Here is a 41,623-nt window from a genome sequence, read left to right on the forward strand (position 1 = left end):
ACGCTGAGGGTGGGATTCTTCATTTCGATACTGCGCCTGCTTCGAGGCACCGGGCACCCCTTTCGACGTTCGGTTTCACGCCATACTTCCCTGACCGTCTCGGGAGTACCACTAAGAAGGCTGGCAGGAACGCACCTAGCACCTTCCTGCCAGGTGGAAGTCCGGGCCCTGGGCCATCACTGAATGATTGGATGGCTTCGTGGCGCCTTAAGTGAAAGCTCTTGCTAGCTGGGCGTCCGGAAGTTATTCCCCCGAAACAGAAAAGTCGGAGAATCCATGTCCGATGACATATTGCATCGCCGGGCGGCGGAGATCGTCCTCATGAGCGTCGACCCGGGAGCCCGCTTCAGCCCCCCTTATTGGGCTCGTGACGAGGCCAAGGTGCGGCGCGTGTGCGGGATTCTGGAGCGGTCGCCCCGGCTGCGGCAGGAATGCGGGTCACTGAAGGGAAAGTTGCGGTCCACGCCCACGGACTGGAATGTCTACGCCACCTTGGAGGAAGCTGTCCGCTCCGCCCTCGCGGAGGACGCAGGCTTGGAGGGTGAAGTCCGTGACGCCGTGCGTCGCTTCCAGGAGGATGCCCGCCTGCAGCCGCACCGCGGGGAACGTTTCCTGGACCCCTTCCCCACGGACGCCACACGCCCCGAGCCGCCCGCGCTCCCGGACCGTGTCCGGACCCCACAGCGCGGTCGCAGCAGACTAAGCGTCGTACTGGACATCCGGGCGGTCCCCGGCGACACCGCCCGCCTGCACAACGCGCAATGCACCCTGGCCGCGGTGGGAGACCAGACACTGCCACGCGAGGACTACCGGATCATCCTGGTCGAGCAGGACGAACACCCGCGGAATGAAGGGCTCTTCGCTCCACATGTCGACCAGTACCTGTACGGGTACAACGACGGACCGTACAATCACGCCTGGGGTCACAACGTCGGGGCCGTGCACGACGAAGCCGAGAGCGACGTCATTCTTTTCATGGACGTCGATGTGCTACCGTCCCGGCATTTCCTCGAAGCGGTTCTGGTGGAGTTCAAGGACTCGCCGATCGGAGGACTAATCCCATTTCGGAACCTTCTTTTCCTCGAACCGCACTCCACAGCCCGTGCCATTGACCGCCGGTTCAGCGATGATTCAGGGAAGAGTGTCCGACTCGACGACCTCTTCGGCTACCGCATCCATGGGCCTCAGGGAGCGGCTTCGATGGCCGTGCGCCGGGACGCATTTAGGGATCTGAACGGATTCGACGAGAGCTATGAGGGCTGGGGGTCGGAGGACTACGAGTTCTACACACGCCTCGCGGAGGTGCATGAGGTCGGGACGATGGCCGGAACGCTGCTTCACATGCACCACCCCGTCCAGGAGGGCATAGCGCGGACCGCCGACGCCAACAAACGCAAACTGGGCCGCTCCGACCGGACGGGCATCGAAATCGGAAGCCTTGATCTGTATTCCCGCTGACCGAACCCCTCGATGCCGTCGGCCGGCCCATCTCCGTCGGCCGACGGCATCGTGTGTCAGGGCTGTGCCGAGGTGGGGGTGCGCAGGACCACGACCGCGGACGGGGCCAGCCGTACGGTTCCGTCGTACTGCGTGCCGGTGAGCAGGTCGAAGCCCGTGCCTGGTACGTCCACGGCATGCGCGATGTGATGGTTGATCAGGAACCGGTACTCGGCATCAGCGCTAGCGCGGACCACGGATTCCACATGGCCGGGCAACTCTGGGCGCTGGGCGATCCTCGGGCTGTGCTCGCGTACCAGAGCCAGGACCTGGATCAGGGCCGCTGGGTCGAGCCGGGTGGCCAGATACCAGGCGGAGCCGTCCCCGAGGGCGTTGCGGGTCAGCGCGGGATATCCCTGGTCCGGCCCGCTGCCGAAGTGGAGAACGCTGTCGGCGCCCTGCAGGATCACCCGCTCCGACCACAGATCGCCCTGGAGGCATCCGCCGACGTCGACCGCCTGGTCGGTGTGCAGAGGGTGGAACTCCTCGGTGATCAGACCGAGGGTCTGCCTCAGCCCGCCGGGGAAGGGGCCTTCGTGGATACGGTCGTTCTCGTCCACGATCCCGGAGAAGTACGAGACCAGGAGCGTACCGCCGGACTCCACGTAGCTGCGCAGGTTGAGACTTCCCCTTTGCGACAGCAGGTAGAGACTGGGGAGTACTACCAGGGGATAGCCGGAGAGGTCGTCAGTGGCCTGGACGAAGTCGACGGTCAGGTGCGTCTTCCACAGGGCCTCGTAGAAGGCGCGGACGCGTTCCATGTAGTTCAGGCCACCGGTCGGTTTGTCCTCGTATTCCATCGCCCACCAGGACGGGTAGTCGAAGACGACAGCGACATCGGCTCGGACGCGGCTGTCGCGCACCTCGCTCAACGCGCGCACGTCCGCGCCGAGTGCGCGTACGTCACGCCACAACTCCGTCTCGGTACCGGCTTGGGGAACCATCGCGGAGTGGAACTTCTCGTTGCCGAAGAGAGAGGCGCGCCACTGGAAGAACATGACCCCATCGGCACCGCGGGCTATGTGGGCGAGGCTGTTGCGACGCATCTGCCCGGGCAGTTTGGCGATGTTGCGGGGCTGCCAGTTGACCGCTCCGGTGGAATGCTCCATGAGCAGCCAGGGCCTGCCCTGCGCGAACGACCTGGAAAGGTCTCCGGCCAGGGAAAGACCCAGATGGTTGTCGGGCTGTTCGCCCATCAGGTAGTTGCTGTTGCCCACCAGGTCCATCTCCGGCATCCAGCGCCAGTAGTCGATGTTCTTACAGTTTCCTGCCATGAAGTTGGTGGTGACCGGCACATCCGGTGTGACGGCACTTAGGATGTCGCGTTCCATCTGGTAACAGGCCAGATATTCGTCTGAGGTGAAACGCGCGAAGTCGAGCCGCTGCGCAGGATTGACCGGCATGGGGGCGACGCGGGGTGCCTGTATCTCCGCCCACTCGTAATACCGCTGGCCCCAGAACTGCGTGCCCCACGCCTCGTTGAGCGCGTCGAGCGTGCCGTGGCGTCGGCGCAGCCAGGTACGGAACGCCTCCGCGCTCTGGTCGCAGTAGCAGCGGCCCGCGTGGGAGCCGTACTCATTGTTGACGTGCCACACCGCGAGCGCCGGGTGATCACGGTAGCGCTCCGCGAGAGCCCGGGCGATCCGCGCCGCGGCCTCGCGGTACTCGGGTGAGCTGGGGCAGAAGGATTCGCGCGCGCCGATGCCGAGGGTCGTCCCGTCCGACGTCTGCGGCCGGGCCTGCGGATACCGGGTGAAGAGCCATGCCGGCGGCCCCGCGGTCGGTGTCGCCAAGGCCACTTTGATGTCCGCGTCGGCCAGGAGGTCCATGACCCTGTCGAGCCAGCCGAAGTCGAAGTCACCGGGGGCGCGTTCCAGCAGGGCCCAGGAGAAGATGCCGACGCTGAGGAGGTTGACGCCTGCCTCGTGCATCAGCTTCACATCCTGCTCCCACACCTCCTGCGGCCACTGCTCCGGGTAGTAGTCGGCCCCGAAGGCGAGCCGGTCCAGCCTCGGGAGCATGAGCGAACGGGCCTCGGATTCGCCGAGATCTGCCGAGCTTTCCAATGTGATCAGCCTTTCTGCGAGCTGCGTTGTCGCGATGACGAGACGGTTGTGGCGCCGCGGGCGGATTCCTCATGACCCGGGCAGGGCCCGCCGCCGGTCATCCGCTCTCGGAGTACGCCTGCGCCTGCAGGCCGTACAGGTCGGCATACTGGCCGCCCTCGCGGGCGACGAGTTCTTCATGGGTGCCGGACTCGATGAGGCGGCCCTTGTCGAGGACGAGGATCAGGTCCGCGCCTGTGACGGTGGAGAAGCGGTGCGAGACGATGACGGTGATCGCTCCGGTGCGGGCGGCCAGTTCGCGGGCCCGGTCCATGTGGCGCTCGAAGATGGCGTGCTCGCTGGGGGCATCGAGGGAAGCGGTCGGCTCGTCGAGGATGAACAGAACGGGGTCCTCGCGCATCACGGAGCGGGCCAGCGCGACCCGCTGCCACTGGCCTTCGGAGAGTTCGACTCCCCCCAGATCCCGGCCCAGTTGCGTGTCCAGTCCGGCTGGGAGCCTGGCGAGAAGTGCCGAGCCGTCGGCCTCTCGCAGCGCGTGGGCGATCCGGGCGCGGTCCGTCACATGTGGGAGATCGCCCAGTCCGACACCCTCGGCGAAGACGGTCTGGAAGCGGCCGAAGTCCTGGAAGGCGGCACTGATACGGGAGCGCCAGCCGGTGGTGCCGAGGTCGGCGAGGTCGGTGCCGTCGACGGTGATCCGGCCGGAGTCGGGAGCGTAGAACTTGGCGAGGAGCTTGACCAGGGTGGTCTTCCCGGAGCCGTACTCGCCGACGACGGCCACCACCGTCCCTGCGGGGATGGACAGGCTGATGTCGGTGATTGCCGGGCGATCCGTGCCTGGGTAGCGGTAGGACACCTTGTCGAAGGTGATGCCCCGGCTCAGCACGGCCGGCGCCGTGACAGTACCCGCGGTGCGGGAGCGGTCGGCTTTGGCATAGTCCTCGAGCCAGAAGTACGACTCGATGGCCATCAGGCTTCCCCACGCGTCAGTGGTGGCACCGACGGCGTGCTGTACGGTCCGCCGCAGACCCGTGGCGACGGCGATCGCCATCACCACATCGCCAGTCGACGCGTGGTCGTCAGCCGCCTGACGGACGACCAGCGCGAGGGCGGCAAGGAATCCGGCGGCGAAGAAGGCCCAGCCGCCGAACCTCCACCCGGCGGCCCGTACTCGCGCCCGGTGGCGGAGGCACACGGCCTCCTCGGTGGCGGCGACCTGACGGCGGGCAATCTCGTCGCCCGCTCCGGCGACCCGGATGTCCTTGCCGCTGTCGGCCCGGGTGGCAAGCCGGAGCAGATGCCGCTGCAGCCGCATCGCCTCGGCGCTCGCCTGCTCGGCCGACGCCACGTGGTGCTTGGCGCGCCGGTCCGTCCACACGGGCACGGCCGCGAACAGCAGCAGTGCCAAGAGCCATGGGCTCACCGTGCCGAGAAGCAGCAGGGTGACCACCAGTTGCAGAGCGCTCTGCAGCGCCAGCACCAGGGCCCACAGGCTAGTGGCGATCTGCCAGCCGGACCCTCGCACGAGGTCGATGCGGTCCAGGAAGTCGGTGCGCTCCAGGTGGTCCAGGCCCTCGATGTCCGCGATGAGGGAGAAGATGCGCGGGGTCAGGTCGAAGATGTACACCTTGTCGGCCGCCAGTGTGCGTAGATCCCCGGACGCGGAGTCCAGAGCAGTTCCCGCCGCATAGCACAGGGCGGCGGCCATCGCCCCGGCAAGCGCCGTCCCCAGCGCACCCTGCACGCTGCCGTCCACAACCATGCGCAGAGAGAGGGCGATTCCGGCGGCGGCCGCCACGCTGAGCGCGGCGACGGCCAGGGCAACCGCGGTGACGAACGGGGCGCGCCGCCAAGACCAGCGGAACAGGCGCATCCACAATCGCAGGTTACGCATCACGGCAGTTCGTCCTCCTCAATCGTGTCCTGGTAGCCCTGGCGGAAGCGGTCGGCCTGAATGGCGAACAGCCGCGCGTACTCGCCTCCGAGAGCGACGAGTTCCTCATGGGTGCCGGATTCGGTGATACGGCCCTCTTGGAGCAGCACAATCCGGTCGGCTTGCCGGACCGTGGACAGGCGGTGCGAGATCAGGACTACGCCAGCCTCGCCGCGGCGGTCGGCGAGCCGCTGGAAGACGTCGAACTCGGTGCGCACGTCCAGGTGGGCGGTGGGCTCGTCGAGGACCAGGAGGTTCGCCCCAGTACGCAGGGCGTACAGGGCGCGAGTGAGGACCACCTGCTGCCATTGGCCGCCGGACAGGTCGACGCCCCCCGCACGAGAGCGGGCGAGGGGAGTGTCCCAGCCCTGGGGAAGGCGTTCGACGAGGGACATGAGGCCCGCGTCGCGAGCTGCCGAGCCCAGGGCGGCCCTGTCGTCGGCGGCACCCGGGCGGCCGAGGACGACATTGTCAGCCAGGGAGAGTTCGTACTTCACGAAGTCCTGGAAGACCACCGAGATTCTCCTGCGCCAGGCCGCCGGGCCTAGAGTTCGGAGGTCGGTGGCCGGGTCCTCGCCGACGACGATACGCCCGGAGGTCGGCTTGTACAGGCCGGCGAGGAGTTTGATCAGAGTGGACTTGCCCGCGCCGTTCAGGCCGACGATGGCCAGGAGTTCGCCGGGTCGGATCTCCAGGTCGAGGTCGTTCAGGACAGGTCGTCCTGTGCCCGGGTAGCTGAAGCCGACCTTCTCGAAGCGGACCCGTCCCGACAGCGTGGGCGCGACGGCTGCCGCCGCGTGCCGCTGCGGCAGCTCCTTCGCTTCACCGAGCAGAAGGGCCAGCTGGTCGTAGGACTTGAGGGCTTCTAGGCCAGCCACTCTGCTGACCAGGCTCTGGCCCGCGTCCATGCCCAGGAACAGACCGGCCCCCGCCGTCAGCGCGGCGGTGGCATTCGCAACGGATCCGTCTCCGTGCACCGTGCGGGCCGTCACCAGAAGAAAGGCTGCCGACAGGGGAAGGAGTACGAGGAAAAGGAAGATCCACTGGCCGAGGGCGTTGCGGCGCCACATCTCCCAGTTGAGTTCGGAGCGCACCACGTGGTGGCGCACCATCCGTCGTATCACCCAGTCGCCCAGCCCGAAGATCCGCACGTCCTTGCCCGGACCGGGCGTTGTCAGAACCTTCTCCCACTGGATGGCGTGAAGGTTCTCGCCGTGCCGGGAATTCCAGACCTCGTTGTGACGTATTGCCCGGCGGCCGTGGAGCCAACTGCCCAGGAGCGCGGGGGGCAACAGCAGAGGTATCAGCCACCACGCGAATCGGGCGAGCACCAGGCAGGCTGCCACGATGCCAATCCCTCGGGCCACCTGTTCGAGCTGGGCCAGAGCTGCCTGGCCGGGCGTGCGTTCGGTGATGTTGCCCGGATCTGCGCGGGTCACCCAGAGTAGACGCTGGACCGCGGGCTGTTCGAGGGCACCGATGTCAGGGCTGTTTGAGACCAGCCGGGTCACCGCGGCGCGATGGGCACCGTCGATGCGCATGCGGGCCAGGTAGTCGAGAGGTTCGTGCGCGGCCTCCAGCGCATGTCCGAGCAGCAGCACCGCGCCGAAGCCGATAAGCGGCCACAGGACCGAATCCCGGTCGCCGATGGGCCCGCCATCGGCCACCCTGCCCACGAGCAGGGACATCGACAGTGCGGTAGCAGCCGGCACCAGTTGGTCGGCCAGCCGGACGAGCGCCACGCCCCAGGCCAGCTTTGCCCCGGTGTGCCGGAACAACCAGAGCAGACGCGTCTTGTCCGCCATCGCCGGGTACACCGGCGCTGTCTTCTTCGGGCCCGGTCGGTCGTTCCGGGGAACCACGGTCATCCGATCTCCAGTCATGTCCGAGCGGCTGTGGAGGGGCCGCTCCCGCGGGGCGCCACAGGTCGGCGTGGGTGTTTGTTGGGTGCGCACAGCGACGGGGGAGAGCCTGGCTGCGAAGCCCGGGGTGAGTCGAGGCTCCGCCGGGTCAGGCGGTGAAGGTCCCCCACAGCAGCAGGGCGTTGAGCGCGGTGATGAGCAGGGCGATCGCGGCCAGTACGGCGGTGGTGCCACGCCGGTTGACCAGGGTGCCCATCAGGTCGCGCCGTGAGGTGAACCAGAGCAGCGGAACTAGCGCGAAGGGCACGCCGAACGAGAGCACCACCTGGGACAGGATGAGCGCGGACGTCGGATCCACTCCGGCCGCCAGCACACCGAGCGCTGGCAGCAGCGTCAGGCAGCGACGCAGCGTGAGCGGAACCGTGCGCCGCAAGAAGCCCGCCATGACCGTCTGGCCCGTATAGGTTCCGACCGACGAGGCCGCGAACCCGGAGGCGAGGAGCGCCAGGGCGAAGGCCAGGGCCACACCGTGACCGGACCGTTCGTCCAGGGTGGTGTGGATGGCTCCCAGGTCCTCGATGCCGAGCCCGCCCAAGAGCTGCGCCGCGATCACGAGCATGGAGATGTTGACCAGCGCGGCGATGCCCAGCGCGACCGCCACGTCGAGTCGTAGCGTGCGTAGATGCCGGCGGCTGGTTGTCACCGGAGCGCCCGCCGGGACATGGAGGCGGACGTGTTCAGCGGTGAGTGCCGAGTGCAGGTAGATGGCGTGCGGCATCACCGTTGCACCGACGATGCCCGTGGCGAGGACCAGGCTGTCCGGCCCCGCGAAGCCCGGGGCGAGGCCACCGACCAGGGCGTGGGGGTCCACCCCCGCATGGCCGAGGTCGATGAGGAAGCCGATCGTGATCACCCCGAAGAGGCCCGCTACCACGGCCTCGAACCGTCGTATCCCCCGAGACTCCAGGGCGAGCACCGCGAAGGCCACCGCGCCAGTGACAACGCCTCCGATCAGGAACGGTGTGCCGAACAACAGGTTGAGGGCGACGGCGCCCCCGATGACCTCGGCGAGATCGGTGGCGATGACGACGGCCTCGGCCTGTGCCCACAGTCCCCACCGGACCGGACGCGGCATCCGCTCGTGGCACAGCTGGGACAGGTCCCGTCCGGTGGCCAGGCCCAGTTTGGCCGATGCCGCCTGCACCAGGACGGCCATGAGACTCGCCGCGACGATGACCCACAACAGCCGGTACCCGTGGGCCGATCCCGCAGCCATGTTGGTGGCGAAGTTGCCCGGGTCGACGTACGCGCTGGCGGCGACGAAGGCGGGTCCGATCATCACTGCGCCCGCGGTCTGGGGCAGGACACGCGAGCACCGCACGGGGACGGATGCAGACGGCGTGGATATGGGCAGCATGAAGTTCCTTCGACGGCTGGTGTGAGGGGGTCCGGCCGCAGGACGAAACTGCCGAGGACGCCTCACAGAGATCTCGGCCGGAGGATGCCGATGCTTCTGCCGATGAAATGTGCTGTCAAGGAATTACCCCCTGGCAGGAAGATGCCGGGACTCGTCCTGCCACCCCAGCCCCATGGCATCCGAAGTGCCTATTACTGAAGAATCCGACAGGGGCCTTTCGCGGAAGCCCGCCGTACGGGAATTACGCCAGCGAAAATCCGCTGGCTGCGGTCTGCTTCGCCCCACCCCAGCCCCATGGCATCCGTCGACCGACCAGAATCGAGGCCGCCCGCATGACCGATCGACCGCCTACCGTGGACTGGCTTGACGAAGGCGCTGCCACCCCTCTGCCCGAGTTGTTCGACCGGCACTACCTCGCCTTCTGGGAGGCGGAACTGGGTGCCGACAGATCGGTGCGGGAGCACGAACTGGTGATGCGTCTCGGCGGTCTGAGGGCCGGCCACCGCGTCCTGGATGTGGCCTGTGGCTACGGACGCATGAGCATCCCGCTCGCCGCCGTCGGTGTTGAGGTGACTGGCCTCGACCTCAGCGAGCAGCTCCTGGACGAAGCCCGCTCGCGTGCATCCTCCGCCGGCGTGAGCCCACGATTCCTTGCCGGAGACATGCGCGACCTGTCGGGGTTCACCGGGTTCGACAGCGTGTTGTTGTGGTTTACCAGCTTCGGATATTTCGACGACGAGACCAACGCGCGGGTGCTGCGCGAGGCAAGGAACTGTCTCGCGCCCGGCGGCCGGCTGCTCATGGAGACCCGGCACTGGGATCGGATGCAGCGCCGCTTCGACCCCGTGACCGTACGGTCTGCCGGAGACGATCTCCTGATCGAACATCACACGTACGAGGCCGCCACCGGAATTCAGTGGACCCGGCAGACCCTGGTCGTTGACGGCACCCATCACCGCCGCGTGTCGTCCGTGCGCCGGTACGGCTTCCCGGAGCTTGCCGCGCTGTGCCGTGCTGCGGGGTTCCGATCCGTGGAGGGGTTTGACGAATCCGGCGAACCGCTGGGGCCGGACAGCGACCGGTGTGTGGTCGTCGCCGTCCGGTGACGACACCGGCCCCCCGTCAGCAAGTTTCCAAGGATCGTAGCTGCCAATTTGGGCGCGGGTTTTCTGTTGGCTCGCGCAAGTCGGCTCGGTAATGTCCTTCTCAAGCGGGCGAGGGATTCGAAATCGAAAGCCCGGCAGATTTGTCTGCTCTCTCGTAATCCCTCGCCCATTCATTCTTTCCGGAGGTTTTCGTGTATCGCGTTGCGCTGAACTGTGTCCGGCTGGTGCTCGTCATGTCTATGGCCGCCGCGGTCTCCCCTCTCTTTGGCGGACCCGACGGGCCGACGGGCAGCGAGAGCGGCACGCGTGTGGTGGCGGCCGACGAAGACAGCTGGGGATGGGGCTGAGCACCGCAGGCCGCCCGGTGACGGGACCTTGGAGCAGCCGCATGCGGACCTTGATTCTGACCTCCAGTTTCCATCCCGCCATCGGCGGCGCGGAGACTTACGCGTACGAGATCGCACGGGGACTGGCGCACACCGGCCACCCCACGGCCGTCGTGACCGACCTCCCCCGGCACGCACGTCCAGGCGAGGTCTTCGCCGGCGATCCTGCCGATGTCTCCGTGCACCGATTGCACCGTTTCCAATCGCTACTCGCCGACGACAGCAAGATCTTCTGGGAGCAGATGGCATTCGGACTGCACCCGGAACTCGCCGTCTGCGCCGAGGAGTTCCGTCCGGATGTGGTACTGACCAACAGCCTGGACACCGCACTGCCAGGCAAGACCCTCGCCCTGGCGCTCGATCTGCCGTGGGCCGCCGCGTTCCACGAACAGGATCCCGCCCAGGAACCGCTCGGCACGGCCCGGATGCGACTGGCCTACGGCGTACTTGCTCCGGATCTGGTGCTAGCGGGTTCGGAGTTCTACGCCGAGCGGGCCCGGCGGTGGGGATTCCGCGAGCGGGTTGCCCTGATCCACCACGGCGTGGACACCGAGCAGTTCACCCCCCACCGCGACGGGACAGCGGTTCGCAGACGGTACGGCGTCCCCGACGACGCGGTGCTCATTGTCTCCGCGGGCCGGCTCAAAGCCCGCAAGGGGCATCTGGAGACGCTGCGTGCCTTCGCCGAGGTGCACGCCCACCGGCCGGGCACCCGGCTCCTCCTCGTCGGCAGCGTCAACTCCGCCTCTCATGCTTACTCGGACCTGCTGGAGGCGGAAGTGGACCGGCTGGGCATGCGCTCTGTTGTCCGGATCGACCGCACCGTGACCTTCGCCGACATGCCCCAGGTGCTGGCCGCCGCGGACATCGTTGCGCAGCCGAGTCACGCCGAGGGACTCGGACTGTCTGTCCTGGAAGCCATGAGCTGCGGGCGGGCCACCGTCACCACCGACATCCCGGGCATCCGGGAGATCCTCGGTCCCCCCGGGATCGCCGAAGTAGTGTTGCCCGGCGAAGTCGCCCCTCTCGCCGAGGCCCTGAGACGGCTCGTCGATGATCCCGAACTCAGGTCCACCCTCGGCCGCCGGGCCCGTCGACACGTCGAGGAGCGCTTCTCCCGACGCCGTATGGTGGCCGACACTGCCACCGCGCTTTGCGCACTCACCGACCGCCTCCCCGCTCCCCTGGAGAACACCCGTGTATGAGAAGAACCCGGCCGTGTTGTGGTGGAACGGGCGTGTGGTGCCCTGGGCCGACGCCACCGTCCATGTGACCTCCGAGGTCGCGACGCGGGGTACCAACGTGTTCGAAGGACTGCGCGCTTACTGGCAGCCCGAGCAGGAACGGCACGCCGTGGTGCAGTTCACGGCTCACCTCGACCGCCTCGCGCAGTCCGCTCGCCTGATCCGGCTGCCCGCCGAGGCGACCGCCGAGCACATCGCCCAGCTGCGGACCGGAGTGACGGAACTGGTCCAGGCGCTGGGCCCGGGGCGTGATCTGTACCTGAGGCCCACGCTCTACATTGATCAGGGACGGTACGGCTGGCGACCGGAGGACGTCACGCTCGGCAGTTACATCGCCGCCTACGAGACCGATCCGACGCCCACCGCGCCGATGTCCTGCATCGTCAGCACCTGGCGGCGTACCGCAGATTCTGCCATCTCTCCGCTGATCAAGGTGGGTGCCGCCTATCAGGCGTTCCGGCTGCCGCGGATCGAGGCAGCCGCACAGGGCGTGGACGAGGCGATCCTGCTCAACTCCCGCGACACCGTCGCCGAAACCGGAGGGGCCGCGATCTTCCTCATCCGGGACGGAGCGGCGGTCACACCCCCGCTCGCCGACGGGGTCCTGGACTCCATCACCCGACGGACCGTCATAGCGCTGCTGCGCGAGGAGGTTGGCATTCCGGTCGTGGAGCGCTCTGTCCCCCGCACCGAGCTGTACACGGCGGACGAGGCGTTCCTCTGTGGAACCCTTGACGAGATCCGGGGGATCGGCGCCATCGACGGACTGCCCTTCCCGTCCGCCACCGGCCCTGTGACCACCGCCGTGCGCGATGCCTACCTCGCCCGGTGCCGCGGGCTGCGTGCATCCGAGCCCGGCGTGCTGCACCTCATCGACCACCTGGAGTACGAGCATGCAACAGCATGACCAGAACTGGATCGCCGCCTTCGCCGACATGGGCCACCCCGAGGCAGAGCCGCTGGCCGCGGGAATGGAGGGCGCCGTCTACCGACTCGGTGACGGACTCGTCGCCAAGGTGTGGGGACAGCGCACGGAGCGGGAACTCCACCAGCTGAAGGCCTTCTACGATTCCCTGGCTGGCCGCGGCCTCGGCTTCCGCATCCCTCGCATCCAGCGCGTTCACACCGGTGAACTCGGGGTCTGCACCATTGAGGAGGAACTGCACGGTCGCCCGCTGGAGGACGCCGCACCGGTGCCGGAGGGCTCCGTACCCGGGCGTGAGATTCTCGACCGTGTCCTGGACGTCCTGGCGGAACTGGCCTCGATCGAGGAGCCCGGCCAGATCACCCGGCTCCCGGTCCTGGACGAAGTAGCGCCCTTCCGACCGGAGGGGGCCGACTGGGCCGAGTCGCTGATCGCCCTGATGGACCGCCGGCTGGAGCGGTTCGGAGACCAGCTCGTCACGGCGATCCCGGACGCGGAGAAGAAGGCGCACCGGGTCCGAGAACTCCTGCGGGCCTGGGGTCATGGCCGCGAGGGACTGGTGCACGGTGACCTGATCACGGCCAACATCCTCGTCGAGGACACGCTGCGGCCCGCAGCTGTGCTGGACTTCGGTTTCCTGTCCACGCCAGGCGATCCCGCGTTCGACGTGGCAATCACCGGCAGCATCCTCGACATGTACGGTTCGCAGGCCCGCCGTACCGAGGCCGCCTTCGACGACCGGGCCGCGCAACGCTTCGGTTACCCGCGAGAACTGCTGCTGCTCTATCGCGCCGCCTACGCTTTCATCACCAGCAACGTCTACGACTCCCAGGGCAAGGATGGGCACTTCCGCTGGTGCGTGGACATGCTGCTGCGCGAGGACGTTGGCGCGCTGCTGGAGGACCACGGCGCCGGACGAGAACCGCGGTGAGTACACAGGTCGTGGTCCTCGCCGGGGGCCGTGCCACCCGGCTGGGCCCGCTGGCCGAACACACTCCGAAGGTGCTCCAGCCGATCGCCGGACGTCCCTTCCTCGATGTGCTGCTGCACTCCCTGGCCGACCGGGGGGTCGAACGAGTCCACCTCTGCCTCGGGCACCTCGCGGACCGTGTCAAGGACCATCTGCGCTCGGGCACCCTCCCGCCACAACCGCCCCACATCACCACGAGCACCGAGCCTGGGGAGGCAGGCACCGCGGGAGCTCTCCTAGCCGCGGCCGAGCACCTCGACGAGGTCTTCGTGGTGGCCATGGGAGACACCCACATCGACCTCGACTGGCCCGGACTCGTCTCCCGGCTGCCGGACCGAGCCCTCGGGCTGATGGTGGTAACGCACCACCCGTCCGGCCCGCCGCCCAACGTCGCGGTGTATGACGGCATCGTCCGCGCCTACGACAAGCGGGGTGTTCCCGGTGGCCTCACCGACACGGGTGTCACCGTGCTACGCAAGGAGGCCCTGCGCTTAGTCGCGCACCGGACGAGCTCGGTCGACCTCGGTGAGCTGTTTCGTCGGCTCGTACAGGAAAGCGCGCTGGCCGCGGTCGCCGTCGACTCCCGGTTCTACGACATCGGCACCCCCGAGCGCATCCAGACGTTCCAGGACCGGCTGATGGACACGTCCCCCCAGTACAGACAGAAGAGGATCACATGCTGAGGCCATCAGGCCCGACCCTGGTCACCGGCGCAGCCGGATTCATCGGCGCCCATCTCGTGGCAGAACTGCTCCGTCAGGGCACGCCGGTCACTGCACTCGACCGCATTCCTTGGAAGGAGGCCGTGCGACTGCACTCCCTTGACCACGCCGAAGGGCTCACCTATCGCACAGCCGACCTCGGCGCCGGGCACGACCTGTCGGGGCTGGCCCAGGGTCATCCGGTTGTGTACCACCTGTCCGCCAACACGGAGAACCGCCCCGACCGCTCCGCCCGGCTCGGTGACCTCCAGGACACCGTTGCCGCTACCGTCGGTCTGCTGGAGGCATGTGCCGGGACGGAGCCCCTGACGGTCGTACTTGCTTCCAGCCAGCTGGTCTACGCACCCGACCCGGCACAGGGAACCATCACGGAGGCGACCGGCAGAGTGCGGCCGGTGACGCGGTTCGCCGCGGGAAAGGCCGCCGCGGAGGCGTTCCTCAGCGCCTACGCCCACGAGCGCGGATGGCGCACCGCAGCCTGCCGGTTGTCGAACATCGTCGGCCCCGGTATGCGCCGCGGCATCCTCGCCGACATCGTGCGCGGGCTGTCCGCCGACCCTCGGCGGATCAGGCTGCTCGGCGACGGGCGGCAGACTCGTAGCTACCTGCATGTTTCGGACTGCGTTGACGCCCTCATCCGGGCATCCGCGCTTGAGGACGTCCACACAGCGGTGAACGTGTGCAACACGGACGCGATCAGCGCCGTCGAGGTCGCCGCCGTGGCCGCCGAGGAGTTTCCGCACGGCAGTCCGGACATCCTGACCACCGGCGGTGACCGTGGCTGGCAGGGTGATCTGCCGACACTGCGGGTCCACCCGGAGGTGCTGCTTGCCCAGGGCTGGCGCCCGGCCATGAGTTCCGGCTCGGCGGTGCGCGCGACAGTCCGTGCCCTGCTCGGCGAACAGAGCACGATTGCGGCAGATGCCGTATGAGCCGCGTACCGCGCGCTGAGCCCTGGACAGTGGAGGGTCGCAGGCCTCTGTACGACAGCCGGTGGGCGGGACTGGACCTGGTCACCGTACGGCCGCCGGACCGGGCGCCGTACGACCACCACGTGGTGCGCCTGCCATCGGCGGTCGGCGTCGTCCTGCAGTCCCTCGAGAGTGGTGTGATGCTGCTCCACCGGCACCGTTTCATCACGAACACCGAGGGCTTCGAGATCCCGGCCGGCGGAATCGACGACGGCGAGAGTGTCGAAGAGGCGGCCGCCCGTGAAGTGCTCGAGGAGACCGGCTGGCGCATCACCGAGGCCAGGCACTTCCTCACCACCAATGCCTCCGACGGCGCCACCGATCAGCGTTTCCACTTCGTGCACGCCATGGCCTCGGAACTCACCGGACCGCCCGAGGACTCCTACGAGGCCTCCTCGCTGCATTGGGTTCCGGTCGACGACATTCCGGATCTGCTGCGCTCTGGCCGAATCCCCGGAGCCCTCAGCTCTGTGGCCCTGCTCCACGCACTGCAATTCGGTCTCCTATGACACCGCCGCGTCCGCGGCCCCGGGCGACGCCCCGGTGGGCTGCACCTGAGGGAGAGAAGGAAAGAGAGACCTCTTGACCGCATCGACACCCTGGACCTTCTCCTGGTCACTGTCAGATCCCGTGACCCCGTACGTCTCGGAAGGCACCGGCCCATCGGCGGGTGCCACGGGACCACCGCCCAAGGCGATGCTGATGGACATCGGCATGACGCTCATCCACCCCAACGGACAGATTATGCTGGCCGAGGTCCGCCGGCTGGTGCCCGACCACCCGGCGACCGAGCAGGACTGTGTCGCCGCGCTGGTCGCGGCGGCGGAGGCCCGGCTCTTGCCACTCCCACGCGGCCTCGACGGCGATGCGAAGGTCGGCACCGCCTGGGGCGCCCACCTCGGCCTGGCCCCAGACACCGCTTTGGAGGCTTGGCGGCGCCTGGTCATCCGCTACGACCTCTACAGCGAGCTCGACGCGGAGGCAGTACCTCTACTGAAGGGCTTGCAGCAGCGGGGCGTGCGGATCGCCGCGGTGTCGAACGGGGTTGGCCTGCTCGACGGCGAGCTGCGGCACTACGGAATCGCCGACTACTTCGACCTGGCACTGGACTCGGGGACCTTCGGGTCAGAGAAGCCGTCGACGGAAATCTTCCACGCGGCGTGTGAAGCCCTCGAAGTTGCCCCCGAATCCTGCTGGTTCATCGGTGACGGCCTGGTGAACGACGTCTTGGGGGCGCGCGCCGCCGGCATCGCCGCGGCCTTCCTCTACGACCGTTTCGGCCTCTACTCCACTCTTCCCGGAATCCATCGCATAACCCATCTGACCGACGTACTCAAGGAGTTGCAGTGAAGCCATTCCTCTACCACGTGCACGGCATGGGCAGGTTCGATTTCTCCTCGCTCCGCCCGGACGACCTGCTGCCGCTGAACGAGCTGGCGGGCGAACGCGGCCAGGAGATCCTCCCCACCGTCTTCCTCCGCCGCGAGGCGCTGCCCGAACTGGTGGAAGTCCTCGTCCGGTACGACGAGTTGCGTGCCGAGGGAAAGCTTCCGCACATCGCGGGCTTCGCGGTCGAAGGCCCGCTGCTGGGCCCCGAAGGTGGCGTGCCCCAGGCCGGCAAATGGGTGCCCAGCGAGGACGAATGGCGAACGCTGTCCGAGCTCGGCACGCGAGGGCTGCGCTACCTCGTCATGGCCCCGGACACCATGGAGCTCCATGACCCGATCGGCCGGGACCTCACCTTCGCGCGGTTGCTGGAACTCTTCTACGACCATGGCTGCCGGATCGCCCTCGGGCACTTCGTGCACGACGCCCCCGAGCGGAGCGCCCGGCGCACCCGCGACGTCATCGAGCATCTCCACCAGGTATACGAGTCCTCTCCCTACCTGGTGCTGACGGATCACCTCTACAACGACATGCCGCGCCGGTTCACCCATGCCTGGCGCACCGCCGAGGAACGGCGCCGCCGCCCGGCGCAACTGGCGGACTTCCTCGCCCACGACTGGACGGCGGAAGATCTGGACGAACTGCTCGGACCGGTCCCGGCTACGCTGCTAGGCGCCACGCGGGAGGGGCTCGTGACTCCCTGCCTGAACTTCGACGGTCTGCATGTGGACCTGGAGGTGTGCCGACGCACCGTCGAATACCTCGGTGCCGACCGGCTGATCGCGCTCACCGATCACATCGAGGTGGACTCGATGGCCGGCGAGGGGCTCGTACTGGACGACACCGGACTGTGGCGCCGTCGGGACGGGATCGTCGCCGCTGGCACCACCGACTACGACCGGCAGCGCGCCAACATCCTGTCGCTGGGCATGGACGAGTGCGTCGTCGCCGCTCTGTTCGATATGGTCCCGCGCGCGGCCATCTCGTACATGCCGGTCCGGGTGCGCGCCACCGAGCCCGAAGGAGTGGCCCCGTGACGATCGCACCGGTCAACAACGCGGCCGGGATCCTGCCCTCCGTGGCGGACCATGTCCGCACGGCCCGCCGCTATCTCGACGAACTGGTCTCCCAGGCCTCCCGGGTCGACACGGAGCAACTCGCCGCGTTCACCCAGCAGGTGCTCGACACCGTGCACCGGGGTGGCACGGTCTTCATCGCGGGCAATGGCGGCAGCGCCAGCACAGCGGGCCACATGGCCTGCGACTGGGTCAACGCCTGTGCCCGGGCCGGCATCCCCCGTGTCGACATCGTCAATCTGTCGGACGGTGTCGCCATGCTCACGGCACTCGCCAACGATGTCGCGTACGAGGAGGTCTTCGCGCGCCAGCTGGCGCCGCGCGGCACGCGGGGTGACCTGTTGGTCCTGCTTAGCGTCAGCGGCAACTCCCCCAACTTGCTGGCCGCCGCCAGGCAGGCTCGGCGCAGCGGCATGCAGGTGGCCGGGCTACTGGGCAACCAGGGCGAGATCGCCCAATACTGCGATGTGGTGACGGTCGTCGGCGGGGGCGACTACGGCTTGGCGGAGGATCTACACCTGGCCTTCAACCATGTCGTGGTGCGCGCGCTGGGCAACGGCGCGCCACTGCGCTACGAGCAGCGAAAGAGCGGCGTGTGAACCGACCCCTGCTGTTCCTGCCCGGCCCGAACCCGCCGACGACTGCGCCCCGCGGACTGCTGCTGTGCGATCGCGACGGCACCGTCATCGAGAACCGGGACTCCTACGTCCTGTCCTCTTCCGACGTGCGATTTCTGCCCGGCGCCGCAGCGGCGCTCGGCAGGGCGGCGGCTGACGGGCTGGCAGTGCTCCTCGTCTCCAACCAGTCGCCGGTGGGCCGAGGTCTGCTCACCGAGGGGGACTGCGTACGGCTGCACGAACAGATCGTGTCGACCCTGGTCGCGGCGGGGGTCCCGGTCGCAGGCAGCTGGCTGTGTCCGCATACTCCGCAGGCCGGTTGCGGCTGCCGCAAACCAGCCCCCGGCATGGCCCGTGCCGCGCAGCACCGGTTCGGTGTTCCGCCGGACCGGTGCTTCTTCGTCGGGGACAGCGCTGAGGACATGGGGGCCGCCGTCGCCTCCGGCTGCCGCCCGTTTCTGGTGCGCACCGGACGTGGGGCGGCGCATGAGCCGCTCGTACGGAGCCGTCCCGACCTGCGGGACGTACAGGTGGTGGACGACCTGGCCGCGGCCGTGGCCGCCACAGAACCGGCGCGGGCCAGTCACTGGACGGAGCGTGCATGAGAATCGCCGGAATGGTGTTGGGAGCCGGGGCCGGATCCCGGTTGCGGCCGCTGACGGACACCATGGCCAAACCGCTCGTGCCGGTCCTGGACCGGCCGCTCGTCTCCTATGTCCTTGACCACATGGCCGAGTCGGGGGTGCGCGACGTCTTCGTCAACCTTCACCATCACGCCGAGGAGATGGACCGTGCGCTCTTCGCGCGAGGCGGCCCACTGCGCATCGTCACCCGCGTGGAACCTCGGCTGTCCGGTCCGGCCGGGGCACTGCGGATGTTCGCCGACGAACTCGCTGGATACGAAGCGGTTCTGGTGTCCTCGGGCGATGTCTTCACCCTGGACGGATTCAACGGGCTGCTGGAACGGCACCTCCGGTCGGGCCACGATCTCACGGTCGCGGTCACCCACCGGCAACGGGCCCGTCACTTCGGCGTACTCGACATCGACGACCGCGGACAGATCACCGGCGCCAGAGAGAAGCCCGCCGTACCGGACGACGAATGGCACTGGATCAGTGCTGGCGTCTACTGTCTCTCACCGGCGCTGATCAAGAACTTACCCGCCAACCGGGTCTACGACTTCGCCGCCGATCTCGTTCCGGATCTGCTGACCCGGGGCCAACCCGTGGGCACGTTCCCGCTGCCCGGCTACTGGCAGGACGTCGGAACCGCCGCATCCCTGCGCGAGGCCAACCTCGCGGCTGTCCGCAGCGGTGTCCACATCGGTGCTCAGGCGGTGCTGGGACCGGATGTGGAACTGCGCGGCTCGGTGGTGATCGGGGCCGGGGCCAAGATCGGCGCGCACACCTGGTTGGAGGAGACCGTGGTGCTGCCGGGCACCGTGGTGGCCCCACATAGTGTGCTGGTCGGGGCCCTGGTCGGAAGCACGGCCGTGTCCGGGGCGCCCGTACACGCGCCCTGCGAGGAGAAGGCGACGGTGACGAAGTGAGCACTGTTCAGAGCGTGGCGCGGGCGGCGGACGACAGCCCGGCCTTCGCGGACCACTCGCCGGTGGTTGTGGCCCGCGCACCCCTACGGGTGTCGCTGGCCGGAGGTGGTACCGACCTGCCGAGTTACGCGCGGCTCCATGGCGGGGAGGTGATCAGTTTCGCGATCGACCGCCACGTCGCGGTCACCGTGTATCCCCGGAGCTTCGACGGACGGGTACGCGCCTGCTGGGACGTGGCCGAACAGGTGAGCCGTGCGGAGGAACTGGAGAACCGGTACGCCCGGGAGGTGCTCCGTCGTGTCGGCGTCTCCCGGAACATCCAACTGGCTTCGTTCGCCGACGCACCGAACGGTACGGGCCTCGGCGGCTCAGGTGCCTTCACGGTCGCGCTGCTGCATGCGCTGCGTCAGGGAACCAGTCCTGACCAGCGCGCCCTCGCGGAGGAGGCCGCCGCGGTGGAAATGGTCGACCTGGCACGCCCCGTGGGCAAGCACGACCACTACATCGCGGCCTTCGGCGGCCTAAGGGCGTTGCACATCGGCACCGACCTGACGGTTACCCAGGAGGAACTTACGGTCTCTCCCGCTCTCGCTGGCTACCTGCGCAACGATCTGCTGCTGTTCTACACCGGGGTGACCCGGGACGCCGGGCACGTCCTAGCCGCGCAGTCGGCCCGCACCTCGCACGGCGACCCCGAGGCAGTCGCATCGCTGCGGGCAATCCATGACGCGGTAGCCGACATGCGCAAGGCGCTGGAGAACGACAGTGTGTGGGACATCGGCCCGCTGCTCCACCGGCACTGGATGAACAAGAGACAGCTGAGCGGCGGTGTGTCCTCCAGCAGGATCGACGATCTCTACCGGTGTGCCCGTGAGGCCGGCTCTGACGGTGGCAAGCTGCTCGGTGCGGGCGGCGGCGGCTTTCTCCTGATCAGCTGCCGGCCGGGATACGCGGCTCAGGTGCGTACGGCGATGCTCGAAGCCGGCACGCAGGAGCTCCCCTTCGGAATCGACAAACACGGCTCCCGGGCAACGACGCTCGGCCCGTGAGAAGCCCGAGGAACCTCCGCCTGGTCCCCATCCACGGTCGCGCAGAAAGCTATCCATGTATCCGATCCGGTTCCACCTGGTTCCAGAGAACTCCGCGCAAACTCTCGACCCGAACTCCGTCCGTGCCATCCTCACCACCTGCCGGACCTCCGACGGCACGGTCGGCATCGACTGGGCACGCTGCCGGATCACCGGCGCCGATCTCCAGGTGATCGCATTCGTCACAGCGGCCTCGCCACAACAGGCGGTGGCGTACTGTCGCGGAGCACTGAACGGGCTCACCGCATCCGGAAAGCCACTGTCCGGTTGGGTGCCGTGGCAGTGCAGTTTCGGATTCCGTGCGACCCCGTCTGCGCCGGCCGCGCCGAAGGTACCGGGCGAGATCGGGTGACCGCCCGGGACTCGGGCCGTCATCCCGGTCGGACGCCGGTCACTCGGTCCCGGGGAGCTGGCGCTCCCAGCCAGTTCTGGCTGACTGCCGTCGCCCCTGCCTGGAAACGGGACTTGGCCCCCATCCGCCGCATGAGTGTCGCCATCATGCGCCGGACCGTGCGCAGAGAGACGCCGAGCTGATGACCGACGTAGTCGTCCGTATGCCCAAGAGCCAGCAGTCGCAGCAGTTCCCGCTCCTGCGGTGTGGGACTGCCCTGGGCGCTCGGCTGCGGCGCGACCACCTGGTCCAGCTCCGACGCCGACTGCCACACCTGCTCGAACAGGGCCAGACACAGGCCCACCATGCCGGGGTGGCGCACGATCAGCGCTCCCTGCCGTGGCTCCGCGGGATTGAACGGGATGATGGCCAGCGTCCGATCGGCGACGATCATCCGCAGCGCGAGCACCGGAACGGTGCGCACCTCGGCTCCCGCCTCCACCAGCCACTGCGCGTACTGCATGGTCCCCTGGCTGTTGCGAATACTCTCCACATAGACGGTCCGCATCCGCACGCCGCGCCCCAGCGTCTCGCTGTCCAGCCGACGGCTGTTGTCCAGGATGTCGGCTGGCTGCGGACCTCCCGGTGCGAGGGCGACCACCTCGTGCTCAGTGTCCAGTGCCAGGGACGTCAGCCTCCGGCGCACCTCGTCGATTCCGACCACATGTTCCACCTCGGGCACTTCCCTGCGCCCGGCCTTCGCGTAACTGCCGGTCAGCTCAGCGATGCGTTCACGGGCCCGCTGAGCCGACCGCCATCTGCTGTAGATCTCGGCCTCTTCCGCGGCCAGCATGGCCCCGAGTCTCATCTCCGGGTCTGTGGGGAGCCACCCCTTCTCCACTCGCCCGCCCTGGTCCAGCAGGGCTCTATCGGCGAGATCGTCCAGGGCCTCTCTGATGGCATCCACGGTGAGGCCGAGGTGGCTCGCCAGTTCCGCTATGTCCAGGTCTGGGCGTTCCAATAATGTCCGGTAGACGAGTTCGACCTCCCAGTCGATCCCGAGAGGCCCCAAAGCGGCGTTCCATGGCCGTTCGCCATCTCGCACAGCATTCGGCATGCTGTCCACATCCCTTTCCCACCCACATCGAAGGTTGCCCCGAGGTCGCCTTCAACACCTTGTCGTGCTCGTTACGTGGAGACCGTGATTGTTTCGTGGTCATGCGCGAGGTGAACACGGACCTTCCACCCTGAGCTCCCCTTCTCCGCATGTGCACGCTCACAGAGATCTTGCAATGGCAGATGTCATTTGGCTACCCCTCTGCGGGAGCCGAAGTTACCCACAGGCTCCCCGGGGGACCTCTATGTCCTTCGTCCAAGCCTGAGGTGGCCATGCGTGACTGCTTCGGGGACGCGTGGTTCATAGAAAGTGCCGTCGCGGAGCATGGCGAACAGGACGCTGATGCGGTGGTGGGCGAGGCGGAGGAGGGCCTGGGTGTGGGTTTTGCCCCGGGCTGGGCATTTGTCGTAGCAGGTGCGGGAGGCGGGTTCGCGGAGGGCTGCGAACGCGGAGAGGAACATGGCGCGTTTGAGCTGCCGGTTGCCGCGTCGTGGTGCGCATAGGAGGCCAGCTGGGCGGCGGTGGGGAAGCTGGTGCCGTCACCGACGGTGATCAGAGGACCTTCTTCCCGGCCGGGTGAGCTCATGGCCGTGATGAGCGCTCTCACCGACGTCCAGGCCGAGAACTGTAGATTACTGGCATGAATGACACGCTCTCGTGACCGCATAGCCTCAAAGCGAGATGTGGGAACGTTCACAGAACAACGTCTGGTTCGCTCCATGATCACGATGCAGTGCCAGCCCCGGGCCCTGATCTGAAGATTCGGGTCACCGCTCCCCGCATACGCGGGGATGATCCCGTGACCCAGGCACCACGCACGGGCTGCGTTACCGAGTCCCGCGGGCGCGGGGATTCCCTGCCACTTCAGGATGGTGCAATGACCCGGATTCGCCCAGGCCAACGACTTGTGGCACACAAACTTGGGCCGGAAGTCCTCCACAGCGACCTGGTCGTGGTCGCGCATCATGCACTTTCCCCACTTGCGGGCGGTGTCCTCACGCTGTCGCGCGACCTTCTTGTTCAGCTTCGCGGCCTGTGCCTGAGCCGCCCGGTAGCCCTTCGATGCGGGCTGCCCCTTCGGCCGACGGCGCCGGGCCATCATCCGCTGATAGCGGGCGAGGCGCTGCGCGGCCTTGCGCCCGTACTCGGGGTGCGGAAGGTCGTGGGCGTCGTCGGTGGTGGAAGCGGTCTCCTTCACGCCCCAGTCCACGCCAAGCACTCGGCCGGTTTCGGAAGCGGCTCGACCTGGGCGGCTGCGACGACGGACGCGTACCAATGGCCGAGACTGTCCTGATAGGCGCGCACGCTGGACGGGGCGGCGGGCAGATCCCGCGACCACACCACGATCAGCACGATGCTCCCGGCCAGGTGCAGACGGCCATCCTTGAGACGGAAGCCGCGCTTCGTGTAGTTCAGCGACGGGCGCGCCTCCCGCTTCCTTTTCCAGCGAGGCATCCCCGCCCTGCGGTGCTGAGGTATCCGGTCCTTGATGTCCTTCAAGGCCTTGGTGGCTGTTTTTGAAAGGTTGGCCGTGAAACCGCTCCTTCCTGATCATTAGCCTCGATCGTTCATGAGTCCGCGTCAGCTTGCTGACGGGGACTCTGTGTCTGTGGGGCAGGGGCCGTTGCATGATCGCGGTCCGTCCGGAATGTCGCGCTGGTCCGGCCTTGGAGCGGGCGTCCCGGTTCGGGCAGTGGGCAAACGCAGTGCAGGCACGGCCTCGGTGATCATGTGAGTGTCGAAGTCCCATGAACACCTGGCGAGTCCGTGCCTGCTCCTGCATCTTCCCTTATGCCCACCGCGCTGGACCAATTGGGCCGGGCTGCCGCGCCGGTCCCGCTGGCGGACGCGGTCGCGCTGTCCGGTTTCCTGGATCTGGTGCCCGACCCGCGAGGCGTCCGTGGCCGCCGCTACCGGCTGTCCGCCCTGGTCGCCGCGGCCGCGGCGAGTGTCCTGGCCGGTGCCCGCTCGCTCACCGCGATCACGGAATGGATCAGCGACGTCCCCGCGTGGGCCTGCCGGGTTCTCGGCTTCCCCACCGGCCCGTTCTCCGGCGCCGTGTCCGTCCCGCACCCCCACACCCTGCGCCGTCTCCTCGTCCAGCTCGACGGTGACGCCCTGGACCGGGCGATCGGTGCCTTCCTCACCGCCCGCGCCACCCCGGCCGGCCCCGGACTGCGGGCGATCGCTGTTGACGGCAAGGCCCTGCGCGGCTCGCGCACCCACGTCACCGGGCATGTCACTCTGCTCGCCGCGATGGACCACACCGGTCACGTCCTGGCCCAGCGGCAGGTCGCCGACAAGAGCAACGAGATCCCCGCCTTCCGGCCCCTGCTGGACAGCGTCGACCTGGCCGGCACGGTCATCACCGCGGACGCGCTGCACACCCAGCACGCTCACGGCACCTACCTCCGCGAGCGCGGTGCCCACTACATCGCCCAGGTCAAGGCCAACCATCCCGGCCTCTTCGACCGAGTCCGCCGCCTGCCCTGGCGCGAGATCACGCTCGACCACTACGACCGTACCCGGGCCCACCACCGCCTGGAGATCCGGCGGCTGAAGACCGCTGCCTTCGCCCACCTCGACTACCCCGATGCCCGCCAGGCCCTTCAAGTCGTACGCTGGAGAAAGGACTTCACCAGCGGCAAGCTCACCATCGAGCGTGTCTACCTGGTCACCAGCCTGCCGCCCGGCGCGGTTACCGGCGCCCAGCTCGCCGACTGGATCAGAGGCCACTGGAAGATCGAAAACCTTCTGCACCACGTCCGCGACCGCACGTTCCGCGAGGACGACTCCAAGATCCATGCCGGCCATCTCCCGCGCATCATGGCCGGCCTGCGCAACCTCGCTATCGGCGTCCACCGTCAGGACGGCCACACCAACATCGCCGCCGCCCTACGTCGCACCGCCCGCGACTGGCGAAGGCCCCTGGCCGCCCTCGGCATCACTGGATGAATCCGGACAGACCTCGATCATGCAAGGGACCCTGATGTCGGAGTGGCCCGACAACGAGGACCAGGTGACCGACATCTACCGGGACGCCGCGAAGCAGAAGATCGCAGTCCTGTGGGAGCCGATCGGCTTCCACGAGTTCCAGCGTGGTGTGCAACTGCTTCACACCGCCCTGCAGGAGCCTGACGACCTGCTTCGTGCGCGCAGAAACGACCTGGCGAAGCTCTTGGCCGCCTACCAGGACCACCCTCGTACCCGACCCGCCGTCCAGCCCGTCTTCGAGCCGGCGTAACCCGTCGCAGCGGCGGGCACCTGCCCCCGGCGCGTTCCGCCCGGCTTCGTTGACACTCGCCGGGCCTGATCACGGCGAAGATCTCCGGTGTGGTGGAGCTGTCCAGGACTGCACCGCACAGGAGGTTCGCGTGTCCCTCCGTAATGCCCCCACCGGGCAGGTCATTCACCGCTGCGAACGCGACCGGCCCGGCGAACTCATCCACGCCGCCACGACCGCGCGACTGTTGTAGCTGTTGAGTATCGGAGGCCCGCTCGGGCTGCTCGTCCCTGGCCGTCCTGCTCACGCTGCCGGCTGCGTTGCTCGCCCACCGCGGCCACGCTCGGGCGGGCGGTCGAACCGATGAAGCGCTGCTGGCGGACCAGGTTCAGCCCGCCGTGTCGTGATCCTTGCGCTCACCCTCGGCTCTTTATCGTTTGATATCAAACGATAAGCGGGGCTCCACCGCGTCGATCCGCGTGCGGAAGCCCTACCTACCGGCTGATCCGGTCTGTTCGGTGTGCGGAACCCGCCACCCGCGTTGTCGAGGAAGAGCTCGGACACCGGGATCGACCGAGATGGCACACACGCCGCTGTCCTGCGGGGACGCCGACCCGCGTCCCCCGCCCGCAGACGCCGCGCGGCTTCGTGACGGCTCGTTCGTCCCCGACCCACTCGTGACCGCTTCTACCGAAGGAGCCAGAAGTGACAGACCGCCGAAAGCTGTTGCAGGGAGGAGCGGCCATCGCTCTCGCCGCCGCCGCTCAGTCCGTGGGCCTGCAGCCCGCACAGGCGCAGGACCGAGGAGTGCTCCGGGAAGCAGCAGACCTCGTACTGCACAACGGCCAAGTAGTCACCATGGGCACGGGTTTTCCTCTCGCGCAGGCGATCGCGATCCGATCAGGGCGAGTGCTTCAGGTAGGTGACAACCGTTCGGTCCGTCGTCTCATCGGGCGTGGCACGGAGGTCGTCAACCTGCGTGGGCGTACGGTCCTCCCTGGCATCAACGACTCCCACCTGCATGGCTTGCGGACCGGACTGGCTTCGCCTCTTTACACCATCGATGTCGGCGAGTCCGCCGCCGGCTCCCTGGGCGACGTCGCTGCCGCGGTCGCCGCCGCCGTACAGCGGGCGGCCGCGGGAGCTTGGGTGCGCGGTAAAGGGTGGAACGACGAGACGTTCGGTGGACAGCAGCCCACCCGCGACGTCCTGGACCCCGTGTCACCGGACACCCCGGTCGCCCTTCTCGACTGGTCGAACCACCAGCTCTGGGTGAACAGCAAAGCCCTGGAGACCGCCGGCATCGACCGCGACACGCCCGATCCGAGCGGCGGGGTGATCGTGAGGGACGCCGCCGGGGAGCCGACGGGCCTTCTCTTCGAGACGGCCATGCAGCTGGTCAACCAGCACATTCCTCCGTACACGGAAGCGGAACAGGCCGATGCGATCGACAACTGCGTCAGCATGCTCCACAGTCTCGGCATCACGAGCTGCACCGAGCCGGGACTCGGAACGACAGCACAGCGCATCTACGCGGACAAGGCCCGCAACGGGAGCCTGGGCATCCGGGTGACGGCGCTCATGAGCCGAGCCGACGACACCTATCCGACGTCCGTGGAACACGTGCGGGAAGTCCTCGCCGGCTACCGCCCCTTGCAGGACGTGGACCCCAGATGGTTCAACATCACCGGCGTGAAACTGCGTGCCGATGGTGTCCCTATATCGCCAGTCGAACCGCATGGATGCGGCAGCCCTACGTCGGGGGAGGGCGTGGCTCCCTGGTGACCGCGGGCGGCACCGACGAGGAAAAGGTCGCCGAGCTCACGTCCATGATCGGGCTCGTGCACCGAGCCGGACTGCAGATCGGGGTCCACTCCACCGGTGACGCGGCCATCGACGCGGTCGCCGCCGGCTACGCGAAGGCCGTACGCTCCCACCCGTCCGTCGATGCACGCCATTACGTGATCCACGGTGACTTCACCTGGCCCGAAACGCTCCGCTCGCTCGCCAGGAACGGATGCGGCATCAATTTCAACCCGAACATCAAGTACCTGATCTCCGACACCCAGCCGGACGTCGTCGGTGCGGAGCGATCCGCCTACCAGACCCCGTACCGGTCCGCCCTACGGGCGGGAGTCCGTGTGGCGAGCGCCTCCGACTCCCCCAACGTCGCACCGGACTGGCGCCAGGGGCTGGAAACGATACTGCTGCGTGAGGGCGCCGCTGGGACGGTGTCCGGCTCCGAGGAAACCATCGGCGTCCGGGAGGCGTTGCGCACCTACACCACCACAGCGGCGTGGCAGGACCATGCTGACAGCTGGAAGGGAACGCTGGAGCCCGGCATGGCGGCAGACCTGTGCGTCCTGGGACAGAGGCTGTTCGACGCACACGGGCGCCTGGCGGTGGACGCACACGACGTCTCCGGCACTCAGGTGGACTGCACGGTCGTCGACGGGAAGATCGTCTACGACGGCGAGAACGCCGCGCAGCGCAAGGCGGCGGCACAGGCCCAGCAGGTCACCTGGGCCGTGGACCCCAACCCTCGTCTCCTCTGCGCCCACTGTTGATGCCGTCATCGGCACCCGGCACGGCCGGCGGCGCGAAAGCCGGGCCTGCCCACCCCGGTCCGTGCCTGCCGAGCTCGGTACGTGGAGCCGGGCACGCCGCACACGCCGGCCGTCCGCCTTGGTACGGGGACGCGGGTGACGGTGACGTCGAGCACGTCGTGGACGAGGCCGTCGCGATGATGGAGGCCCGATACGCCGCTGCCGGCCGGGGCTGACACCGTCACGCAGGTGTCACCCGGCACCCATGAGCCCCGCCGTACGGCCGGACCGACCGGATCACCGGAGGGTCCTCACACGGCGGGGCGGCGCCGAGGTGCCCGGCGCATTCGCCGGGCTTCGCTCAGCGGTCGGCGAGCGCCCGGATCTCCTCGGTGATCAGCTTCGGGTCCTCCTCGGCCATGAAGTGGCCGCAGGAGACGGTGCGGTGGCGGAGGTCGCCGGCCCAGGCGCTCCACAGACCCTGGGCGTGGTAGCCGAGGGCGGCGCCCCAGTCCTGCTGGAGGACGGTGACCGGCATGGCGAGCTTGTTCCCGGCCGCGCGGTCGGCGGTGTCGTGGTCGACGTCCACGCCGGCCGAGGCGCGGTAGTCGGCGACGATGGAGGGCACGGCCGCGGCGGAGGCGGCGAGGTAGTGGGCGCGGATGTCGGCGGGGAGGGCGTCGGGGTCCTTGGTCCAGGCGTCGAGGAAGTAGCCGAAGAAGGCGTCGGCGGCACCCTGGATCATCTCCTCGGGCAGCCCGGGAGCCTGGGCCATCAGGTAGAGGTGGAAGCCGACCGCGCCGTTCACGCCACGCAGCGCGTCCCACATGTCGAGGGTGGGCAGGACGTCGAGGAAGAGGGCCCGGGAGACGGTGTCCGGGTGGTCCATCGCGGCACGGAAGGCGACCAGGGCGCCCCGGTCGTGCCCGGCCAGCGTGAACCGGACGTGTCCCAGCTCGGCGGCGAGGCGTACGACGTCACTGGCCATGGTCCGCTTGGAGTAGACGTCGGGGCCGGTCCCGGCGGGCTTGTCGCTGGCGCCGTAGCCCCGCAGGTCGGGGCAGACGACGGTGTGGTCGGCAGCGAGGTCGGCGGCGACGTGCCGCCACATCAGGTGGGTCTGCGGGAAGCCGTGCAGCAGGACCACGGGTGCGCCGCTGCCGCCGACGCAGGCGTGCAGGGTGACGCCGTCGTCGACGGTCACGCGGTGCTCGGTGAATCCGGGGATGCCGGCGGATCCGGGGCGGTTCTGGTGGGACACGGTGGCTCCTGGGGATCGTGGCAGAGTGGACGCTCCGGAGGCCTTGACCTGGGTGCTCCGAGGGAGTCCGGGGACGTCATCCAGGTTGTGGGCCCCGGATCAGCGATCGATGAGTGGACACGCGGCATCCGGGGACGGCGCCGCCGGGAAAGGGGCCGAGCCGTGGGTGTGGAGTTCGGGCTGCTGGGGCCCGTCGCGGCCTGGCACGAGGACGGCGCCGTTCTGTCTCTGGGCGCGCCCCGGCACCGGGAGGTCCTCGGGCGGCTGCTGGTCGCCCGGGGCCGGGTCGTACCGGTCGACCGGCTCGTGGCCGACCTGTGGGAGGACGAACCCCCGTCCGGCGCGGTCGGCGCGGTCCGCACCTTCGTCGCCGCACTGCGCCGGGCCCTGGAGCCCGGGCGGCCGCCCCGGCAGCCGTCCCGGCTGCTGGTCACCGAGGGTCCCGGCTACGCCCTGCGCGCCGGGCGCGAGGCAGTCGACGCCTGGCGGTTCGAGGACACCGCCGCCCGGGCCGCCGACGCGCCGCCCCGCTCGGCCGTCGCCCTGTGGGACGAGGCGCTGGCCTGCTGGCGCGGGCCCGTACTGGCCGACTTCCCCGCCGCCGGATGGGCCGCCGCCGAGCAGGCCCGGCTGGAGACGCTGCGCCTCGACGCGGTCGAGCGGCGCGCCGACGCCCTGCTGGCCACCGGCGCCGCCCGGGACGCGGTCGCCGACCTGCGCGCCCATGTCGCCGCCCACCCCAAGAGGGAAGACGGCTGGGTGCTGCTGGCAGCGGCGCTGGAGCGGTCCGGTCGGCACGGCGAGGCCCGGGAGGCCCTGGAGAGCGCACGCCACGCGCTCACGGGGGCGTACGGCACCGGCGCGGCCCTGGCCCGCGCCGAGGCCCGCATCCGCCAGGAATCCACCGGCTCCCCGGCCGAGCCTGCCGGGGCGACGGACGGCGTCTGGAACCGCACGGCCGCCGCCTGGGACCGCTCCGTGCCCGCCCGGTCCCGGGCCCGGCTGCACGCCACCGCCGGCCTGCTCCGCGACCTCGCGGTGACCGGCCCGGACGGCCTGGAGGAGGCGCGCGAACACCGCCGGGACCTCGTCGCGGCGGCCGAGACCACCGGGGACACCGAACTGGCGGCCGGAATCATCGGCTCCTACGACGTCCCCGCGATCTGGACCCGCGCGGACGACCCGGACGGCGCCGGCGAACTCGCCCGGTCCGCAGCCCGCGCGGCGGCCCGCCTCGGCACCACCGGCCCGCCGGCGCTACGGGCCCGGCTGCTGTCGGTCGTCGCGGTCGAGTCCCGAGGCGACGCCGCCGCAGACGGCCCGCTGCCCCGGGCGGCCGACGCGCCCGCCGCCGAACCGTGGCGGCTGCGTGCCGAACGTGCCGCCGAAGAGTCGGTCCGCCTCGCCCGCCGCCTCGGCGACCCCGCCCTGCTCGCCTTCGCGCTCAACGGCGCCTTCATGCAGTCCTTCCAGGCCTGCGGGTCGGCCGCGCGCCGTGACGCCCTGGGTACGGAACTGACCCGTCTGGCCGCCGATCACCACCTGCCCGGACACGAGGTCCTCGGCCGCCTCATCCGTCTCCAGGCCCTCACCGGCCTCGGCGACCTCACGGCCGCGGACGCGGAGGCCGAGGAGATCGACCGGCTGGCGCACCGCAACGAACGTCCGCTCGCCGCCGTGTTCACCTCCTGGTACCGCGCTCTGCGCACCTGCGAGACCGACGGATGGACGGCGGCCCGCCCCCGGTACGCGACGCTCATCGAGCAGACCGTGCACTGCGGTATGCCCGGACTCGCCCGGGGAGCGGCCGTCCTCGTCGCACTGGTCCCGGTGATGCGGGACGAGGGCGCTCTGCCCGACCCGGACGACTTCAGCGGCCTCGACCCCGGACCCTACCGGCCCTGGCTCAACCCGTTGCTGCTGGCCGCCTCCGGCGACACCGAACGGGCCCGGCAGGCTCTCGCGACGGTTCCCCGGCCGCCCCACGACCTCCTCCAGGAAGCGCTGTGGTGCGTCCTGGCCCGCACGGCCGCAGCCGTCGGACACGAGCGGGTCCTGCGCCGCGCCCGCGACGAACTCGCCCCGGCCGAGGGCGAGTCGGTTGGCGCGGGCAGTGGTCTGGTCTCCTTCGGCCCGGTCGTGCGCCATCTGCGGTTCACCGACTCGGCCCTCGGCGCACGCGACTCGTCCCCTACGGGGCCGGCCGCCGGCGACACCTGACGACAACGGAGCACGTCGGAGGGGACCGTGAGCAGATCTGAGCAGCTCCCGGCATTCGATGAGCGGTGCGTGGCGGCACCATGATCGACTGTGTCGCATTTGACGGCGGAGTCTCCGGACGCCGACGCGCGCCCTCAGTACTCCAGCGCCTCGGCAGGACGCCCACATCGTCCGCCGACAAGGCCGAAAGGGAGCACCCGTGACCCCGCTCCACTCCACCCCCGGGCGCGACTTCGACGTGATCGTCGTCGGAGGAGGCCCGGCCGGAGTCAACGCCGTCCTCACTCCGGGGCCGGCGCTCCTTGCTGATCGTCGACAACGGACGGCAACGCAACACGCCCGCCGACACCATCCCCAACTACCTCGGCCACGAGGGCGTCCCGCTCCCGGACTTCCTTGCCACGGCAGGAAAGGAGATCAGCGCGTACGGGGTCGAGACCGCCCGGACCGAGGTGACGGAAGCCCGCCCGGCCGCGGGCCAGGAGATCACCTTCGACGTCACGCTGGCCGACGTCACGCTGGCCGACGGCCGACGGCGGGCCGACTCCTCCTGGCCACCGGGCTCAAGGACGAACTCCCCGACGTCCCCGGCCCTCGCCGAGCACTGGGGCCGAAAGGCCTGCACTGCCCCTACTGCCACGGGTGGGAGGTCCGCGACAGAGTGTCACTCAGCGGGTCTGTATAGTAGCGAAGGTCACCCTCGTCTTCGACCCCGACGACGTGCGCCGCGTGATCGGCGGGGGAGCGGACCCCGGCTTCGTTCTCAGCTACGCCCGCCACCGCGTGGAGACCGCCGCGGGCCTGGCCGGCGTCACGATGCAGACCGCGGCCATCGACCCGGTCGGCACCGTCCTCGCCCAGACCCTGATCGACCCCGCCCACGCCGCCCCCGGCACCGAGGTCACCGTGGTCTGGGGCGAGCACCCCGGCACCGGTACCGACCCCGACGCCGACCTCGGGTTCCCGCGCATCCGCGCCACCGTGCGGCCCAGCCCGTTCGACCGGCACGCCCGCACCGAGTACCGCCGCAACGCCTGAGCGGCAGCGGCACCACGAGGCGCGGACGGCCATGAGCCGCAGTGCCCGGCCGGAATCCGCGTGCACTGACGACCGGGCCGACACTGCCGGGCGTCCGGTCTCCGTGACACACGGGGACCGGACGCCCGGCAGGCCGAGCCGCGCCCCCTTCCCAAGGAGCACGATGAACCCCCTCAGCACAGCCTCGTCCACGGCGGGCACGTCACTGCTGGACGACTTCTCCCTGGAGATGACCGGCAAGGACGTCCCCAGGCTGGAGGAGGCAGCCGGCCTCATCCCCCAGGGGCACCGCGTCAACGTCACCTTCCTCGGCAACGAGAACCTGCGGATGCGGCTCGACGCCGCTCGGGCGGTCAAGCGGCTCGGCTTCCAGCCGGTGCCGCACATCTCCGCCCGCCGCCTCGGCTCCCAGGCCGAGTTCGAGCAGTTCCTCGGCGGTCTGCGGGCCGACGAAACCGGCACCGACGTCTTCGCCGTGGGCGGCGACCCGGCCTGCCCGGAGGGGCCCTACGAGGACTCCCTCGCCCTCATCGAGTCGGGCCTGCTCCAGGAGTACGGCGTACGGCACGTCGACATCAGCGGCTACCCCGAGGGCCACCCGGCCATCGCCGGGGAGGTGCTGTGGGCGGCCCTGCGCGACAAGAGCGCCGCGCTCGCCGCCCAGGGCCTGGAAGGCAGCATCATCACGCAGTTCGGCTTCGACGTCGACCCCGTCCTCGCCTGGATCGAGCAGGTCCGCAGCCACGGCATCACGCTCCCGGTCCGCATAGGTGTCCCCGGCCCGGCGGGTGTGCGGCGGCTGATGTCGTACGCCGCCCGGTTCGGCGTGGGCACCAGCGCCACCATCGCCAAGAAGTACGGCCTGTCCATCACCAACCTGATGGGCACCGCGGGACCGGACAAGTTCCTGCATGCCCTGGCGCAGGGGTACGACCCGGCCCGGCACGGCGAAGTGAAGATCCATTTCTACACGTTCGGCGGGCTGAAGGCCACGTCCGAGTGGATCACCCAGTTCAGGAAGGGAGCTCTCGCATGACGGTCACCCAGACCGCCCCCGGCACCGCGCGGAAGAACATGGAGGCGGCGCACCAGGCATCGCTGATCGTCCAGGGGGCCGACGCGACCGGCATCGTCGCCGCGCTGACCTCGGTGCTGGGCAAGCACGGGGCGAACATCGTCTCCCTCGACCAGTACTCCGACAACCCGCAGGGCGGTGCCTTCTTCCAGCGCACCGTCTTCTCGCTGAACGGCCTGCAGGCGGTCCTTCCCGAGCTGCGCGCCGACTTCGACGCGGAACTGGTCGACCGGTACGGCCTCACCTACACCCTGCGGGACCTGTCCGTCCCCAAGCGCGTGGCGATCTTCGCCTCCAAGTCCGACCACTGCCTGCTCGACCTGCTCTGGCGCCACCGCCAGGGCCAGCTGCCCGTCAGCATCCCCATGGTGATCTCCAACCACCCCGACGTGGCCGAGGAGGTACGGGGGTTCGGCATCCCGTTCTTCCACGTGCCGTCGATGGGCGCGGACAAGTCGGCGGCCGAGGCCGAGCACCTGCGGCTGCTCAAGGACAACGTGGACTTCGTCGTCCTCGCCCGTTACATGCAGATCCTCTCCGGCGGCTTCATCGAGAAGGCCGGCGTACCGATCATCAACATCCACCACTCCTTCCTGCCCGCCTTCATCGGTGCCGGCCCCTACGCCAAGGCCAAGGAGCGGGGCGTGAAGCTGGTGGGAGCCACCGCCCACTACGTCACCGAGGACCTGGACGAGGGGCCGATCATCGAGCAGGACGTCGTCCGGGTGTCCCACTCCGACACCGCCGCCGACCTCACCCGCCGCGGTGCCGACGTCGAGCGCGCCGTGCTGTCCCGCGCGGTGCTCTGGCACGCCGAGGACCGCGTCATCCGCGACGGCAACCACACCATCGTCTTCGCCTGACCTCCCGCCTCCCCTCCACCCCGTACCGAACGGAAACCGCCCGGCTCAGGGACAGGTGGTCTTGTCGTGCGCCGGATGGAGCCACCGGGGCGGCGGACGCGGCGGATCTCCGCACGGTCCGCTCCGGTGCTCACCGCCGCCCCGGTCCTCCGGCGCCGTGCACCGCGGTCGCGGCAGACCGCGGCCGCGCACACAGTCCCGCCCACCGGACGGCCCGTTCACCGACAGAAAGCGGTTCGCCACCATGACAACCACGATCGACGGCGCCCGGATCGCCCGGGACATCCGGGCCCGGGTCGCCGAACAGGTCGCCCGGGCCGCGAACGACGGCCGCCTGCCCGGCCTCGCCACCATCCTGGTCGGCGACGACCCGGCCAGCGCCGTGTACGTCGCAGCCAAACGCCGCGCCATCCGCGAGGCGGGCATGCGCGACTTCCACCGCCACCTGCCCCGGCACGCCACGCAGCAGGCGGTGGCAAAGGCCATCGACGGCCTCGCCGCCGACCCGGAGGTCTCCGGCATCCTGCTGCAACTCCCGCTGCCCCCACAGCTCGACGCCGCCACCCTCATCGACCGCATCCCCGTCACCAAGGACGTCGACGGCCTGACCACCGCCAGTGCCGGCCGCCTGGCCCGCGACGAGCGAGGTCTGCGCCCCTGCACACCCAGCGGTGTCATCGAACTCCTCGACGTCGAGGGCGTCGAGCTGAAGGGCGCCCGCGTGGCCGTCGTCGGCTGGGGGGAACTCGTCGGCCGCCCCCTGACCCAGTTGCTGCTGCGCCGGGGCGCGACGGTCACCGTCGCCCACGAGTACACCGCCGACCTCGCCGCCGTCACCCGGCCCGCCGACGTCGTCGTGGTCGCCACCGGCGTCCGCGGACTCATCGGCTCCGAACACGTCGGGCCCGGCGCCACCGTCATCGACGTGGGCATCCACCGCACACCCGACGGCCTCACCGGCGATGTCCGGGCCGCCGAACTCGACGGCATCGCGGGCCGCATCACCCCCGTACCCGGCGGTGTGGGCCCGATGACCATCGCCATGCTCCTGGTCAACACCCTCCGGGCCGCCGAGTGGGACGCCGAGCGCCACTCCGTGCCCGTCTAGGTCTGCCTTCGATCTCCCGTCGTCGCCCGTAGGGCGGCCCCGCGGCGTCAGGTGCGTCCTCTCGCCGTGCCGGGCCTGTCCCCGCGTACGAGGCGTACTCGGGGGGCGCGCCCGATGCGGCGAGTGGGGGTACTCCCACTGGGGAAGTGCATGGCGTCGCGGGGCAGACGGGAGACTGAAGACAGGCCCTGGGGCCGGTCTCTCGGACCACGCCGCAGACGCGGGGCCCGGCACGCGCGTCCGGGGCGTCGTCGCCGGTTGTCGATGTCCGTATCGACGCCCTCCTCCGCCCGGCGGCCCGCACGCGCCGGACCCCGCTCACCGGCATCGACAAGTCCCGCCGACGTCCTGCGTCCTGATCCGGACGACAGGCCCCAGGGGGCCTTCTGGCCCCATTGCCCCAGTGCCCGCCCCGGCACCTCGTCCGCACGACTGCCCGCGGGCGGCACACGATGCCGCTCGCGCCGAGGAAGGCCACCGGACATGAAGAACCTCCCTGCCATGGCCCGGTTCGCTGGCCGCCTCGCCACCGGCCTGCTCGATGTCACCCACGACCCGCAGGCGTTGGACTCCGAGGGCTTCTGGGCTGTCGTCGCCGACTTCGAGGGCCGGCTGACCTGCGCCCGCTTCCGGGATGTCCGCCCGCTGCCACGGCGCGTCGGCCCGCGGTCCCGCTGGTCGGGTCCGGGGCGGGACGCGTGGACGACCTCGCTCGACCGGGACGCCTACATCGAGGGCGTGCGCCGCATCCGCCGGCACATCGCCGCGGGCGATGTGTACCAGGCCAACCTGTGCCGGGTCCTGTCCGCTCCGCTCGCCGCCGACGCGGACCTCGAGGCGCTGGCCGACCGGCTGACCGCCCGGCACCACGCGCCCTACGCCGGTCTGGTCCGACTGCCCGCCCACGGCGTCGAGGTCGTCTCGGCCTCCCCGGAGCTGTTCCTGCGAAGGCGCGGGCCGGTGGTCGACTCAGGGCCCGTCAAAGGCACCGGACGTACTGAGGCCGACCTCATGGAGAAGGACCACGCGGAGAACGTCATGATCGTCGATCTGGTCCGCAACGACCTCGGCCGCGTCTGCGCCACCGGCAGCGTCACCGTTCCGCAGCTGTGCGCCGTCGAGCAGCATCCGGGTCTGGTGCACCTGGTGTCCACCGTGCGGGGGGAGCTGCGGCACGGAGCCGGCTGGGCCGACCTGCTGGCCGCCACGTTCCCGCCCGGCTCCGTCACCGGCGCGCCGAAGGAGGGCGCGCTCGGCATCATCCGCGCCCTGGAGACCGCGCCCCGCGGACCATACTGCGGTGGTGTCGGCTGGGTCGACGCGGACCGCGAGCGGGGCGAACTCGCGGTGGGCATCCGTACGTTCTGGACCGACCGGGTCCGGGGGCGGCTCAACTTCGGGGCCGGCGCCGGCATCACCTGGGGCTCGGACCCGGTACGGGAGTGGGAGGAGACGGAACTCAAGGCGTCCCGGCTCCTGCACCTCGCCTCCGACGGTCCGAAGGAACTCGGCGCGGGCCCCGCACCGGCCCCGCTCACCGCCCGGTGACGTCCGACGTCCGTCAGCCCCACACGAGCCGGGCGGTCTCGGCGACCAGTTCCAGCTTCCTGCGCTGGTCGTCCGCGGTCAGCAGATTGCCCTGGCTCGTCGAGGCGAACCCGCACTGCGGGCTGAGGGCGAGCTGCTCCAACGGCAGGTACTGCGAGGCTTCGTCGATGCGGCGGCGCAGGGTGTCGACCGACTCCAGCCGCGGCACCTTGGTGGACACCAGCCCGAGCACCACGGTCTTGCGCGGCGGCACGAAACGCAGGGGCTCGAACCCGCCCGAGCGTTCGGTGTCGTACTCCAGCAGGAAGCGGTCGACCTCCACCTCGGCGAACAACCGTTCAGCGATGGGCTCGTAGCCACCCTTGGCGGACCAGGCGCTGCGCATGTTGCCACGGCAGAAGTGCATCGCGACGGTCATCCCGGGCCGGTGCTCACGCGCGGCGCGGATCAGGGAGTTGTCGGTGTCGATGATGTGGCTGAGGTGACCTTCGAGATCCGTCACCCGGCGCATCCGGGCCGCGTCGGGGTCGATGTCGGCCCAGTAGGCCAGTGAGTCCAGTTGCAGCCAGGTGACCCCGGCGTCGATCAGGTCCGTGATGTCCTGCCGGTAGATGTCGGCGAGCGCCGCCACCGCGTCCTGGCGCGTCGGGTGGACCCCGTCCGACACGCCAGGACGCCAGAACCCCGCCACCATGGTCGGGCTCGCCATCGTGATCTTGTAGGGGCCCGTCGCGTTGGCGCCGAGCCACCGCGCCTCGGTCAGGGACAGCGGGGTACGCCGGTACAGGGGCGCCCCGATCGCGACGGAGGCCACCTCGCCCGCCAACTCCGCGTCGTCGGCGTCGCGGTGCCGGCGGGGCCGGGCCGACGACTCCGCCACGGGCACCAGGCCGCCGACGGTCTCCACCACCGAGGCCATGAAGTCGTCGCGCCGGACCTCGCCGTCGGTGAACACCTGTATCCCGGCCTCGCGCTGCAGCTTGACGGCCGAGGCCGCGGCCGAGTCCTCCAGCTCCCGCAGCCGCTCGGACGCCAGGGTGCCCCGCTCGTGTTCGGCTCGTGCGGCGAGCAGTTCCGCGGGGCGCAGCAGACTTCCCACGTGCTCGGCCCGGATCGTCGTCGTTGACATCGGCCTGACCTCCAGCGCTAGCGGCAGACGCCTGTACGGTACGGTCCAGTACACATCGGGGGCAAGGCGTCGTGCGAGTCGGGACGAGCGCCCGGCGACCCGGCGTCAGGCGGGTTCGGCACGGACGGACACGCCGTGCAGGAAGACACGGACGGCCTCCGTGACGCCGTCACGCACCTCCCGCTGGGTCGGTTTGTGCGGAGCGTCGGTGAGCAGCCGCATCTGTGCGTCGCCGAGCATGGCCTGGTAGAGCTGCGCCGCGGCCCGCAGCGGGTCGGCGACCTCGATCAGACCCTCGTCGCACACCTGTTGCAGGTACCGTCCGAGCACCGCGTGTCCCGCGGCCGGACCGTGCTGCGAGAACACCTCGCCCAGCCCCGGGATGCGCCCGGCCTCGGCGGTCACCAGCCGGTGCAGCGCGATGGCCTGGGGGGTCAGGACCACGGAGGCGAAGTGCTCACCGAGCGACACCAGATTGTCGGCCAGGCTTGCGTCGCTCGGCGCGAAGGTGTGCAACGGCCTCGACCACTCGTCGCACAGCGCCTCCACGGAGGCGCGGAACAACGTGTTCTTGTCGGCGAAGTACCGGTACAGCGTCGCCTTCGACCCGCCCACGGTGGCCAGGACGTCCTCCATCGACACACCGGTGTAGCCGCGCACGATGAACAACTCCCCGGCTGCCCGCACGATGCGTTCACGCCGGTCCGCCGGTGTCATCCTTCGCGCGCTCGTCATGCATGGATGGTAGGCGACCGGCGGGTACCAGCCGCTCCGGGTCCCGACGGGGGAGGGCCGCGGGCGGCCGCCGCTCCCCGGGAAGGGGCGGCCGCGGCCCGCGGCTCTCCTCGCCCTGACCCTGCTGGGCACCAACGGCGGCCCGCCGCCCCTGGCCGGCCGGTACGGCATCTCGTCCGCACTTGTGGTCAACGGCCGCACACACGTGGTCGACTGCGGCCGCGGAGCGGTGAGTCAGTACATGCGGGCCGGCCTGTCGATGACCTCGCTCGCCGCCATCTTCCTGACGCACCTGCACGCCGACCACGTCGTGGACTACTACGCCTTCCCGATGCTCTCGGCCGGTGCCTCGACCGACGCGGGCTTCCGTTCCCCGATCGACGTGTACGGGCCCGGCCCGGCCGGCGTCGAATCGACCGTGGCCTTCGCGCCGGGGCAGGTCCCCGGCACCGTGGAGATGACGAAGCTGGCCGGGCAGGCATACGCGGCCTCGCCCACCTTCTTCATGAGCGAGCACACCGGTACCGACCCCGCGACCCTGCTGCGCGTCCACGACGCGCTGCCACCCGCAGGCGCCGGCGCCTCCGCGACGCACACGGCACCGCGCATGGCGCCGTTCACCGTCATGGAGAACGACGACGTCAAGGTCACGGCCGTCCTCGTGCCGCACGGCGCCGTCTACCCGGCCTACGCCTACCGGTTCGACACCGACCACGGCAGCGTCGTCTTCTCCGGTGACACCTCACCCACCCCGAATCTCATCACCCTCGCCCGGCACGCGGACGTCCTGGTCCACGAGGCCCTGTACCCGGACGGTCTGGCGAGCCTGGGGCTGTCCCAGGCCCTGACCGACCACATCCTGGCCACCCACACCGACGTCGCCGACCTCGGCCGCACAGGTGCCGAGGCCGACGTGAAGACGCTGGTCGCCACCCATCTCGGTCCCGGCGACCGCGCGGCCGTCCCCGAAGCGGTGTGGCGCAGGCAGCTCAGAGACAGCAAACGCGGCGCTTCCTTCGCGGGGGAGATTCTCCTGGGGCAGGATCTGCTGCACGTCCCCGTACGGTGAACAAAGCACCGCCGGCCCATGCCCAGGCCCTCCTCCGCCTCGCCGGACGACGAACCGACGTGCTCATCGCGATGCCCCGCGACGGCACCTCCTGCTGCCCCACGTCCATCCCGGTCGGTCCCTGCCCGGTCCGGCGTTCTGGTCTGCAACGGAACCCGGGCGGCGCCGCACGACGGGTCCGCGCCGACGCGGCGCACACCGCACCGCGAGCGGTGCGGTGCGCGGCAGTCCAGCTGCTGTCAAACAGCACGGCGAAAGGTTCGGCGGTCGGAGCGATCCGCAGGTGGAGCACGGCCGCCAGGACCTGTCCGGGAAAGTCGAGCCGAGGCGGGCGGCCACGCCTGATGTCGCCGTCTGACGAAAGTCTCGGTGAGGTCGCTGAGTTGCTGCCGGGGCATTCCGGTCAGAGCGGGGTCGGAGAGCGGAGTCTGGCACCACTCCGGCGCTCGTGGCTGCGGGGTTCGGGCCGCCGGGATGGCCGCGCATGGCCGGGGATGCAGGGCGTAGTTCCAGTCGACGTGGAAGATGTGGCGGGTCAGTGGCAGGGCCGCCATCTCCGCGTCACCTTTCTTCGCCTGCCCCGTCTCGTCGAAGATCAGGACACCGCCGTCGGCGCCGAGGTGCCGGGTCAGGAACGCGCGCACCACGTCTCTTGCGGCGTCCTTCTCCCAGCAGGCGCGTTCGAGCAGGTGGTGCAGGCGATACGGCCGGTCCGGGCCGACTGCCTCCGCGATCGACCGGCAGTTGCCCACAACGCCCGGCATCAGTAACCCGCGTAGGTACAACTTGCCGTTGGCCCGCAGATCGCGGCGGCGGTAGACCGGCGCGAGGTCTGCGGCGAGTTCGGCGAATACCGCTTCCATCTGCTCGGGATCTGCACTGCGGCGCAGCGCAGATCCCGAGCCGTGCTCACCGCGTGCCGGGCCTGTCACCTCCGATACCGCTGCGCCACTGCCGCGAAGGCGGCCTTGGGTTCCCACTCCATGTCGGGGTAGGCCTGCCCCCGGCGCCCTTCGAGGAGTTTGACGATGCCCAGGCCGGCCCGGTCCAGATCGTCCCTGGGGTCGACGTCCGGGCGGTGCGGGTAGCCAGGCAAGGCGAACAGGAACACGAACGCGCTGTCCACGCCCTCGGTCTCGAAAATCTCCAGCAGTTCGCTCAGATATGCGGCCTGGCCGGCCTCGTCACGCTCGTAAATGCCGTTCAACCGTACAGGGGCCTTGGTCTCTGGGGCGTACTCGACCACTTCCAGCACCCGCCCACCGCGGTCTCCCGCGCCGCGGTAGGCCGCGGTGCCGAACCCGGTGACGGCGAGCGGCTTGGGGCCTTGGGCCAGGGTGCGCACCGCGTCCCGGAACCGGTCGGCGACCTCGGCGGAGCGGATCAGCTCGAACGTCACGATGTCGAAGGGAGTCCAGTCGACCTGCTCGAATTGGATGGATGCGTAGGTGAGCGGGACTCCTGCGCGTCCGGCCGTGATCCGCTTCTGGAGTTTCAGGTCGGTAATGCGGCCTTCGTTGACGCCGGAGTTGAACGGGGTGGTGA

General features: G+C 69.6%; 35 protein-coding genes and 6 pseudogenes (1 of these 41 only partly in view). 26 read left to right on the top strand and 15 right to left on the bottom strand.

Annotated elements, in window-relative coordinates; all coding sequences use genetic code 11:
• A pseudogene (locus tag ACIP67_RS31100) lies at positions 1-23 on the bottom strand (glycosyltransferase family 2 protein); it reaches 837 nt to the left of the window's first position.
• A gap of 253 nt (positions 24-276) precedes the next feature.
• Here ACIP67_RS31100 and ACIP67_RS31105 point away from each other — a divergent pair.
• On the top strand, positions 277-1,458 hold the full coding sequence (locus ACIP67_RS31105) for a galactosyltransferase-related protein (RefSeq protein ID WP_401696228.1): 1,182 nt from the start codon (positions 277-279) through the stop codon (positions 1,456-1,458).
• A 56-nt stretch (positions 1,459-1,514) separates the two neighbouring features.
• Here ACIP67_RS31105 and ACIP67_RS31110 read toward each other — a convergent pair whose 3' ends face one another.
• The 4 genes from ACIP67_RS31110 to ACIP67_RS31125 all read right to left on the bottom strand — a co-directional run bounded on the left by ACIP67_RS31110 (position 1,515) and on the right by ACIP67_RS31125 (position 8,775).
• Positions 1,515-3,518, bottom strand: a complete 2,004-nt coding sequence (locus ACIP67_RS31110; RefSeq protein WP_401696229.1) for a beta-galactosidase — start codon at positions 3,516-3,518, stop codon at positions 1,515-1,517.
• 142 nt (positions 3,519-3,660) lie between these two features.
• A complete protein-coding gene (locus tag ACIP67_RS31115) occupies positions 3,661-5,457 on the bottom strand; it encodes an ATP-binding cassette domain-containing protein (protein WP_401696230.1) in 1,797 nt (598 codons plus the stop codon).
• On the bottom strand, positions 5,457-7,364 hold the full coding sequence (locus ACIP67_RS31120; protein WP_401696232.1) for an ABC transporter ATP-binding protein: 1,908 nt from the start codon (positions 7,362-7,364) through the stop codon (positions 5,457-5,459). The genes ACIP67_RS31115 and ACIP67_RS31120 overlap by 1 nt, the downstream gene beginning before the upstream one ends.
• 142 nt (positions 7,365-7,506) lie before the next feature.
• Positions 7,507-8,775 carry an Nramp family divalent metal transporter gene (locus tag ACIP67_RS31125; RefSeq protein WP_401696233.1) on the bottom strand — a complete coding sequence of 423 codons (1,269 nt, stop codon included), beginning with the start codon at positions 8,773-8,775 and terminating at the stop codon, positions 7,507-7,509.
• Positions 8,776-9,107: 332 nt separating this feature from the next.
• On the opposite strand from ACIP67_RS31125, the gene ACIP67_RS31130 reads away from it, so the two are divergent.
• From ACIP67_RS31130 to ACIP67_RS31195, 14 genes are all read left to right on the top strand, one after another.
• Positions 9,108-9,881: an SAM-dependent methyltransferase gene (locus ACIP67_RS31130; RefSeq protein ID WP_401696234.1), complete on the top strand. Its 774-nt coding sequence runs from the start codon at positions 9,108-9,110 to the stop codon at positions 9,879-9,881.
• A 388-nt stretch (positions 9,882-10,269) separates the two neighbouring features.
• Positions 10,270-11,472, top strand: a complete 1,203-nt coding sequence (locus ACIP67_RS31135) for a glycosyltransferase family 4 protein (protein ID WP_401696235.1) — start codon at positions 10,270-10,272, stop codon at positions 11,470-11,472.
• On the top strand, positions 11,465-12,418 hold the full coding sequence (locus ACIP67_RS31140) for an aminotransferase class IV (protein ID WP_401696236.1): 954 nt from the start codon (positions 11,465-11,467) through the stop codon (positions 12,416-12,418). Before ACIP67_RS31135 ends, ACIP67_RS31140 begins: the two co-directional genes overlap by 8 nt.
• Positions 12,405-13,367: a phosphotransferase family protein gene (locus ACIP67_RS31145; RefSeq protein ID WP_401696237.1), complete on the top strand. Its 963-nt coding sequence runs from the start codon at positions 12,405-12,407 to the stop codon at positions 13,365-13,367. The genes ACIP67_RS31140 and ACIP67_RS31145 overlap by 14 nt, the downstream gene beginning before the upstream one ends.
• Positions 13,364-14,089: an NDP-sugar synthase gene (locus ACIP67_RS31150; RefSeq protein ID WP_401696238.1), complete on the top strand. Its 726-nt coding sequence runs from the start codon at positions 13,364-13,366 to the stop codon at positions 14,087-14,089. The genes ACIP67_RS31145 and ACIP67_RS31150 overlap by 4 nt, the downstream gene beginning before the upstream one ends.
• On the top strand, positions 14,083-15,060 hold the full coding sequence (locus tag ACIP67_RS31155) for an NAD-dependent epimerase/dehydratase family protein (protein WP_401696239.1): 978 nt from the start codon (positions 14,083-14,085) through the stop codon (positions 15,058-15,060). The genes ACIP67_RS31150 and ACIP67_RS31155 overlap by 7 nt, the downstream gene beginning before the upstream one ends.
• Positions 15,061-15,182: 122 nt before the next feature.
• Positions 15,183-15,608, top strand: coding sequence for an NUDIX hydrolase (locus ACIP67_RS31160; protein ID WP_401696240.1), 426 nt, complete (start codon positions 15,183-15,185; stop codon positions 15,606-15,608).
• A 193-nt stretch (positions 15,609-15,801) separates the two neighbouring features.
• Positions 15,802-16,449: an HAD family hydrolase gene (locus ACIP67_RS31165; protein ID WP_401696241.1), complete on the top strand. Its 648-nt coding sequence runs from the start codon at positions 15,802-15,804 to the stop codon at positions 16,447-16,449.
• Positions 16,446-17,522, top strand: a complete 1,077-nt coding sequence (locus ACIP67_RS31170) for a hypothetical protein (protein ID WP_401696242.1) — start codon at positions 16,446-16,448, stop codon at positions 17,520-17,522. Before ACIP67_RS31165 ends, ACIP67_RS31170 begins: the two co-directional genes overlap by 4 nt.
• Entirely contained in the window at positions 17,519-18,160 is a 642-nt protein-coding gene (locus ACIP67_RS31175; protein ID WP_401696243.1) for an SIS domain-containing protein, read from the top strand. Before ACIP67_RS31170 ends, ACIP67_RS31175 begins: the two co-directional genes overlap by 4 nt.
• Positions 18,157-18,783 carry a D-glycero-alpha-D-manno-heptose-1,7-bisphosphate 7-phosphatase gene (locus ACIP67_RS31180; RefSeq protein ID WP_401696244.1) on the top strand — a complete coding sequence of 209 codons (627 nt, stop codon included), beginning with the start codon at positions 18,157-18,159 and terminating at the stop codon, positions 18,781-18,783. Before ACIP67_RS31175 ends, ACIP67_RS31180 begins: the two co-directional genes overlap by 4 nt.
• On the top strand, positions 18,780-19,727 hold the full coding sequence (locus tag ACIP67_RS31185) for a sugar phosphate nucleotidyltransferase (RefSeq protein WP_401696245.1): 948 nt from the start codon (positions 18,780-18,782) through the stop codon (positions 19,725-19,727). The genes ACIP67_RS31180 and ACIP67_RS31185 overlap by 4 nt, the downstream gene beginning before the upstream one ends.
• A gap of 14 nt (positions 19,728-19,741) precedes the next feature.
• Positions 19,742-20,776 (top strand): hypothetical protein, encoded by a 1,035-nt coding sequence (locus tag ACIP67_RS31190; RefSeq protein WP_401696247.1) that lies wholly within the window; start codon positions 19,742-19,744, stop codon positions 20,774-20,776.
• A gap of 55 nt (positions 20,777-20,831) precedes the next feature.
• Positions 20,832-21,167: a hypothetical protein gene (locus tag ACIP67_RS31195; RefSeq protein WP_401696248.1), complete on the top strand. Its 336-nt coding sequence runs from the start codon at positions 20,832-20,834 to the stop codon at positions 21,165-21,167.
• Positions 21,168-21,186: 19 nt separating this feature from the next.
• Here ACIP67_RS31195 and ACIP67_RS31200 read toward each other — a convergent pair whose 3' ends face one another.
• The 3 genes and pseudogenes from ACIP67_RS31200 to ACIP67_RS31210 form a co-directional block, all read right to left on the bottom strand.
• The gene (locus ACIP67_RS31200) at positions 21,187-22,218 is read right to left on the bottom strand and encodes a LuxR C-terminal-related transcriptional regulator (RefSeq protein ID WP_401696249.1); all 1,032 of its coding nucleotides are present in this window, start codon (positions 22,216-22,218) and stop codon (positions 21,187-21,189) included.
• A 287-nt stretch (positions 22,219-22,505) separates the two neighbouring features.
• Positions 22,506-22,819: pseudogene (locus ACIP67_RS31205) on the bottom strand (IS110 family transposase); the annotation flags it as partial.
• A gap of 339 nt (positions 22,820-23,158) precedes the next feature.
• A pseudogene (locus tag ACIP67_RS31210) lies at positions 23,159-23,775 on the bottom strand (RNA-guided endonuclease InsQ/TnpB family protein); the annotation flags it as partial.
• A gap of 279 nt (positions 23,776-24,054) precedes the next feature.
• Between ACIP67_RS31210 and ACIP67_RS31215 the strand changes: the two are divergent.
• Both ACIP67_RS31215 and ACIP67_RS31220 read left to right on the top strand, forming a co-directional pair.
• Complete coding sequence (locus tag ACIP67_RS31215) at positions 24,055-25,218, top strand: ISAs1 family transposase (protein WP_401696250.1); 1,164 nt, start codon at positions 24,055-24,057, stop codon at positions 25,216-25,218.
• 34 nt (positions 25,219-25,252) lie between these two features.
• Positions 25,253-25,507, top strand: coding sequence for a hypothetical protein (locus ACIP67_RS31220; protein ID WP_401696251.1), 255 nt, complete (start codon positions 25,253-25,255; stop codon positions 25,505-25,507).
• A 666-nt stretch (positions 25,508-26,173) separates the two neighbouring features.
• Here the strand turns inward: ACIP67_RS31220 and ACIP67_RS31225 are convergent.
• Positions 26,174-26,335, bottom strand: coding sequence for a hypothetical protein (locus tag ACIP67_RS31225; RefSeq protein WP_401696252.1), 162 nt, complete (start codon positions 26,333-26,335; stop codon positions 26,174-26,176).
• Between the two features lie 9 nt (positions 26,336-26,344).
• On the opposite strand from ACIP67_RS31225, the gene ACIP67_RS31230 reads away from it, so the two are divergent.
• A complete protein-coding gene (locus ACIP67_RS31230; RefSeq protein WP_401696254.1) occupies positions 26,345-27,271 on the top strand; it encodes an amidohydrolase in 927 nt (308 codons plus the stop codon).
• The gene (locus ACIP67_RS31235; protein WP_401696255.1) at positions 27,229-28,053 is read left to right on the top strand and encodes an amidohydrolase family protein; all 825 of its coding nucleotides are present in this window, start codon (positions 27,229-27,231) and stop codon (positions 28,051-28,053) included. The genes ACIP67_RS31230 and ACIP67_RS31235 overlap by 43 nt, the downstream gene beginning before the upstream one ends.
• 340 nt (positions 28,054-28,393) lie before the next feature.
• Here ACIP67_RS31235 and ACIP67_RS31240 read toward each other — a convergent pair whose 3' ends face one another.
• A complete protein-coding gene (locus ACIP67_RS31240; RefSeq protein ID WP_401696256.1) occupies positions 28,394-29,293 on the bottom strand; it encodes an alpha/beta fold hydrolase in 900 nt (299 codons plus the stop codon).
• 162 nt (positions 29,294-29,455) lie between these two features.
• On the opposite strand from ACIP67_RS31240, the gene ACIP67_RS31245 reads away from it, so the two are divergent.
• The 6 genes from ACIP67_RS31245 (at position 29,456) to ACIP67_RS31270 (ending at position 37,145) form a co-directional block, all read left to right on the top strand.
• Positions 29,456-31,513, top strand: a complete 2,058-nt coding sequence (locus ACIP67_RS31245; protein ID WP_401696257.1) for a BTAD domain-containing putative transcriptional regulator — start codon at positions 29,456-29,458, stop codon at positions 31,511-31,513.
• A 642-nt stretch (positions 31,514-32,155) separates the two neighbouring features.
• Positions 32,156-32,551, top strand: coding sequence for a hypothetical protein (locus ACIP67_RS31250; RefSeq protein WP_401696258.1), 396 nt, complete (start codon positions 32,156-32,158; stop codon positions 32,549-32,551).
• A 163-nt stretch (positions 32,552-32,714) separates the two neighbouring features.
• The gene (locus ACIP67_RS31255; RefSeq protein ID WP_401696259.1) at positions 32,715-33,587 is read left to right on the top strand and encodes a methylenetetrahydrofolate reductase; all 873 of its coding nucleotides are present in this window, start codon (positions 32,715-32,717) and stop codon (positions 33,585-33,587) included.
• Complete coding sequence (gene purU, locus ACIP67_RS31260) at positions 33,584-34,489, top strand: formyltetrahydrofolate deformylase (RefSeq protein WP_401696260.1); 906 nt, start codon at positions 33,584-33,586, stop codon at positions 34,487-34,489. The genes ACIP67_RS31255 and purU overlap by 4 nt, the downstream gene beginning before the upstream one ends.
• A gap of 244 nt (positions 34,490-34,733) precedes the next feature.
• Entirely contained in the window at positions 34,734-35,597 is an 864-nt protein-coding gene (locus ACIP67_RS31265; RefSeq protein ID WP_401696262.1) for a bifunctional 5,10-methylenetetrahydrofolate dehydrogenase/5,10-methenyltetrahydrofolate cyclohydrolase, read from the top strand.
• Positions 35,598-36,080: 483 nt separating this feature from the next.
• Positions 36,081-37,145 carry a chorismate-binding protein gene (locus ACIP67_RS31270; protein ID WP_401696263.1) on the top strand — a complete coding sequence of 355 codons (1,065 nt, stop codon included), beginning with the start codon at positions 36,081-36,083 and terminating at the stop codon, positions 37,143-37,145.
• A gap of 13 nt (positions 37,146-37,158) precedes the next feature.
• Here the strand turns inward: ACIP67_RS31270 and ACIP67_RS31275 are convergent, their stop codons facing one another.
• Both ACIP67_RS31275 and ACIP67_RS31280 read right to left on the bottom strand, forming a co-directional pair.
• On the bottom strand, positions 37,159-38,274 hold the full coding sequence (locus ACIP67_RS31275; RefSeq protein WP_401696264.1) for a cobalamin-independent methionine synthase II family protein: 1,116 nt from the start codon (positions 38,272-38,274) through the stop codon (positions 37,159-37,161).
• 105 nt (positions 38,275-38,379) lie between these two features.
• Positions 38,380-39,009, bottom strand: coding sequence for a TetR/AcrR family transcriptional regulator (locus ACIP67_RS31280; RefSeq protein WP_401696265.1), 630 nt, complete (start codon positions 39,007-39,009; stop codon positions 38,380-38,382).
• Positions 39,010-39,178: 169 nt separating this feature from the next.
• On the opposite strand from ACIP67_RS31280, the gene ACIP67_RS31285 reads away from it, so the two are divergent.
• On the top strand, positions 39,179-40,078 hold the full coding sequence (locus tag ACIP67_RS31285; protein ID WP_401696271.1) for an MBL fold metallo-hydrolase: 900 nt from the start codon (positions 39,179-39,181) through the stop codon (positions 40,076-40,078).
• 211 nt (positions 40,079-40,289) lie between these two features.
• On the opposite strand, the pseudogene ACIP67_RS31290 reads toward ACIP67_RS31285, so the two are convergent.
• From ACIP67_RS31290 to ACIP67_RS31300, 3 pseudogenes are all read right to left on the bottom strand, one after another.
• A pseudogene (locus ACIP67_RS31290) lies at positions 40,290-40,641 on the bottom strand (ISAzo13 family transposase); the annotation flags it as partial.
• A gap of 54 nt (positions 40,642-40,695) precedes the next feature.
• Positions 40,696-40,941: pseudogene (locus ACIP67_RS31295) on the bottom strand (IS701 family transposase); the annotation flags it as partial.
• Positions 40,942-41,006: 65 nt separating this feature from the next.
• Positions 41,007-41,623: pseudogene (locus ACIP67_RS31300) on the bottom strand (hypothetical protein); the annotation flags it as partial.

Origin of the sequence: Streptomyces sp. NPDC088812 (assembly GCF_044750285.1) — a bacterium.
Classification (GTDB): domain Bacteria; phylum Actinomycetota; class Actinomycetes; order Streptomycetales; family Streptomycetaceae; genus Streptomyces.

Coding starts and splice junctions, on each gene's coding strand:
- ACIP67_RS31105 (WP_401696228.1), top strand. CDS start 277: ATGTCCGATGACATATTGCATCGCCGGGCGGCGGAGATCGTCCTCATG.
- ACIP67_RS31135 (WP_401696235.1), top strand. CDS start 10,270: ATGCGGACCTTGATTCTGACCTCCAGTTTCCATCCCGCCATCGGCGGC.
- ACIP67_RS31235 (WP_401696255.1), top strand. CDS start 27,229: ATGCGGCAGCCCTACGTCGGGGGAGGGCGTGGCTCCCTGGTGACCGCG.
- ACIP67_RS31255 (WP_401696259.1), top strand. CDS start 32,715: ATGAACCCCCTCAGCACAGCCTCGTCCACGGCGGGCACGTCACTGCTG.
- ACIP67_RS31265 (WP_401696262.1), top strand. CDS start 34,734: ATGACAACCACGATCGACGGCGCCCGGATCGCCCGGGACATCCGGGCC.
- ACIP67_RS31270 (WP_401696263.1), top strand. CDS start 36,081: ATGAAGAACCTCCCTGCCATGGCCCGGTTCGCTGGCCGCCTCGCCACC.
- ACIP67_RS31280 (WP_401696265.1), bottom strand. CDS start 39,009: ATGACGAGCGCGCGAAGGATGACACCGGCGGACCGGCGTGAACGCATC.
- ACIP67_RS31130 (WP_401696234.1), top strand. CDS start 9,108: ATGACCGATCGACCGCCTACCGTGGACTGGCTTGACGAAGGCGCTGCC.
- ACIP67_RS31155 (WP_401696239.1), top strand. CDS start 14,083: ATGCTGAGGCCATCAGGCCCGACCCTGGTCACCGGCGCAGCCGGATTC.
- ACIP67_RS31220 (WP_401696251.1), top strand. CDS start 25,253: ATGTCGGAGTGGCCCGACAACGAGGACCAGGTGACCGACATCTACCGG.
- ACIP67_RS31215 (WP_401696250.1), top strand. CDS start 24,055: ATGCCCACCGCGCTGGACCAATTGGGCCGGGCTGCCGCGCCGGTCCCG.
- ACIP67_RS31115 (WP_401696230.1), bottom strand. CDS start 5,457: ATGCGTAACCTGCGATTGTGGATGCGCCTGTTCCGCTGGTCTTGGCGG.
- ACIP67_RS31110 (WP_401696229.1), bottom strand. CDS start 3,518: ATGCTCCCGAGGCTGGACCGGCTCGCCTTCGGGGCCGACTACTACCCG.
- ACIP67_RS31195 (WP_401696248.1), top strand. CDS start 20,832: ATGTATCCGATCCGGTTCCACCTGGTTCCAGAGAACTCCGCGCAAACT.
- ACIP67_RS31275 (WP_401696264.1), bottom strand. CDS start 38,274: ATGTCAACGACGACGATCCGGGCCGAGCACGTGGGAAGTCTGCTGCGC.
- ACIP67_RS31185 (WP_401696245.1), top strand. CDS start 18,780: ATGAGAATCGCCGGAATGGTGTTGGGAGCCGGGGCCGGATCCCGGTTG.
- ACIP67_RS31145 (WP_401696237.1), top strand. CDS start 12,405: ATGCAACAGCATGACCAGAACTGGATCGCCGCCTTCGCCGACATGGGC.
- ACIP67_RS31120 (WP_401696232.1), bottom strand. CDS start 7,364: ATGACCGTGGTTCCCCGGAACGACCGACCGGGCCCGAAGAAGACAGCG.
- ACIP67_RS31165 (WP_401696241.1), top strand. CDS start 15,802: ATGGACATCGGCATGACGCTCATCCACCCCAACGGACAGATTATGCTG.
- purU (WP_401696260.1), top strand. CDS start 33,584: ATGACGGTCACCCAGACCGCCCCCGGCACCGCGCGGAAGAACATGGAG.
- ACIP67_RS31230 (WP_401696254.1), top strand. CDS start 26,345: ATGGGCACGGGTTTTCCTCTCGCGCAGGCGATCGCGATCCGATCAGGG.
- ACIP67_RS31125 (WP_401696233.1), bottom strand. CDS start 8,775: ATGCTGCCCATATCCACGCCGTCTGCATCCGTCCCCGTGCGGTGCTCG.